Source organism: Agrococcus sp. AC640b (assembly GCF_979255995.1).
The window spans coordinates 15,292-72,687 of sequence record NZ_CEEDMM010000007.1; the positions used below are offsets into that span (position 1 = coordinate 15,292).

The 57,396-nt window shown below is 72.9% G+C and carries 49 protein-coding genes (1 of these 49 only partly in view); 30 read left to right on the plus strand and 19 right to left on the minus strand.

The features are described from left to right. Positions 1–108: 108 nt before the first annotated feature. Positions 109–519, minus strand: coding sequence for a GNAT family N-acetyltransferase (locus ACZ6H8_RS04330; RefSeq protein ID WP_464144723.1), 411 nt, complete (start codon positions 517–519; stop codon positions 109–111). 105 nt (positions 520–624) lie between these two features. Here ACZ6H8_RS04330 and ACZ6H8_RS04335 point away from each other — a divergent pair, with 105 nt between their 5' ends. Then, entirely contained in the window at positions 625–1,632 is a 1,008-nt protein-coding gene (locus ACZ6H8_RS04335; protein ID WP_464144727.1) for a bile acid:sodium symporter family protein, read from the plus strand. A gap of 133 nt (positions 1,633–1,765) precedes the next feature. Here ACZ6H8_RS04335 and ACZ6H8_RS04340 read toward each other — a convergent pair whose 3' ends face one another. After that, on the minus strand, positions 1,766–3,277 hold the full coding sequence (locus ACZ6H8_RS04340; RefSeq protein WP_464144730.1) for an SDR family NAD(P)-dependent oxidoreductase: 1,512 nt from the start codon (positions 3,275–3,277) through the stop codon (positions 1,766–1,768). 186 nt (positions 3,278–3,463) lie between these two features. Then, positions 3,464–4,423, minus strand: a complete 960-nt coding sequence (locus tag ACZ6H8_RS04345; RefSeq protein WP_464144733.1) for a Bax inhibitor-1/YccA family protein — start codon at positions 4,421–4,423, stop codon at positions 3,464–3,466. Positions 4,424–4,562: 139 nt separating this feature from the next. Between ACZ6H8_RS04345 and ACZ6H8_RS04350 the strand changes: the two genes are divergently transcribed. The 4 genes from ACZ6H8_RS04350 (at position 4,563) to ACZ6H8_RS04365 (ending at position 11,657) form a co-directional block, all read left to right on the plus strand. After that, complete coding sequence (locus tag ACZ6H8_RS04350) at positions 4,563–5,570, plus strand: glycerophosphodiester phosphodiesterase family protein (protein WP_464144736.1); 1,008 nt, start codon at positions 4,563–4,565, stop codon at positions 5,568–5,570. Between the two features lie 150 nt (positions 5,571–5,720). Continuing rightward, positions 5,721–8,117, plus strand: a complete 2,397-nt coding sequence (locus ACZ6H8_RS04355) for a lamin tail domain-containing protein (protein ID WP_464144739.1) — start codon at positions 5,721–5,723, stop codon at positions 8,115–8,117. 124 nt (positions 8,118–8,241) lie between these two features. After that, the gene (locus ACZ6H8_RS04360) at positions 8,242–10,653 is read left to right on the plus strand and encodes an ATP-dependent helicase (RefSeq protein ID WP_464144741.1); all 2,412 of its coding nucleotides are present in this window, start codon (positions 8,242–8,244) and stop codon (positions 10,651–10,653) included. Between the two features lie 488 nt (positions 10,654–11,141). Then, positions 11,142–11,657 carry an endonuclease domain-containing protein gene (locus ACZ6H8_RS04365; RefSeq protein WP_464144743.1) on the plus strand — a complete coding sequence of 172 codons (516 nt, stop codon included), beginning with the start codon at positions 11,142–11,144 and terminating at the stop codon, positions 11,655–11,657. A gap of 62 nt (positions 11,658–11,719) precedes the next feature. On the opposite strand, the gene ACZ6H8_RS04370 is transcribed toward ACZ6H8_RS04365, so the two are convergent. The 3 genes from ACZ6H8_RS04370 to ACZ6H8_RS04380 form a co-directional block, all read right to left on the minus strand. Further along, positions 11,720–13,402, minus strand: a complete 1,683-nt coding sequence (locus ACZ6H8_RS04370) for a tripartite tricarboxylate transporter permease (protein ID WP_464144745.1) — start codon at positions 13,400–13,402, stop codon at positions 11,720–11,722. Beyond that, entirely contained in the window at positions 13,395–13,868 is a 474-nt protein-coding gene (locus tag ACZ6H8_RS04375; protein ID WP_464144747.1) for a tripartite tricarboxylate transporter TctB family protein, read from the minus strand. Before ACZ6H8_RS04375 ends, ACZ6H8_RS04370 begins: the two co-directional genes overlap by 8 nt. A gap of 74 nt (positions 13,869–13,942) precedes the next feature. Continuing rightward, positions 13,943–14,983, minus strand: a complete 1,041-nt coding sequence (locus tag ACZ6H8_RS04380; RefSeq protein WP_464144750.1) for a Bug family tripartite tricarboxylate transporter substrate binding protein — start codon at positions 14,981–14,983, stop codon at positions 13,943–13,945. 169 nt (positions 14,984–15,152) lie between these two features. Here ACZ6H8_RS04380 and ACZ6H8_RS04385 point away from each other — a divergent pair, with 169 nt between their 5' ends. Continuing rightward, complete coding sequence (locus ACZ6H8_RS04385) at positions 15,153–16,784, plus strand: ATP-binding protein (RefSeq protein ID WP_464144752.1); 1,632 nt, start codon at positions 15,153–15,155, stop codon at positions 16,782–16,784. Beyond that, positions 16,781–17,461 carry a response regulator gene (locus ACZ6H8_RS04390; RefSeq protein WP_464144754.1) on the plus strand — a complete coding sequence of 227 codons (681 nt, stop codon included), beginning with the start codon at positions 16,781–16,783 and terminating at the stop codon, positions 17,459–17,461. Before ACZ6H8_RS04385 ends, ACZ6H8_RS04390 begins: the two co-directional genes overlap by 4 nt. Before the next feature lie 9 nt (positions 17,462–17,470). Here the strand turns inward: ACZ6H8_RS04390 and ACZ6H8_RS04395 are convergent, their stop codons facing one another. The 3 genes from ACZ6H8_RS04395 to ACZ6H8_RS04405 form a co-directional block, all read right to left on the minus strand. Continuing rightward, positions 17,471–18,559 carry a PQQ-dependent sugar dehydrogenase gene (locus ACZ6H8_RS04395; protein ID WP_464144756.1) on the minus strand — a complete coding sequence of 363 codons (1,089 nt, stop codon included), beginning with the start codon at positions 18,557–18,559 and terminating at the stop codon, positions 17,471–17,473. 85 nt (positions 18,560–18,644) lie between these two features. Beyond that, positions 18,645–18,824, minus strand: coding sequence for a hypothetical protein (locus ACZ6H8_RS04400; RefSeq protein WP_464144757.1), 180 nt, complete (start codon positions 18,822–18,824; stop codon positions 18,645–18,647). A 40-nt stretch (positions 18,825–18,864) separates the two neighbouring features. Continuing rightward, a complete protein-coding gene (locus tag ACZ6H8_RS04405) occupies positions 18,865–19,569 on the minus strand; it encodes an MBL fold metallo-hydrolase (protein ID WP_464144759.1) in 705 nt (234 codons plus the stop codon). Positions 19,570–19,643: 74 nt separating this feature from the next. Between ACZ6H8_RS04405 and ACZ6H8_RS04410 the strand changes: the two genes are divergently transcribed. Then, positions 19,644–20,201: a TetR/AcrR family transcriptional regulator gene (locus ACZ6H8_RS04410; RefSeq protein WP_464144762.1), complete on the plus strand. Its 558-nt coding sequence runs from the start codon at positions 19,644–19,646 to the stop codon at positions 20,199–20,201. 4 nt (positions 20,202–20,205) lie between these two features. On the opposite strand, the gene ACZ6H8_RS04415 is transcribed toward ACZ6H8_RS04410, so the two are convergent. Beyond that, complete coding sequence (locus ACZ6H8_RS04415; protein WP_464144765.1) at positions 20,206–20,364, minus strand: VOC family protein; 159 nt, start codon at positions 20,362–20,364, stop codon at positions 20,206–20,208. 76 nt (positions 20,365–20,440) lie between these two features. Further along, positions 20,441–21,166 carry a VIT1/CCC1 transporter family protein gene (locus tag ACZ6H8_RS04420; protein ID WP_464144768.1) on the minus strand — a complete coding sequence of 242 codons (726 nt, stop codon included), beginning with the start codon at positions 21,164–21,166 and terminating at the stop codon, positions 20,441–20,443. Between the two features lie 208 nt (positions 21,167–21,374). Between ACZ6H8_RS04420 and sucC the strand changes: the two genes are divergently transcribed. Next, positions 21,375–22,541 carry an ADP-forming succinate--CoA ligase subunit beta gene (gene sucC, locus ACZ6H8_RS04425; RefSeq protein WP_464144771.1) on the plus strand — a complete coding sequence of 389 codons (1,167 nt, stop codon included), beginning with the start codon at positions 21,375–21,377 and terminating at the stop codon, positions 22,539–22,541. Positions 22,542–22,552: 11 nt separating this feature from the next. Beyond that, entirely contained in the window at positions 22,553–23,452 is a 900-nt protein-coding gene (gene sucD, locus ACZ6H8_RS04430) for a succinate--CoA ligase subunit alpha (RefSeq protein WP_464144775.1), read from the plus strand. A gap of 119 nt (positions 23,453–23,571) precedes the next feature. Here sucD and ACZ6H8_RS04435 read toward each other — a convergent pair whose 3' ends face one another. Then, on the minus strand, positions 23,572–24,210 hold the full coding sequence (locus tag ACZ6H8_RS04435; protein ID WP_464144778.1) for a hypothetical protein: 639 nt from the start codon (positions 24,208–24,210) through the stop codon (positions 23,572–23,574). 209 nt (positions 24,211–24,419) lie between these two features. Beyond that, complete coding sequence (locus ACZ6H8_RS04440) at positions 24,420–26,639, minus strand: NADP-dependent isocitrate dehydrogenase (protein WP_464144781.1); 2,220 nt, start codon at positions 26,637–26,639, stop codon at positions 24,420–24,422. 151 nt (positions 26,640–26,790) lie between these two features. Here ACZ6H8_RS04440 and ACZ6H8_RS04445 point away from each other — a divergent pair, with 151 nt between their 5' ends. The 6 genes from ACZ6H8_RS04445 to ACZ6H8_RS04470 all read left to right on the plus strand — a co-directional run bounded on the left by ACZ6H8_RS04445 (position 26,791) and on the right by ACZ6H8_RS04470 (position 35,969). Next, positions 26,791–28,251 (plus strand): cell division protein PerM, encoded by a 1,461-nt coding sequence (locus ACZ6H8_RS04445; protein WP_464144784.1) that lies wholly within the window; start codon positions 26,791–26,793, stop codon positions 28,249–28,251. A gap of 10 nt (positions 28,252–28,261) precedes the next feature. Further along, positions 28,262–28,822 (plus strand): phosphoribosylglycinamide formyltransferase, encoded by a 561-nt coding sequence (gene purN / locus ACZ6H8_RS04450; RefSeq protein ID WP_464144788.1) that lies wholly within the window; start codon positions 28,262–28,264, stop codon positions 28,820–28,822. Continuing rightward, the gene (purH, locus tag ACZ6H8_RS04455) at positions 28,823–30,463 is read left to right on the plus strand and encodes a bifunctional phosphoribosylaminoimidazolecarboxamide formyltransferase/IMP cyclohydrolase (protein ID WP_464144791.1); all 1,641 of its coding nucleotides are present in this window, start codon (positions 28,823–28,825) and stop codon (positions 30,461–30,463) included. It begins immediately after the preceding gene. A gap of 280 nt (positions 30,464–30,743) precedes the next feature. Continuing rightward, a complete protein-coding gene (locus ACZ6H8_RS04460; RefSeq protein ID WP_464144795.1) occupies positions 30,744–32,009 on the plus strand; it encodes an LPXTG cell wall anchor domain-containing protein in 1,266 nt (421 codons plus the stop codon). A gap of 364 nt (positions 32,010–32,373) precedes the next feature. Continuing rightward, positions 32,374–34,164, plus strand: a complete 1,791-nt coding sequence (locus ACZ6H8_RS04465; protein WP_464144798.1) for an ABC transporter ATP-binding protein — start codon at positions 32,374–32,376, stop codon at positions 34,162–34,164. After that, positions 34,161–35,969, plus strand: coding sequence for an ABC transporter ATP-binding protein (locus tag ACZ6H8_RS04470; RefSeq protein ID WP_464144802.1), 1,809 nt, complete (start codon positions 34,161–34,163; stop codon positions 35,967–35,969). The genes ACZ6H8_RS04465 and ACZ6H8_RS04470 overlap by 4 nt, the downstream gene beginning before the upstream one ends. Before the next feature lie 18 nt (positions 35,970–35,987). Here ACZ6H8_RS04470 and ACZ6H8_RS04475 read toward each other — a convergent pair whose 3' ends face one another. Both ACZ6H8_RS04475 and ACZ6H8_RS04480 read right to left on the minus strand, forming a co-directional pair. Next, entirely contained in the window at positions 35,988–36,308 is a 321-nt protein-coding gene (locus ACZ6H8_RS04475) for an MGMT family protein (RefSeq protein WP_464144804.1), read from the minus strand. A 49-nt stretch (positions 36,309–36,357) separates the two neighbouring features. Further along, entirely contained in the window at positions 36,358–37,248 is an 891-nt protein-coding gene (locus ACZ6H8_RS04480) for a MurR/RpiR family transcriptional regulator (RefSeq protein ID WP_464144807.1), read from the minus strand. Positions 37,249–37,389: 141 nt separating this feature from the next. Between ACZ6H8_RS04480 and ACZ6H8_RS04485 the strand changes: the two genes are divergently transcribed. Next, a complete protein-coding gene (locus ACZ6H8_RS04485; RefSeq protein WP_464144810.1) occupies positions 37,390–39,357 on the plus strand; it encodes a glucose PTS transporter subunit IIA in 1,968 nt (655 codons plus the stop codon). A gap of 50 nt (positions 39,358–39,407) precedes the next feature. Then, a complete protein-coding gene (murQ, locus tag ACZ6H8_RS04490; RefSeq protein WP_464144813.1) occupies positions 39,408–40,319 on the plus strand; it encodes an N-acetylmuramic acid 6-phosphate etherase in 912 nt (303 codons plus the stop codon). On the opposite strand, the gene ACZ6H8_RS04495 is transcribed toward murQ, so the two are convergent. Next, positions 40,228–41,265: an EamA family transporter gene (locus ACZ6H8_RS04495; protein WP_464144815.1), complete on the minus strand. Its 1,038-nt coding sequence runs from the start codon at positions 41,263–41,265 to the stop codon at positions 40,228–40,230. The genes murQ and ACZ6H8_RS04495 overlap by 92 nt on opposite strands. Before the next feature lie 39 nt (positions 41,266–41,304). On the opposite strand from ACZ6H8_RS04495, the gene ACZ6H8_RS04500 reads away from it, so the two are divergent. Beyond that, positions 41,305–41,877: a MarR family winged helix-turn-helix transcriptional regulator gene (locus ACZ6H8_RS04500; protein WP_464144817.1), complete on the plus strand. Its 573-nt coding sequence runs from the start codon at positions 41,305–41,307 to the stop codon at positions 41,875–41,877. Here the strand turns inward: ACZ6H8_RS04500 and ACZ6H8_RS04505 are convergent. Then, positions 41,874–42,317: a GNAT family N-acetyltransferase gene (locus tag ACZ6H8_RS04505; RefSeq protein WP_464144819.1), complete on the minus strand. Its 444-nt coding sequence runs from the start codon at positions 42,315–42,317 to the stop codon at positions 41,874–41,876. The genes ACZ6H8_RS04500 and ACZ6H8_RS04505 overlap by 4 nt on opposite strands. 201 nt (positions 42,318–42,518) lie before the next feature. Between ACZ6H8_RS04505 and ACZ6H8_RS04510 the strand changes: the two genes are divergently transcribed. From ACZ6H8_RS04510 to nagB, 7 genes are all read left to right on the plus strand, one after another. Continuing rightward, positions 42,519–43,682: an ROK family protein gene (locus tag ACZ6H8_RS04510; RefSeq protein WP_464144821.1), complete on the plus strand. Its 1,164-nt coding sequence runs from the start codon at positions 42,519–42,521 to the stop codon at positions 43,680–43,682. A 55-nt stretch (positions 43,683–43,737) separates the two neighbouring features. Then, complete coding sequence (locus tag ACZ6H8_RS04515; protein WP_464144823.1) at positions 43,738–45,003, plus strand: extracellular solute-binding protein; 1,266 nt, start codon at positions 43,738–43,740, stop codon at positions 45,001–45,003. A 136-nt stretch (positions 45,004–45,139) separates the two neighbouring features. Further along, on the plus strand, positions 45,140–46,117 hold the full coding sequence (locus ACZ6H8_RS04520; RefSeq protein WP_464144826.1) for a carbohydrate ABC transporter permease: 978 nt from the start codon (positions 45,140–45,142) through the stop codon (positions 46,115–46,117). 23 nt (positions 46,118–46,140) lie between these two features. Next, positions 46,141–46,965 carry a carbohydrate ABC transporter permease gene (locus ACZ6H8_RS04525; protein WP_464144917.1) on the plus strand — a complete coding sequence of 275 codons (825 nt, stop codon included), beginning with the start codon at positions 46,141–46,143 and terminating at the stop codon, positions 46,963–46,965. Further along, the gene (locus ACZ6H8_RS04530) at positions 46,962–48,392 is read left to right on the plus strand and encodes a glycoside hydrolase family 3 protein (protein ID WP_464144828.1); all 1,431 of its coding nucleotides are present in this window, start codon (positions 46,962–46,964) and stop codon (positions 48,390–48,392) included. Before ACZ6H8_RS04525 ends, ACZ6H8_RS04530 begins: the two co-directional genes overlap by 4 nt. Next, entirely contained in the window at positions 48,389–49,297 is a 909-nt protein-coding gene (locus tag ACZ6H8_RS04535) for an ROK family protein (protein ID WP_464144830.1), read from the plus strand. Before ACZ6H8_RS04530 ends, ACZ6H8_RS04535 begins: the two co-directional genes overlap by 4 nt. After that, the gene (nagB, locus tag ACZ6H8_RS04540) at positions 49,285–50,067 is read left to right on the plus strand and encodes a glucosamine-6-phosphate deaminase (RefSeq protein WP_464144833.1); all 783 of its coding nucleotides are present in this window, start codon (positions 49,285–49,287) and stop codon (positions 50,065–50,067) included. The genes ACZ6H8_RS04535 and nagB overlap by 13 nt, the downstream gene beginning before the upstream one ends. A gap of 50 nt (positions 50,068–50,117) precedes the next feature. On the opposite strand, the gene nagA is transcribed toward nagB, so the two are convergent. Beyond that, a complete protein-coding gene (gene nagA / locus ACZ6H8_RS04545; protein WP_464144835.1) occupies positions 50,118–51,290 on the minus strand; it encodes an N-acetylglucosamine-6-phosphate deacetylase in 1,173 nt (390 codons plus the stop codon). A 59-nt stretch (positions 51,291–51,349) separates the two neighbouring features. Here nagA and argG point away from each other — a divergent pair, with 59 nt between their 5' ends. The 3 genes from argG to ACZ6H8_RS04560 all read left to right on the plus strand — a co-directional run bounded on the left by argG (position 51,350) and on the right by ACZ6H8_RS04560 (position 55,297). Then, positions 51,350–52,777, plus strand: a complete 1,428-nt coding sequence (gene argG, locus ACZ6H8_RS04550) for an argininosuccinate synthase (protein WP_464144838.1) — start codon at positions 51,350–51,352, stop codon at positions 52,775–52,777. A 213-nt stretch (positions 52,778–52,990) separates the two neighbouring features. Further along, the gene (locus tag ACZ6H8_RS04555) at positions 52,991–53,983 is read left to right on the plus strand and encodes a hypothetical protein (RefSeq protein ID WP_464144840.1); all 993 of its coding nucleotides are present in this window, start codon (positions 52,991–52,993) and stop codon (positions 53,981–53,983) included. A gap of 81 nt (positions 53,984–54,064) precedes the next feature. After that, on the plus strand, positions 54,065–55,297 hold the full coding sequence (locus ACZ6H8_RS04560; protein ID WP_464144842.1) for a hypothetical protein: 1,233 nt from the start codon (positions 54,065–54,067) through the stop codon (positions 55,295–55,297). A gap of 48 nt (positions 55,298–55,345) precedes the next feature. Here ACZ6H8_RS04560 and ACZ6H8_RS04565 read toward each other — a convergent pair whose 3' ends face one another. Beyond that, positions 55,346–56,569: a 4-alpha-glucanotransferase gene (locus ACZ6H8_RS04565; protein ID WP_464144846.1), complete on the minus strand. Its 1,224-nt coding sequence runs from the start codon at positions 56,567–56,569 to the stop codon at positions 55,346–55,348. Positions 56,570–56,923: 354 nt separating this feature from the next. Between ACZ6H8_RS04565 and ACZ6H8_RS04570 the strand changes: the two genes are divergently transcribed. Continuing rightward, positions 56,924–57,396, plus strand: the 5' portion of a protein-coding gene (locus tag ACZ6H8_RS04570) for a hypothetical protein (protein ID WP_464144849.1). 148 nt of this gene lie beyond the right edge of the window; the window shows 473 of its 621 coding nt (coding positions 1–473); the start codon lies at positions 56,924–56,926; its stop codon lies beyond the right edge, outside the window.

The window sequence follows — 57,396 nt, forward strand, 5'->3', positions numbered from 1 at the left end:
ACTCGACACCCCGCGACCCAGACGCCGCGCCCGATCAGCGCTCGCGTGCTGCTCGGCGGCTGGCGCACGCTTCGCGTGCGTCGGCCGCCGACCGGGCGCCGCGTCTCGTCAGCTCGCGTCGCGGTGCAGCGTGAGCAGGCCCGCGCGGGTCGGACGGAAGCCCGCCGCACGGTAGAACGACTCGTGGCGGGGCTCGAAGTCCACATGCAGATGATGGATGCCACGGTCGCGGCAGTCCTGCGCAAGGGCCGCCAGCAGCAGCGTGCCGATGCCCTGACCCTGCAACGGCGGCGCCACGATCGTGTCGAGCACGAACGCGTGGACGCCGCCATCCCACACCGCACGCACGAACCCCACCAGCTCGTCACCCGCATGCGCTGCCACCCACGACACGTCGTGCCGCTCGAGACGCGCCGACGTCGGAGCCCCGTCGCCAGGCTCGCCGTCGAAGGCCGCCGCGTGCAGCGCCGCGAGCGCGACGTCGTCGACCGGCTCCCGAACCGCCAGACGCATCCGCATGCCGGCAGCATCCCACGCCCCCGCCCGACGACGTCATCTGCCGCAGCCGCGATGCGCGCGCGAGTATCGTCATGGCGTCCCCCAGCACTCGACGAGGAGCCCCGCATGCCCGCGCACGATCCCGCACCAGCGCCCAACGCACGTGAGCACGTCGGCGCCCGCATCGGCAGGATCGCAGGCACCTGGTTCCCGCTCGTCGTGCTCGCCGCAGGCACCATCGCAGTGCTCGTGCCCGGCCCGTTCCTGCCGCTGGGTGCATGGGTGACCCCGCTGCTCATGGTCATCATGCTCGGCATGGGCATGACGCTGCGCGGCAGCGACTTCGCGATCGTCGCGAAGAAGCCGCTCGCGCTCATCATCGGCATCGTCGCCCAGTTCGTCATCATGCCCCTCACCGGCTTCCTGCTCGTGACGCTGCTCGACCTCGACCCCGCCATCGCCGTCGGCGTCATCCTCGTCGCCGCAGCCCCCGGCGGCACCGCATCCAACGTCATGGTGTTCCTCGCGAAGGGCGACACGGCGCTCTCGGTCGCGATGACCACGGTGTCGACGCTCGTCGCACCCCTCCTCACGCCGCTGCTCGTGCTGCTGCTCGCAGGCAGCTACCTGCCCGTCGACCCCGTGGGCCTGTTCCTGTCGATCGTGCAGATCGTCATCGTGCCCATCGCCATCGGCCTGCTGCTGCGACGCTTCCTGCCGCGCATCGTCGAGCGCGTCGTGGAGTGGATGCCGCTCGTCTCCGTCGTGGGCATCACGCTCGTCGTGCTCGCCGTCGTCGCAGGCAGCGCCGCCACGATCATCGCGTTCGGCCTCGCCATCCTCGGCATCGTCGTCGTGCTCAACGGCGTCGGCCTCGCCCTCGGCTACGTCGCCGCCCGCGCCGTCGGCCTCGACGAGCCCGCCAGGCGAGCAGTCTCCATCGAGGTCGGCATGCAGAACTCCGGCCTCGCCGCAGGCCTCGCAGGCACCCACTTCTCGCCGGAGGCGGCACTGCCCGCCGCGATCTTCTCCGTCTGGCACAACGTCTCGGGCTCGCTGCTCGCGTCGTTCTGGTCGCGCCGCCCGACGGCGACGACCCCGGCAGACGCCGACGCGGCGACGGCCGCGAGCTGACGCGCGGAGCATCCATCCAGCGTGAGCAGCGCCGAACCTGCACGTCAGCGGATGCTCGCGTGCACCGTGCGCACGAGGTGCTCGTGGCGTGCGGGTTCGGAGGACGAGGCGGCGCGAGCGGGTTGCGGCCTCGCTACCAGGGCGCCTTGACGTAGTCCTTGAGGAAGACGCCGTAGAGGTCCTCGCCCGCCTCGCCACGCACGACGGGGTCGTACACGCGCGCCGCGCCGTCGACGAGGTCGAGCGGCGCATGCCACCCCTCCGCCGCGATGCGCAGCTTCTCCTGATGCGGCCGCTCGTCGGTGATCCACCCCGTGTCGACGGCCGTCATGAGGATGCGGTCCGTCTCGAACATCTCCGGCCCGCTCGTGCGCGTGAGCATGTTGAGCGACGCCTTCGCCATGTTCGTGTGCGGATGCCCCGCGCCCTTGTAGCGGCGCCCGCCGAACTGGCCCTCCATCGCCGAGACGTTCACGACGTACGCGCGGCGCGCGCCGGCCTGCACCGCGGCGCGCATCGACGCCCGCAGGCGCGACACGAGCAGGAACGGCGCCGTCGCGTTGCACAGCTGCACCTCGAGCATCTCGAGCGCATCGACCTGCTCGACCGTCTGCGTCCACGAGTTCGTCGTCTGCAGGTCGGGCAGCAGACCGCCCGCATCGACGGCGGTGCCCGCGAGATGCGCGTCGAGGCTCGCGTGGCCTGCGCGCAACGCGAGCGCCGTCATCGACGCCGCCGTCTGCGCCGCCATCGCGTGCTCGAGCGACTCGCCCTCGTGGTGCGGAGTCGCGTGATGGTCGAGCGCGCCCGCGATCGATGCGGGATGCATCTGCGAGACGCCGTCGAACGTCGTCATCTCGGGCAGCGCGAGGTCGGTCGGCAGGGGAGCGTCCTCCTGCTCGACGAGCGCCGAGTACGAGCCCGGGGAGCGGCGCACCGTCTGGGCGGCGTTGTTGATGAGGATGTCGAGGGGGCCCGCGGCGGCGACGTCGTCGGCGAGCGCGATGACCTGCGTGGGGTCGCGCAGGTCGATGCCGACGACCTTCAGCCGGTGGATCCAGTCGCTCGCGTCGTCCATCTGCGCGAAGCGGCGCATCGCATCCTTCGGGAAGCGCGTCGTGATGGTGGTGTGGGCGCCGTCGCGCAGCAGCCGCAGCGCGATGTACATGCCGATCTTCGCGCGGCCGCCCGTGAGCAGCGCACGCTTGCCGGTGAGGTCGGTGCGCTGGTCGCGCTTCGCGTGGCTGCGGGCAGCGCACTCGGGGCAGAGGCCGTGGTAGAACGCATCGACGAGCGTGTACTCGCGCTTGCAGACGTAGCAGCCCCGCGCCTTCTGCAGCTCGCCCGCGAACGCGCCCCGCGCGCTCGACACGAGCGGGATGCCCTTCGTCTCGTCGTCGATGCGCATGGGGGAGCCCGTGGCGGTCGCCTCGATGACCGCACGGTCGGCCTTGCGCTCCGCCCACGTCTTCGCCTCGCGCCGCGTCTTCTTCAGCCGCTTCTGCAGCAGCCACGCCGCGCGCTTCAGCGCGACGAGGTCGGGGTCGTCCTCCGCGAGGCCCGCGCCCTGCTCGAGCACGCGCAGCGCCGTCGCGAGGTCGTCGGGATCGAGGCTCGCGGGCGGCTGGTCGGGGGAGTCGGGCACCTGTCGAGGGTACTCGCGTCGCAGCGCGCTCCCGGAACCAGACAGCGCCCCGAGCCGTGGGGCTCGGGGCGCTGTCTCGGTCACGGCCGGGTCCGAGGTGAGCGGAGCGAGCCGATGGTGCAGCCGCCCACGTCGGAGTGCGTGCCTCCGCCTTCTCCAGGACGCATCCCGGAGAAGGCGGCCGCACTAGTTGCTGCCGCGCACGATGGCGATGATGCGGAGGATCTCGACGTACAGCCAGATGATCGTGGCCGTGATGCCGAACGCCGCCTGCCAGCCGTACTTCGCAGGCACGCCGCGCTGCACGCCGATCTCGACGTTGTTGAAGTCGAGCATGAGCGAGTACGCGCCGAGCGCGACGGCGAGCAGGCCGATCGCGACGCCCCACGGGATGCCGATGACCGGGATGATCGCAGAGCGCATGCCGAACGGCTCCGGCGTGATGCCCGTCCACATGAGCACGAGGTTCACGACCGAGAAGAGCGCGTACGCGATCATGATGATGAAGAAGAAGCGCGTGAGCTTGGGCGTGACGCGCACGATGCGGAACGCGTAGAGCGCGAGCGTCGCCGCGAACACCGCGCCGGTGCCGAGCAGCGCCTGCAGGATGATGCCCGAGAGGTTGAACGGGCCCCATTCGAACAGCACGCTGATGCCACCGACCGCGAGACCCTGCGCAGCGCCGTAGGCGAGGATGAGCGCCGGGCTCGGCTCGCGCTTGAACGCGTTGACGAAGCCCAGCACGAGGCCGACGACGAGGCCGGCGATCATGAGGCCCTGCATGAGCATGCCGTTGCCCGTGAGGAACAGCGCCATCTGCAGCAGGAAGCCCGCAGCCACCGCGCCGAGCGTCACGACCGTCTTGCGGATCACGCCGTCGAACGTGAGGCGGCCCGTGTCGGACGACGTCGCCGACGGACGGTCGTACATCTGGCCGAGCTGCTCCGACGAGGGCGCTGCCGGCTGGCGGTAGCCCTGCTGCTGGCCGTACTGCTGGAATCCGGTCTGCTGCGAGCCCTGCTGACCCTGGCCCTGCGGCGGCGCGTACGTCTGGCCGGGCACGTAGTCGCGGTCCTGCTGCAGCTGCGCAGCCCGCTGCGGATCGCGCGAGAACGCGGGGGAGTTGGAGAAGCCGAAGCCTGCCACGGTGATGTGCTCCTGTTCGGGATGGGAAGTCCTCGCCCAGCGTAGCCAGGAACGCCATGGATTGGCTGTGGTCGCCTGCCCGTTCGCGCCAGGCGCACGCCGCCGTCTCCCCGCCATCCCCGACGACTACCCTGGTCGCGTGACCAGGCCGCTCGTCGTCGCCCATCGAGGAGCCTGCGGCTACCGACCCGAGCACTCCGAGGAGGCGTACCGGCTCGCAGCCCGCCTCGGCGCCGACATGGTCGAGCCCGACATCGTGGCCACGAAGGACGGCGTGCTCGTGCTGCGGCACGAGAACGAGATCTCCGGCACGACCGACGTCGCCACGCGCCCCGAGCTCGCCTCGCGTCGCACGACGAAGGAGATCGACGGGCAGCAGCTCACCGGCTGGTTCACCGAGGACCTCACGTGGGACGAGCTGTCGCGACTCACCGTGCGCGAGCGGCTGCCGCGCATCCGCCAGTCGTCGGCCACGTTCGACGGCCAGCTCGGCATCCTGCGACTCACCGACCTGCTCCGCATCCTCGACGAGACCGGGCTCGGGATGGTGGCCGAGATCAAGCACGCCACCTACTTCGCGTCCATCGGCCTCCCGCTCGACGAGCTCGTCGCCGACGCGCTGCGCGAGCACGGCTGGGCGTCGACGCCCGAGCGGCTCGTCGTGGAGGCCTTCGAGCAGGACGTGCTGCGACGGCTGCGCGCTCGCGACGTCGCGGGACGCTACGTGTACCTGCTCGAGCAGGCCGGGGCGCCCGCCGACGCCGTCGCGTCCCTCGGCTCCGCTGCCCCCTCGTACGAGTCGCAGCGCACGGATGCCGGGCTCGCCACGATCGCCGCCGACGGGTTCGACGGCATCAGCGTCGACAAGCGGGTGCTGCTGCACGAGGGACGCGACGGCGTGCGGGCGACCGACCTCGTCGAGCGTGCGCACGCGGCCGGCCTCGCGGTGTTCGCATGGACGCTGCGACCAGAGAACCGCTTCCTCGCGAAGGCGCACCGCCGCGGACCCCTCGGGGCGCAGTGGGGCGCCTGGATGCGGGAGTGGGAGCTGCTCCTGGGCGCGGGGCTCGACGGCGTGTTCGCCGACCATCCCGACCTCGCCGTCTTCGCCGTCGATCGCGCGGTCGGCGGCAGCCGCACCCGCTGACGCCGCACGCGTCGCGCGGCGTCCCCCTGCCGACGCGTCGCCGCGCGCGTGCGACGTCTGCGCGCACGCCTGCGGCCACCCGGCGTTCACCTGCCGTTCGTGCCGCGTCCGCAGGATGCAGAGGTCCCCCACAGCACAGGAGTCCCTGCAGTGCACAAGCGCGCCCTCTCCGTCGCAGCCCTCGCCGCCGTCGCCATCGGCGGCATCGCGGTCGCGACCCCCGCCTCCGCCGCCGACGCGGACGTCCGCATCAACGAGGTGCAGTCCAACAGCGCCGTCGGCGCCCCCGACTTCGTCGAGCTCGTCAACGCAGGCGCGGCCGACGTCGACGTGTCCGGCTGGATCCTGCGCGACGACCAGGACGCGAACGCCCACGTCATCCCCGAGGGCAGCACGATCGCGCCAGGCGCCTTCCTCGTGCTGCAGCCGAGCGAGTTCGGCCTCGGCGCCAACGACTCGGCGCGGCTCTTCGACGACGCGCTCGTCGCGATCGACGCGTACTCGTGGACGTCGCACGCGTTCACCGAGGGTCGCCTGCCGGACGGCACCGGCGCGTTCGTCGACACCGAGCCGACGCCCGGCGCCGCGAACGTCGCCCGCGTCGTCACCGTCGAGCCCGAGCCCGTCGACACCGGCATCCGCATCAACGAGGTGCTCTCCGACGACCCCGACGGCGGCGAGGACTGGGTCGAGCTCACGAACGTGAGCGCGTCGGCCGTCGACGTGTCGAGCTGGATCCTGCGGGACGACGATCCGCTGTCGACCCTCCGCATCGCAGCCGGCACGGTCGTCGAGCCCGGCGCGTTCGTCGTCATCGAGACGAACGTGACGCCAGACGGCTTCGGCCTCGGCTCGAACGACGAGATCAGCATCATCACCGAGGACGGCACCGGCCTCGCCGACACGGTCGCGTGGACCGACCACGCCGTCTCCGAGGGCCGCATCCCCGACGGCACCGGCGCGTTCGTCGACACCGAGATCACGCGCGGCCAGGCGAACGTCGAGCGGGCGATCGAGTCGCCCGTCGTCATCAACGAGGTCGAGTCGAACGGCGACCCCGTGAGCGACTGGGTCGAGCTCGCCAACACCGACACGGTCGACGCGGTCGACGTCTCGGGCTGGACCCTCATCGACGGCGACCCGACGCACGACCCGATCGTGCTGCCTGCCGGCACCGAGATCGAGTCGGGCGGGTACCTCGGCATCCGCACCGACGCCCCCGAGGACTTCTTCGGCCTCGGCGGCACCGACCGCGTCACCGTGCGCGACGAGACGGGCGCCGTCGTCGACTCGTTCGGCTGGGTCGACGGCCACGCGCCGACGACCTTCGGCCGCTGCCCCGACATGACGGGCGCCTTCGCGGTCACCGCGCGCAGCACCTTCGAGCTCGCCAACGACTGCACCACCGTCGAGGAGCCCGAGGCGCAGCCGTGGCCGTTCGGCCAGACGGTGCTCGACGCCATCGCGCCCGGCACCTTCGGCGACGACACGTCGGGCCTCGATCTCGCCGCCGACGGCACGCTCTACGCCGTGAACAACGGCCTCGGCGAGGTCTACGCCATGTCGGCGACCGACGGCGTCTACGCCGTCGACCGCACGTGGACCGCCACCTACCCGGACGGCTCCGGGCTGCCGGACACCGAGGGCGTCTCCGTCGTCGGCGACGGCTCGCTGCTGCTCGCGACCGAGCGGAACGACGACGCCAGCAGCGTCTCGCGTCCGTCGGTGCTGCGCCTCGAGCTCGGTGCCGACGGCAGCACCGCAGCCACCCACGAGTGGAACCTCGCCGACGTCACCGGCGCCATCGGCGCGAACGGCGGCCCCGAGGCGGTCGAGTGGATCTCCGACGCCGATGCCGTGGCGCTCGGCATCGTCGGCGTCGACGGCCAGCCGTACGACCCCGCCGCGTTCGGACCGCACCTCGGAGGCGTCGCGGCGGTCGCCGTCGAGTCGACCGGCCTCATCCACCTCCTCGTGCTCGAGGAGGACGGCACGCACACGCTGCTGCAGACCGCGCAGCCCGGCGCCGCCGTGCCGTTCGTGATGAGCCTCGACTGGCGCGACGGCGGCAACGAGCTCTGGGGGCTGTGCGACGAGGTCTGCGGCAACCGCAGCGCGCAGTACGCGTTCGTCGACGGCGTGCTCACCGTGCAGGGCGAGTTCGAGCCGCCGGCCGCCATGGACCCCGCCTTCACGAACGAGGGTCTCGCGATGCAGTGGTGCGCCGCCGATGCGGCTGCGACCCCGACGGTGCTGTGGGCGTCCGACTCGCCGCACCAGGGCGTCTCGCTGCGCATCGCGCCCGGCGCGGACTGCGTCGCGCCCGTGCCCTCCGACCCGGCGCCGTCCGACCCGGCGCCGTCGGATCCGGTGCCGAGCGACCCGGTGCCGAGCGCACCAGCGCAGTCCGAGACGCCGATCGCTGGCGGCCAGGGCGGCCAGGGATCGCTGCCGCAGACGGGCATCGAGCTGGGCGTCGGCCTGCTCGCGCTCGCGATGCTGCTCGTCGCGGCAGGCGTGGCGCTGGGCGTGCGTCGACGCGCCTGAGCCACGGCGCGCCGGGCCGCCTTCGTCCCGGTCCCTGAGGTGCGAGCGGAGCGAGCCTCGAAGGGTGCTGGATGCGCCGGCACGGCGAGCCGCGTCGGCCGTCGCCCGTAGGATCGTGAGCGTCATGACGGATCTCTGGGGGCTGGACGACGCGCCGCTCGTGCCGACGCCCATCGGGCGTGCCGGGGCAGGCGAGCCCGCCGTCGACGAGGCGCTGCTCGAGGGGCTCAACCCGCCGCAGCGCGAAGCCGTGCTGCACCGAGGCCCCGCGCTGCTCATCGTCGCGGGTGCGGGCTCCGGCAAGACGCGCGTGCTCACGCAGCGCATCGCAGGGCTGCTGTCGACGCGCGAGGCGTGGCCGAGCCAGATCCTCGCCATCACGTTCACGAACAAGGCGGCTGGCGAGATGCGCGAGCGCGTCTCGGCCATCGTGGGCGACGAGGCGCGCGGCATGTGGATCTCGACGTTCCACTCCGCATGCGTGCGCATCCTGCGTCGCGAGGCCGAGCAGTTCGGCTTCAAGCAGTCGTTCTCGATCTACGACTCCGGCGACACGCGCGCGCTCGTGAAGCGGCTCATCAAGGACTCCGGCGCCGACACCCTCGGACTCACGCCCGGCGGCACCGCGTCGAAGATCTCCAAGGCGAAGAACGACCTCCACGACGTCGACTCGTACCGCGAGACCGCCAACCTCTCCGACCCGCGCGAGCAGGCGTTCGTCGAGATCTGGCGCCGCTACGACCACGAGCTTCGTCGCGCCAACGCGTTCGACTTCGACGACCTCATCGGCCAGGTCGTCTACCTGTTCCGCGCGTTCCCCGTCGTCGCAGCCCTCTACCGCAAGCGGTTCCGGCACATCCTCGTCGACGAGTACCAGGACACCAACCGAGCCCAGTACGCCCTCATCCGCGAGCTCACGCAGGGCGTGCCCGCGAACACGCTGCCCGACCAGCGCGGCGAGATCCCCGGCGCCTCGCTCACGGTCGTCGGCGACTCCGACCAGTCGATCTACGCGTTCCGCGGCGCCGACATCCGCAACATCGTCGAGTTCGAGCGCGACTTCTCCGATGCGAAGGTCGTGCTGCTCGAGCAGAACTACCGGTCGACGCAGCACATCCTCTCGGCCGCGAACGCCGTCATCAAGCACAACTTCGACCGTCGCGACAAGAACCTCTTCACCACCGAGGGCGACGGCGACATGATCGTCGGCTACACCGGCTACTCGGGGCACGACGAGGCGCAGTTCGTCGCCGACGAGATCGTGTCGTTGCAGACCACGGGCATGCCCTGGTCGCAGATCGCGGTGTTCTACCGCACGAACGCGCAGACGCGAGCGCTCGAGGAGATCCTCATCCGCTCCGCCATCCCCTACAAGGTCATCGGCGGCACGAAGTTCTACGAGCGCGCCGAGATCAAGGACGCCATGGCGTACCTCGTGGCCGTCGCGAACCCCGACGACGCCATGAGCCTGCGCCGCATCCTCAACGTGCCCAAGCGCGGCATCGGCCCCGCCACCGAGGCGACGCTGCAGGCGTTCGCCGACGAGCACGACCTCACGCTGCGCGACGCGATGCGCCGCGTCGACGAGCTCGGCTTCGGCCCGAAGGTCACCGGCGCCATCCGCACGCTCGCCACCCTGCTCGACGCGCATTCGCAGGCCGAGAACCCCGACCCGGGCACGGTGCTCGCCGACCTCATGGGCCGCACCGGCTACCTCGAGCAGCTGCGTGCCTCCCCGGATGCGCAGGATGCCGCGCGTGCCGAGAACGTCGAGGAGCTCATCTCGGTCACGAAGGAGTTCCGCAAGGCGAACCCGAACGGCTCGCTCATCGACTTCCTCACCGAGGTCGCGCTGGTCGCCGCAGCAGACGAGCTCGACGACTCGGAGGGGCAGGTGTCGCTCATGACCCTGCACACCGCGAAGGGCCTCGAGTTCGACGCGGTGTTCATCACGGGCGTCGAGGAGGACCTGCTGCCGCACCGCATCTCCGCGAACGAGCCAGGTGGCCCGGCCGAGGAGCGCCGCCTCTTCTACGTGGGCGTCACGCGCGCACGCAAGCGCCTCTACCTGTCGCTCGCGATGACGCGCGCGCAGTTCGGCGAGGTCACCGTCGCCATGCCGAGCCGCTTCCTGCAGGAGATCCCCGCCGAGCTCATCGACTGGCGCCAGTCGCCCGGGTTCGTCAACGGCCGCGGCGGCTCGCAGTCGCGTGCGCTCAACGCTCGCCAGGGTGGTGCGAGGCAGGGTGCGCTGGGCACCGGTGGTGGCGGATTCGGCGGCTCGCGCTCGGGCGGCCGCTATCCCGACGCGCTGCCCGCTGGCGAGAAGAAGGCGTTCCCCAACACCATCGCCGAGGTGCGCAACAACTCCGGCCTCGAGCTCGTGCCCGGCGATCGCATCCGCCACAAGGACTTCGGCGAGGGGCGCGTCTCCGCCGTCACCGGCGCCGGGCCCAAGCGGGTCGCGGAGGTGCAGTTCGACGCGGTCGGCAAGAAGCGGCTGCTCATCAAGATCGCGCCCATCGAGAAGGTCTAGCGACAGCTCCGCAGGCCGCGGCGCAGCAGGTGCCCGGATGCGCGGCTGAGAGCCGGACCGCGCGCGGTGGGTCGCTCACGTCCCGCACAGGTGCGCGTCCGGGCGTGCGATCCGCAGGCCCGCGTCGGCCACAGGGGGCGTGGGCACCGCGCGGCGAGGATCGGCGCATGCTCGATCCTCTGCTCCAGCCCGGCGGCGTCGTCTCCACCATGCAGCTCGCTGCCTCCGGATGGACGGCGAGCGCGATCCGACGCGCGGTCGCCGAGGGGCGGCTGACGCGGCTCCGGTCCGGGTGGCACGCGCTACCCGGTGCGCACGACGCGACGGTTCGTGCGGTCCGGTCCGGCGGGTGCCTCTCGTGCGCCGATGCGTTGCGTCTCCACGGAGCCTGGGTGCCGGAGGGCCTCGGCCGTGGGCATGTGCGTCGCGGCAGGCATGCCGCGCGTCGCCGCGCCGTGGGGTGCAGGCCGTACGGCGCGAACCCGCGCGTGACGTCGGCTGTCGACGATGTCGAGACGGCGTTCCGCTGCGTGCTGCGCTGCGGCACGCATGAGGACATCATCGTGATCGCCGACTCGCTGCTGCACCGTCGCGACGCGACTCGCGATGCGCTCGAGCGGTGGATGCGTGACGCGCCAGCCCGAGTTCGTGCGCTCCTCGCGAGCGTCGACGTCGCCGAGTCGGGACTCGAGAGCATCGTCCGCGTCCGGCTGCGAGCATGCGGCATCCGCGTGAGGACGCAGGTCTGGATCGGCCGTCGTCGCGTCGATCTGCTCATCGGCGACCGGCTCGTGGTGGAGTGCGACGGCGCAGAGCATCACGCAGCCTGGGAGGCGCACGCCGCCGATCGGGCGCGTGATCGAGCACTGGTCGCGGCCGGCTACGTCGTCGTGCGTGTCACCTATCGGCAGGTGATCGACGACTGGGACGCCGTCCTCCAGGATCTGCTCGCCGTCGTGCGTCGGCGGGGGCACCTCGACCGGCGCACGAAGATGCGCGGCTGAGCGGGGCTTCGAGGACGCATCGCATCCCGTGGCTCGCTCAGCCGTGCATCTGCGCAGCCCGGTCAGTCGCCGGGTGGCTCCTCGTCCTTCCGGCGGCGCAGCGGGCGTCGCCGACTCGTCGGGATCGACGTCGTCGAGAGCGCTCCGCGGTCGACCTGCGGGTGCGGCTCGTGCGACTCGATCTCGACGTCGAGCGTCGCGATCGACTCGGTCGACGCTGCAGCGCTCTCCGCGGCCAGCTGCGCCTCGAAGCGGGCGCTGCGACGCCGCAGCCACAGCGACAGGCCGATGATGACGACCGCCAGCGCGTATGCGATGACCGCGAACGGCGACTGCACGAGGTAGGCGGGGTCGCCGACGCCGAGCTGCATCGCCTGCCGCAGCTCCTCCTCCGCCATCGGGCCGAGGATCGCGCCGACGACGAGCGGCGACACGGGGAATCCGTGGCGACGCATGAAGAAGCCCATGATGCCGAGCACCAGCAGGATGAAGATGTCGAACGTCGTGAAGTTCGCCGCGTACGCCCCGAGCCCCGCGAAGACGAGGATGCCGGCGTACAGGTAGGGCCGCGGGATCTGCAGCAGCTTCACCCACAGGCCCACGAGCGGCAGGTTCAGCACGAGCAGCATGATGTTGCCGATGTAGAGGCTCGCGATGAGCGCCCACACGAGCGGACCCTGCGACTCGAACAGGCGCGGCCCCGGCTGGATGCCGTACGTCTGGAACGCGGACAGGATGATCGCCGCCGTCGCCGTCGTCGGGATGCCGAGCGTCAGCAACGGCACGAGCACGCCCGCCGCGGCGGCGTTGTTCGCCGACTCGGGTCCTGCGACGCCCTCGATGGCGCCCTTGCCGAACTGCTGCTTGTACTCGCCCTTGGCCAGGCCACGCTCGGTCGCGTACGACAGGAACGTCGCGACGTCGGCACCGCCTGCGGGGATCGTGCCGATGGGGAAGCCGATCGCCGTGCCACGCAGCCACGGCTTCCACGAGCGTGCCCAGTCGGAGCGGCGCATCCACGTGCGCCATCCGCGGGTGATGGGGATGAGGGGGATCTGCCCGCTGCGCAGCCGGGAGCCGATGTACAGCGCCTCGCCGAGGGCGAAGAGCCCGACGGCGACGAGCACGACGTCGATGCCGTCGGTGAGCTGCGGGACGCCGAGCGTGAAGCGCGACTGTCCCGAGATGGAGTCGACGCCGACGAGGCCGATGAGCAGGCCGAGCGCGAGCGAGACGACGCCGCGCCACACGCTGGAGCCGAAGAGCGCTCCGATGGTGAGGAAGGCGACGATCATGAGCGCGAAGTAGTCGCGCGGGCCGAGGCCGACCGCCCAGCGGGCGATCGTGGGAGCGACGAGGGTGAGCAGCACCGTCGCGATCGTGCCGGCGATGAACGAGCCGATGGCGGCGGTGGCGAGCGCGGCGGCGCCGCGCCCGGCGCGGGCCATCTTGTTGCCCTCGAGCGCCGTGACGATCGACGCCGACTCGCCCGGCGTGTTCAGCAGGATCGACGTCGTCGACCCGCCGTACATGCCGCCGTAGTAGATGCCGGCGAACACGATGAGGGCCGCGGTCGGCTCGAGCGCATACGTGATGGGCAGCAGCAGCGCGACCGTCATGGCGGGGCCGATGCCCGGCAACACGCCCACGGCGGTGCCGACGAAGACGCCCAGCAGTGCGTACAGCAGGTAGATGGGCTGCGCTGCGGTCGCGAAGCCCTCGATGAGGAGGGTGATGCTATCCAAGGGGGATCCAGCCGGTGAGGGTGCCCGTGGCGGGCAGCGAGAGGCCGAGCAGGGTGCCGAAGAGCAGCTGGCTCACGATGCCGAGGCCGAACCCGACGAGCACGGCGACGTACCAGCGCTTCGCGCCGAGCGCGATGGCGGAGGCGGCGAACAGCACCGTGACGCCGAGCGGCCAGCCGAGGTGCGGGATCGTGACGACGAGCGACAGGAACGCGAGCGCGACGATGACGGTCGTGATCCACGACGTTCCGGCGTCGAGGTCGACGTCCTCGCCGTCCTCCGCCTCCCCGAATCGGCCGCGCAGCTGGCCGACGAGCACGCCGACGCCTGCGACGAGCAGCAGGGTCCCGACGGCGTAGGGGATGACGCGGGCGCCGAGCGTGGTGGCCGTGCCGGCCTCGCGGATCTGCGTCGTCAGCACGAGCGCGGCGATGGCGATGGCGATGACGACACCGACGACGACCATGGCCTCGATCCGGTGCGCCCGGGGGAGCACGCGGGTCGAGGCCGGCGCACCCTCGGGTGCGCCGGCCTCGAGGGTCACGAGGTGAGGCCGATCGTCTGCAGGGTCTCCTGCGTCAGCGTGATGTCCTCGTCGAGGAATGCCTGGAAGTCGTCGCCCGTGAGGAACGCGTCGGTCCAGCCGTTCGTCTCGACCGCGTCGGTCCATGCGCCGCCGTCGTGCATCTCGGTCACGAGATCGACGAGCGCCTGCTGCTCCTCGGCGGAGATGTCGCCGGGGGCGAGGAGGCCGCGCCAGTTCGTGAGCTCGATGTCGATGTCCTCGTCCTGCAGCGTGGGCACGTCGGGGAGCATGAGCGCGGGCTCGGCCGACGAGACCGCGAGGGCCCGGAGGTCGCCGGACTCGACGGACTCGGCGAACTCGCCGACGCCGGAGATGCCGACCATCGCCGTGCCGCCGAGGAGCATCGTCAGCGCCTCGCCGCCGCCGGAGTTCGCGATGTAGTTGAGCGTCGTGGGCACGTCGGCGGCGTCGACGCCGCCCTCGATGAGCAGCTGGCCGGCGAGGATGTGGTCGATCCCGCCTGCGGAGCCGCCCGTGACGGTCACCTGCGGGCCGTCCTCGACGATCGCGTCGACGAGATCCTCGACCGACTCGAAGTCGGAGTCGGCGGGCACGACGATCACGAGGGGCTCCTGCGTGAGGCGCGCGATGGGCGTCATGTCCTCGATGCGGTTCTCGGATGCGTTCGTCTCGACCGCACCGACCATGACCGATCCCGTGACCATGACGGTCTGGAAGTCGGACTCGGTCGCGAGGCTCGCGAGGCCGACGGTGCCGCCAGCGCCACCGATGTTCGTCACGGGGGCCGAGCCGACGAGCTCGTCGCCCGTGAGCGCCGCGGAGACGGCACGTGCCGTCTGGTCCCAGCCGCCACCCGGGTCGGCGGGAGCGATGACGTCGAGGGCGGTGATCTCGGCGGGTGCGCCGTCGGAGTCGCCGCCGTCGTCGCCGCCTGCGCCGCCGGAGGAGCACGCTGCGAGCGCGAAGGCCGACACGGCCACCGCGCCGATCGTGAGGGTGCGGCGGAGCCTCGTGGTCTGAACGTCGTCGGTCATGTCGATCGCCTCTCATCGTCGAGCGACCGGCGCCATGCCGGATCGCGATCTGCGCCGACGATAGGGATGCGGGCGCCTGCCGCACCCGTTGCGTGCGAAAGGCGTCGTTGTGGTCGTTTCGGTCCCGCTCGGATGCGCCGAACGCGGGCATCGGACGTACCATCGGCTCATGACCAGGGCGATGGCGCTCCGGAGCCGGCGCATGCCGGGCGCGATCCGGGCGATGCGACTGCGCACCCAGCTCGTGCTGCTGCAGTCCGTCATCATGCTCGTCGTCATCCTCGGTGCGGGCGTCGCCGCCGTCGTCATCCAGGAGCGGCAGATCCGCGACGCGTACGTCGATCGCATGGTCGGCGTCGCCTACTCGGTCGCGCAGCTGCCGACCGTGCTCGACGCGTTCGACGACCCCGAGCCGTCGATCACGATCCAGCCGATCGCCGAGCTCATCCGCACCTCCTCCGACGTGACGTACGTCGTCGTCACCGACGTCGACGGCATCCGCTTCTCGCACCCGAACCCCGAGCGCATCGGCGAGCCCGCCTCGACCGAGCCGACGGCGGCGTGGACGGGCGAGATGGTCATCACGACCGAGACGGGCACGCTGGGCGAGTCGTGGCGGGTGAAGGTGCCGGTGTTCGACGCGGACGGCGAGATCATCGGCCAGGTGTCGGTGGGCATCCTCGAGTCGGAGCTGCGCGCCGACCTGCTCGGCTCGATCTGGTCGCTGTCGGGATTCCTCGCCGTCGCCGCCATCGTGGGCGTGCTGCTGGCGACGTGGGCGGCGAGCGTCGTGCGCAAGCGCCTCCACGGCGTCGAGCCCGACGAGATCAAGGCGATGCTCGAGACGCGGGATGCGACGCTGCACGGCATCCGCGAGGGCATCGTCGTCGTCGGGGACGACGGTCGCATCGTGCTGTGCAACGACGCTGCCGCGCGCCTGCTCGACGTCGACGTCGAGCATGCCGTCGGCGAGGCGATCGACGGCGTGCTCGACGCCGACGTCGCAGACCTCCTCGCCGACGACGGGCAGCGGCTCGTGCTCGCAGGGGAGCGCGTGCTCGTCGCCCACGCCGACCCCGTCGTCGTGCACGACCGCACCGTCGGCACCGTCGTGATCCTCGTCGACCGCACCGAGACCGACGACGCGCTGCGTGCGCTCGCCGGCGCGCAGTCCGCCGCCGAGGGTCTGCGCGCGCAACGACACGAGTTCGCCAACACGCTGCACACGATCGGCGGCCTCATCGAGCTCGGCGAGTCGGAGGCGGCGCTCGCGATGGTGCGGCGGGAGGGCGACGGCGGCGCGATCAGCGGCGTCGAGGAGTCGGGCATCCACGACCTCGAGCTCGCAGCGCTCGTGCTCGCCAAGCGAGCCAGGGCACGGGAGCTCGGCGTGCTCCTCACGGTCGACGCGACGGCGCTCGCCGTGCCCTTCGCGGTCGAGGGCGCAGACCTCGTGACGGTCGTCGGCAACCTCGTCGACAACGCGCTCGAGGCGACGGGCGTGCAGGGCCGCGTGCGGGTGACGCTCGCGAGCGGCGACGGCGACGAGCGCGGCCCCGGCCGGATCGTCGTGGAGGATGACGGTCCGGGCGTGCCCGACGCGGTGCGCAGCGCCATCTTCGAGCTCGGGCACTCGTCGAAGGGCGAGGGGCGCGCTCGCGGCTACGGGCTCACGCTCGTGCGGCGCGTCGTGCGCCGCCTCGGCGGCGACGTGCGCGTCGACGACTCCGACCTCGGCGGTGCGCGCATGACCGTGACGCTGCCCGTGCAGGCGCGCGCGGGCGCGCAGGTGGGGGCATGAGCGTGCTGCGCGCCCTGGTCGTCGAGGACGAGCCGCAGGTCGCGCTCGTCACGCGCGGCTTCGTGGAGCGGCATGCCGGCTTCCAGGTCGTCGCCGTCGCCCCCACGGGGGAGCAGGCGTTGGACGCCGTCGAGACGCTCGCGCCCGACGTCGTGCTGCTCGACGTGCACCTGCCCGACATGTCGGGCCTCACGGTGCTGCGCAGGCTGCGCTCGCGCGGCAGCCGCGTCGAGGTGATCGCGGTGACCGCCGCCCGCGACCTCGAGACGGTGCGTCTGGCGCGCACGCAGGGCGTTCGCCACTACCTCGTGAAGCCCTTCGACATGCAGACGCTGCACCAGCGGCTCGACGACGTGCACCGGGCCGTGGCGCAGGAGCGCGCGCTCGCCGCATCCACGCTCGACCAGGCGGGCATCGACGCGGTGCTGGGCAGCCAGGCCGGGCCGCGGCTGGTGCGCAAGGGCGTCAACGATCGCACGCTGCAGGCCGTCGAGGCGGTCCTCGCCGAGTCGGGCGCCGATGCGTCGGCTGCGGAGGTCGCCGAGCGCATCGGCATGTCTCGCGTCAGCGCGCGGCGATACCTCGAGCGGCTCGTCGAGCTCGGCGTCGCCCGGGTCGAGCCGCGGTACGGGTCGGCTGGCAGGCCGGAGCACCGGTACACGGCCGCAGGCGGCTGAGCCGGAGCGCTACGAGACGACGACGCGCAGGATGCGGTCGTCGTCGGCGCCGGGGGTGCCGTTCGCGTCGCGATTGCTCGTCGTGACCCACAGCGACCCGTCAGGGGCGAGCGCGACGCAGCGCAGCCTGCCCAGCTCGCCGTCGAACGCCTTCTGCGGGGTGCCTGCGCCGTCGCCCGCGAGGGGGATGACCCACAGCCCCTGCCCGCGCAGCGCGCACAGGTAGGCGACGCCTCGGTCGATCTCGAGGGCCGACGGCGAGCACTCCGACGTCGGCCACGTCACCACGGGGTCCACGTACTGCGGCGCGCCCCCTGCGCCCTCCACCTCCGGCCAGCCGTAGTTGCCACCCGGTTCGATGCGGTTGAGCTCGTCGGCGGCGTTCTGGCCGAACTCCGCGGCCCACATGCGGTCGCCGTCCCATGCGAGCCCCTGCGGGTTGCGATGCCCGAGCGACCACACGCGCGTGCCGAACGGGTTGCCCTCCGCCGCCTGCCCGTCGAGGTCGAGGCGCAGGATCTTGCCGGCCAGCGAGTCCGGATCCTGGGCGAGGGCGCCGTCGGCGGCGTCGCCGACGGTCACGTAGAGCATGCCGTCCGGCCCGAACCGCAGGCGTCCGCCCTGGTGGTTCGACGCGAGATCGATGCCGTCGACGAGCACCTCCGGTGCGCCGATCCCGCCGTCGAACGGCATGCGCACGAGCCGGTTGTCGTCGTCGCTCGACAGGTACGCGTACAGCGCGGTCGCGTCGGGCGAGAGCGCGAGGCCGAGCAGCCCGCCCTCTCCCTGCGCGGCGACGCCGGGCACGACGCCCACCTCGTCGATGCCGCCCGTGCCGTCGACGCGGAGGATGCGGCCCGTCTCGCGCTCGGAGACGAGCGCGGCGCCGTCGGCGAGGAACGCGAGCGACCACGGCACTGCGAGCCCTGTCGCGATCGTGCGGTCGAGGGTGGGGAACGCGGGCGGCGTCCCGGGCGGCGTCGACGGGTCGTCCTCGTCGCCGCTCGCGTGCACGGTCGGGTCGGTGGCGGTGCACGCCGTGAGCCCGAGACCGCCGGCGAGCATCCCCGTGAGCATCGTCCTGCGCGTCAGGGTCATGCGGCGAGGCTAGGTGCGCCGGTCGTCGGCGGGGAGGGGGTTGGCGCGAGCGAGGCTGCTGTGCAGGTGGTGGTCGGTCGCGGGCTCAGAGCACGAAGACGAACGTCATCGCCACGAGCGCGGCGACGGCCGCGACCCAGATCACCGGGCGGAGCCGGTTGGCCATCGTGCGCGACGGGCGGTCGTCGTCGAAGGCCGAGTAGGCGGGGTCGAGCTCGGGCGGGATGCGGTCCTGCTCGTGCTCGTGCTCGCGCTCGTGCTGCATGCACCCAGCGTGCCAGGTGTCGCGCGCGATCGCGACGCCGTCAGGTCCGGATGGCGTCGACGAGGCTGCGCGGCGAGCCGCGCCAGACGGTGCCGTGGCCCGGCACGACGACGTCGGCGTCGAGCGTGGCGAGGCGAGAGAGCGACGTCGCAGCGACCTGCAGGTCGTCGGTGAACGGTGCGAGCTGGGGATGGGCGTCGCCGGTGAGCACATGCCGCGTCGTGAGCGCGTCGCCGACGGCGACGACGCGATGCCGGGGCAGGTGCACCGCGATGGACCCGGGGGAGTGGCCGGGCATCGCGACGACGACGGGAGCGCCAGGCAGCGGCAGCACGTCGCCGTCGCGCACGGCGTGCACCTCGCGCACGCGGCGGGTGCGGCCTCCCTTGGCGAGCATCGTCGCGACGAAGCCGAGCGCGGCGGGCAGGCGCCACGCGGGAGCCGGGGTCGGCGGGGCCGGGTCGTCGCCGCGCGTGCGCCGAGCGTCGGCCTCGTGCACGAAGACGGGCACGTCGTGGCGCACGCGCAGGGCCTCGGCGAACCCGATGTGGTCGGAGTCGCCGTGGGTCAGCACGATGCCGCGCACGTCGGCCTCGGTGCGGCCGAGCGCGCGGAGGGCGCGCCGCAGGTCGCGACGGTGGCCGGGCAGGCCGGCGTCGATGAGCGTCACGCCCTCGTCGTCGACGACGAGCAGGAAGGCGACGCGGTCGTCGCCGAGGCGGTGGACATCGGGTGCGAGGAGCATGATGGCTACGATACATAGCCTTCATGGCTATGGTCAATAGCCTATGATGGAGGCTGCATCCGAACGGAGGACCGATGCCCGCCCCCGAGCGCACGAGCACCGCCGCCATCGTCGACGCCGCACGAGCCGTCGTCGAGGCCGGCGGCGTCGACGCGCTCACGATGCAGGCGGTCGCCGAGCGCGTCGGCGTCCGCGCACCATCGCTCTACAAGCGCGTCGCGAGCCGCGACGCCCTGCTGGCCGCCGTCGTCGCCGCGACGCTCGACGACCTCGCCGCCACGATCGCCGCGGCGGAGGAGGGCGCAGGCGACCCGCGTGCGCGGCTCGTCGCCATCGCGATCGCCACGAGGCGCTTCGCCCATCGGGCGCCCATCGGGTACGGCCTCGTCTTCGCACCCGCCGCGCACTCGCGACCGGACGCGCGGGCGCTCGCCGACGCCGCCCAGCCGCTGCTCGCCGCAGCGCGCGACCTCGTGGGCGACGACCACGCCCTCGCCGCGGCGCGGCTGCTGACGGCGTGGCTCCACGGCTTCCTCGCGATGGATCTCGCTGGCGCGTTCCGGCTCGGCGGAGACGTCGACGACGCCTTCGACTACGGGCTCGAGCGCATCCTCGACGCCGTCGGCGCCTGAGGCCTCAGCGCGCAGGCAGCTGCTGCAGCGTCCACCGGTTGCCGTCGGGGTCCTCGAACGTCACGAGGCGACCCCACGCCTGCTCGTCGACGCCGTCGGCCGCGATGCCGCGCGCCTGCAGGTCGGCGAGCGCGGCGTCGGCGTCGGCGACGACCGCCTGCACGTTGCGCATCGTGCCGGGTGCATCGACCGTGATGCACGCTACGACCGACCGCCGACGTCGACCGCCGACGGCGCCGCTACGCGACGTGCGTGCCGAAGAGCGTGCCGACGAGGAACGTGACGCCGAGCGCACCCACGCCGCCCACGAGCACGCGCAGCATCGCGCGACGGGTGCTCGCCGACCCGATGCGCGCCGACGTGAAGCCCGTCGCGAGCAGCGCCACCACCACGGCGACCACGACCGACCACGGCGCCCACGACACGGGCATGGCGATGACGGCGAGCAGCGGCACGAGGGCGCCCGCCGAGAACGCGGCGGCCGAGGCTGCCGCAGCCGACCACGGGTCGTTCGGGCTCTCGTCCTCGTCGAGCCGGTACTCGATGTCGAGGTGCGCCCTGAGCGGATCCGCGGCGGTGAGCTCGGCGGCGACCGCGTGCGCCGTGCGCGGCGTCAGGCCGCGCAGCTCGTACATGTGCGCGAGCTGCGCCTCCTGGCCGACGGGGTTCGATGCGAGGAAGCGGCGCTCGCGACGGATCGCCGCCCGCTCGCTGTCGCGCTGCGACGACACCGACACGTACTCGCCGACGCCCATCGACAGGGCGCCGGCGACGAGCGCAGCCGTGCCCGCGGTGAGGATGGCGCCCGCCCCGGCGCCGGAGGCCGCGACGCCGACGATGAGCGCGGCCGTCGAGACGATGCCGTCGTTGGCGCCCAGCACCGCCGCACGCAGCCACGACAGGCGCGACGCCGTCGACCCGACCGGCTCGGGCAGGTCGGGGTAGCGGCGCAGTGCGGGATCCATCCCCTCCATCGTCCGCATCCGGCCGCTCCCGCGCGACGGGGGACGACCTGCCATCTCGCTGCGGACCGAGCCGAAGGCCATGGCTTCGGGCGCCCGAAGCCACAGGCATCCGCAGACGAGCGCAGCCACCCGCGACCGCGCGCACCTGCCCGCGCACGCGACCGGGCTAGGCTGGTCGGCGGCCCCCACTCCCAGCAGAAGGATTCCGGTGGATCTCTACGAGTACCAGGCCAGGGACATGTTCGAGTCCCATGGCGTTCCCGTCCTGCCAGGCATCGTCGCCGACACCCCCGAGGAGGCCGAGGCAGCAGCCAGGCAGCTCGGCACGCCGGTCGTCGTCGTCAAGGCGCAGGTCAAGACCGGCGGTCGCGGCAAGGCCGGCGGCGTCAAGGTCGCGAAGAGCCCCGAGGAGGCCCGCGCCGCAGCGGAGGCCATCCTCGGACTCGACATCAAGGGCCACACGGTCCACCGCGTCATGGTCGCAGCCGGGGCGCAGATCGAGGAGGAGTACTACTTCTCGGTGCTGCTCGACCGCGCGAACCGCTCCTACCTTGCCATGTGCTCCTACGAGGGCGGCATGGACATCGAGGAGCTCGCCGTGGAGCGCCCCGACGCGCTCGCGAAGGTCGCCGTCGACCCCGCCGTCGGCATCACGCTCGACGTCGCGCGGCACATCCTCGCCGAGGCATCGTTCCCCGCGGACGTCGCCGAGCGCGTCGCACCCGTGCTCGTGACGCTCTACGACGTCTTCGCAGGCGAGGACGCGACGCTCGTCGAGGTGAACCCGCTCGTGCAGACCGCAGACGGCGCGATCGTCGCGCTCGACGGCAAGGTCACGCTCGACGAGAACGCAGGCTTCCGCCACGAGGGCCACGCAGCCCTCGAGGACAAGGCAGCCGCCGACCCGCTCGAGGCGAAGGCCAAGGAGTCCGACCTCAACTACGTCAAGCTCGAGGGCCAGGTCGGCATCATCGGCAACGGCGCGGGCCTGGTCATGTCGACGCTCGACGTCGTCGCGTACGCGGGCGAGCAGTTCGGCGGCGTCAAGCCCGCGAACTTCCTCGACATCGGCGGCGGCGCCTCGGCAGAGGTCATGGCCGCAGGCCTCGACGTCATCCTCGGCGACGACGACGTGAAGAGCGTCTTCGTGAACGTCTTCGGCGGCATCACCGCATGCGACGCCGTCGCGAACGGCATCGTGCAGGCGCTCGCCATCCTCGGCGACACGGCCACGAAGCCGCTGGTCGTGCGTCTCGACGGCAACAACGTCGACGAGGGTCGACAGATCCTGGCCGAGGCGGCGCACCCGCTCGTGACGGTCGTGGACACCATGGACGAGGCTGCCGCGAAGGCCGCCGAGCTGGCATCGGCGTAGGGGGAAGCAGCATGTCGATCTACCTGAACAAGGATTCGAAGGTCATCGTCCAGGGCATCACGGGCGGCGAGGGCTCCAAGCACACCGCACGCATGCTCGCGGCCGGCACGCAGGTCGTCGGTGGCGTCAACGCCCGCAAGGCCGGCACGACCGTCGCGCACACCGACGCCGACGGCAACGCCGTCGAGCTGCCCGTGTTCGGCTCGGTGAAGGAGGCCATGGCGGCCACCGGCGCAGACGTCTCGATCGTGTTCGTGCCGCCGGCATTCGCGAAGGATGCCGTCATCGAGGGCATCGACGCGGGCATCGGCCTGCTCGTCGTCATCACCGAGGGCATCCCCGTGCAGGACTCCGCGGAGTTCTGGGCGCACGCGAAGGCCTCCGGCACGACGCGCATCATCGGCCCGAACTGCCCCGGCATCATCACGCCGGGCGAGTCGCTCGTGGGCATCACGCCCGCGAACATCACGGGCAAGGGCCCCATCGGCCTCGTGTCGAAGTCGGGCACCCTGACGTACCAGATGATGTTCGAGCTGCGCGACATCGGCTTCTCGACCGCCATCGGCATCGGCGGCGACCCCGTCATCGGCACGACGCACATCGACGCCCTCGAGGCGTTCGAGGCCGACCCCGAGACGAAGGCGATCGTCATGATCGGCGAGATCGGTGGCGACGCCGAGGAGCGCGCGGCCGACTTCATCAAGGCGAACGTCACGAAGCCCGTCGTCGGCTACGTGGCAGGCTTCACGGCTCCCGAGGGCAAGACGATGGGCCACGCAGGCGCCATCGTCTCGGGCTCGTCCGGCACGGCCGAGGCGAAGCAGGTCGCGCTCGAGGCCGCTGGCGTCAAGGTGGGCAAGACGCCCTCCGAGACGGCCCGCCTCATGCGCGAGGTCATCGCCGCGCTCTGACGCGTCGACTCGCACCACCACGCAGGGCCCCGGCATCGCGCCGGGGCCCTGCTGCATGCTGCGACGTGCGGGCTCGAGGCGTCTGCGACCGCAGCCGGCGAGCCGATCGCGTCGCGCCTTCAGGGGGCGGGGACCTCGACGGTGACCTCGTCGCCCGACTCGGTGGCGAGCTCGATCGTCACGGCGTCGTACGCGAAGCCCTCCGGCACGAGCAGCACGGGGCAGACGCGGTCGAGCACGTCGCCGGCCTCGCCGCTCGCCCCGTACATGTCGTGCTCGTTCTCGATGACCTCGTAGTCCCACGCGTCCTCGCCGCCAGGCACCCGGACGTCGCGCACGACGTCGACGAGCGTCGCGTACTGGTCGGCCGCCTCGACGAGGGTCATGCGGAAGCACGCCCAGCCCACCTCGTAGCCGGAGGGCGGCGCCGGCGCGGGTGCGCCCTCCTCGGCGTTGTACTCCGTGAGCTCGTCGAGGGGCGCAGGACCCATCTCGAGCAGCTCGAGCCGCCAGGTGACGCCGTCGGCGGAGAGCGTCGCGGTGCTCCCGTCGACCGTCGCCGACTCGCCGCCGCCGGGAGCCGGCTGGCTCGGCTGCGCGCTCGGGGGCTGCGACGGCGAGGTGGGCTCCGGTGCAGGGGTGCCGGGAGCGGTCGTGCCCGGATCGGTCGGCGGGGCTGCCGGTGGCGTGAGGACGCAGCCGGCGAGGGTGACGGTGGCGACGGCTGCGACGACGAGGGCCGTGCGGATGCGATGCATGGGGGAGCCTTCCGGGGATCGAGCAGCCTCCACGGTCCCACGCCCGCCTGGGCGGGAGCATCGGACGCCGTGCGCGAGAGCTCGGGCACGAGATGACGCTCAGCGGCGCATCGAGGGAGGATGTCCCTCGGATGCCCGCCCAGCGTCACGCCGTGCCCGACGACGACGGGGCCCCGGCATCAGCCGGGGCCCCGTCGTCATGGAGCGGGTCAGCGCAGCGCGTCGACGATCGCGTTCAGCGACGGCGAGGGGCGCATCGCCGCCTCGGCCTTCGCGGCGTCGGGGCGGAAGTAGCCGCCGAGGTCGACGGGCGAGCCCTGCGCCGCGAGCAGCTCGGACTCGATGGCGTCGGTCTGCTCGGCGAGCTGCGCCGCGACGGGACCGAAGCGCTCGGCGAGCGCGGCGTCCTCCGTCTGCGCTGCGAGCTCGTCGGCCCAGTAGCGCGCGAGCCAGAAGTGGCTGCCTCGGTTGTCGATCTCGCCGGTGCGGCGCGAGGGCGAGCGGTTCTCGTCGAGGAACGTCGCCGTGGCGCGGTCGAGCGTCTCGCCGAGCACGCCTGCGCGCGCGTTGCCGGCGACGAGCGCGAGGTGGCGGAACGACTCGGCGAGCGCCATGAACTCGCCCAGCGAGTCCCACCGCAGGTGGTTCTCCTGCTCGACCTGCTGCACGTGCTTCGGGGCGGAGCCTCCCGCGCCCGTCTCGAACAGGCCGCCGCCTGCGAGCAGCGGCACGACCGACAGCATCTTCGCGCTCGTGCCGAGCTCGAGGATGGGGAACAGGTCGGTGTTGTAGTCGCGCAGCACGTTGCCCGTCACCGAGATGGTGTCGAGGCCCTGGCGGATGCGGCCGATCGCGTGGGTCGTCGCCTCGGCGGGCGCCATGATCTGGATGTCGAGCCCAGCGGTGTCGTGCTTGGGCAGCTCGTCCTGCACGACGGCGATGACGTTCGCGTCGTGCGCACGGGTCTCGTCGAGCCAGAACACCGCGGGCGTGTCGGACAGCCGGGCGCGCTGCACGGCCAGGCGCACCCAGTCGCGGATCGGGATGTCCTTCGTCTGGCATGCGCGCCAGATGTCGCCTGCGGACACCTCGTGCGACAGCAGCACCGTGCCCGAGCCGTCGACGACCTCGACGCGGCCGTCGGCCTGCATCGTGAACGTCTTGTCGTGGCTGCCGTACTCCTCGGCCTTCTGCGCCATGAGGCCGACGTTCGGCACCGAGCCCATCGTGGTCGGGTCGTAGGCGCCGTTCGCCTTGCAGTCGTCGATGACGGCCTGGTAGATGCCCGCGTACGACGAGTCGGGGATGACGGCGAGCGTGTCCGCCTCCTCGCCGTCGGGACCCCACATGTGGCCGGCGGTGCGGATCATGGCGGGCATGGATGCGTCGACGATGACGTCGGAGGGCACGTGGAGGTTCGTGATGCCCTTGTCGGAGTTGACCATCGCAAGGCGCGGTCCCTGCTGGAGGCCCTCCTCGATCGCCGCGCGCACGCCGTCGGCCACGGAGGGCTCGAGGGTGCCGAGGCCTGCGACGATGGCGCCGAGGCCGTCGTCGGGGGTGAGGCCCGCCGCCTCGAGCTGGGCGCCGTAGCGCTGGAAGAGCGTGGGGAAGAACGCGCGCACGACGCGGCCGAAGATGATGGGGTCGGAGACCTTCATCATCGTGGCCTTGAGGTGCACGGAGAACAGCACGCCCTCGTCCTTGGCGGCCTTGACCTGCTCGGCGAGGAAGCGGTCGAGCGCGGCGACGCGCAGCACGGTGGCGTCGACGATCTCGCCGGCGAGCACGGGGATGCGCTCCTTGAGCACCGTGACGGTGCCGTCGGCGGCGATGTGGCGGACCTGCAGGTCGTCGTCGTGCTCGAGGATGACCGACCGCTCGTTGGAGCGGAAGTCGTCGACGCCCATCGTCGCGACGCGGGTGCGCGAGTCGGAGGACCAACGACCCATGGAGTGGGGGTGCTTGCGCGCGTACTGCTTCACCGACTGGGGTGCGCGGCGGTCGGAGTTGCCTTCGCGCAGCACCGGGTTCACGGCCGAGCCCTTGATGGCGTCGTAGCGGGTGCGCGTCTCGCGCTCCTCGTCGGTCGACGGCTCGTCGGGGTACTCGGGCAGGTCGACGCCCTGCGCGCGCAGCTCGGCGATGGCGGCCTTGAGTTGCGGCACGGATGCCGAGATGTTCGGCAGCTTGATGATGTTGGCCTCCGGCGTCTTCGCGAGCTCGCCGAGCTCCGCGAGCGCATCCGCCTGGCGCTGGTCGGCGGGCAGGCGGTCGGAGAATGCCGCGACGATGCGGCCGGAGAGCGAGATGTCGCGCGTCTCGACCTCGATGTCGGCTGCCTTCGCGAAGCCCTGCACGATGGGCAGCAGCGAGTGCGTCGCCAGCATCGGCGCCTCGTCGGTGTGGGTGTAGATGATCGTCGCCATGGATGCGTCGTCCCTCGTCGTCGTTCGGTGGGGGCGCGCCGGATGGCGGCGCAGGCCCGCCTCCCAACCTATCGCGGGCCGTGCGCGACGTCCTGAGCCATCACCCGCGAGGCGATGGGTGGCGGGCGGCATGCGCGACTATGCTCGCCGGGTGCGTCGCCTCTCGTCCGTCCTCCTGCAGGCCGTCGAGTCGGCGAGCATCGCGATCGCGACGCTGCTCGTGACGCTCGTGCCCGCGTTCGCGGCGTTCGCGGTCGGCGGGCTCGCGGGCGACGCGGCGGTGCCGTGGCGCGTGGCGGTGGATGCGTGGCTGCTGGGTCACGGCGTCGACGTGGGCGTGACGCTCGGCGACGCGGCGGTCGTCGCCGTGGGCACGGATGCGGCTGCGGCACCGTTCGTCGTGGGCATCGGCGCCTGGGGGATCGGTCTGCTCACGATCCTGCTGGCTGCGCGCAGCGGCATGCGGCTCGCGCGCACCCCCGAGCCGGCGTGGGGCCTCGTGGGCGGCGTGCTGGCCACGGTCGTCGTCGGCGTGGCGCTCGCCCTGTCGGCGCAGCACGCCACTGCGGCGCCGAACGTCGTGCACGCCGCGATCGGACCTGCCGCGTGCATGCTCGTCGGTCTCGCGATCGGCGCACTGTGGCACGCGGACGACGTCGTGGGTGCCGCCGCGGGCTGGCTGGCGATCGACGGCGCGGTCGTGCCGTTCGTGCGCGCATCGCTGCGCGCCGGCCTCGCGGTGGCCACGGCGTTCGTGGGGCTCGGGGCGGTGCTGCTCGCGGTGGTGCTCATCGTGCGCCAGGCCGACGTCATCCTGCTGTTCGAGGCGCTGCAGCCCGATCACCTCGGCGTGGTGGTGCTGTGGCTCGTGCAGCTCGCGCTGCTGCCGACCGCCGTGGTGTGGGCGACGTCGTGGATGCTCGGCCCGGGCTTCGCGCTCGGGATCGGCTCGAGCGTGTCGCCGCTGGGCACCGACGTGGGTCCGGTGCCGACGGTGCCGCTGCTGGGTGCCATCGTGCCCGGCGTGGAGCCGTGGTCGCTCGCGATCGCGGTCGTGCCGCTCGCCGCTGCGATGCTCGTGGGCGCGATCGTGCGGCAGCGGGCGTCGTTCGCGCGCTGGTGGGAGGCGGCGATCGTCGCCGTCGGCGGTGGCGTCGTGACGGGTCTCGTGCTCGCCGGGCTCGCGGCGGCGACGTCTGGCGGCGTGGGCCCCGGTCGGCTCGACGTCGCGGGTCCGACGTGGTGGCTCGTGGGAGCGGTCGCGGCGGGGCTCGCAGCGTGCGGGCTCGCGGTGGGGCTGCTCGCAGGGCGTGCACCGGTGGCCGACGAGGTCGACGACGAGGGCGACGCCGACACCGCCTCCCTCGACGTCGCCGTGCTCGCGGCCGCCGCGCGGGCGCGCGACGAGCAGTCGACGGGAGCCGTCGCGCCCGTCGCTGCCGACGCGCAGGAGACCGCACCTGTCGTGCCCGCGCCGGCCGTCGAGCGGGAGGCCGCGCCCGTGGTGCCAGCAGCCGACGCGCAGGAGACCGCGCCCGTCGAGACGGTCGCGCCCGTCGACGACGCCGATCCGAGCGACGACGCGGGCGATGCGTCGTCCGAGCGCCGGTAGGCTGACACCCGTGCTGCGTCTGGTCGTCCTCGTGTCCGGCGGCGGCAGCAACCTCGCCGATCTGCTCGAGCGCACGCGCGACGGTCGCGTGCCCGCGACGATCGTCGCCGTCGGCGCCGACCAGGAGTGCGGCGGCATCGAGCTGGCGAAGGCGGCGGGCATCGCGACGTTCGTCGAGCCGTTCGCGAGTCCCCGCGGTGCCTGGAGCGACCGCGTCGTCGATCGCGTCCTCGAGCACGCGCCCGACCTGACGGTGCTGTCGGGCTTCATGCGGCTGCTGGCCGGTGCGGCCGTCGAGCGGCTCAGCCCGAACCTCGTGAACACGCATCCCGCATACCTGCCCGAGTTCCCAGGTGCCCACGCGGTGCGCGACGCGCTCGCCGCGGGCGCGACGCAGACCGGCGCCTCCGTCATCGTGGTCGACGCCGGCGTCGACACCGGCCCCGTCCTCGCGCAGGTGCGCGTGCCCATCCACCCCCACGACGACGAGGCGAGCCTCCACGACCGCATCAAGCCGGTCGAGCGCGACCTGCTCGCCGACGTCGTCACGCACTGGAACCAGGAGTCCTAGGTGAGCGGTCCGACCCACGACGAGAGCATGTACCGCGAGCGGGACGTGGTGCCCATCCGCCGAGCGCTGCTGTCGGTGAGCGACAAGACGGGCATCCTCGAGCTCGCGGCCTCGCTGCACGCTGCAGGGGTGGAGATCGTGTCGACGGGCTCGACGGCGAAGGGCATCGCGGAGTCGGGCGTGCCCGTCACCGAGGTCGCCGCCGTCACCGGCTTCCAGGAGGCCCTCGACGGCCGGGTGAAGACGCTGCACCCCGGCATCCACGCCGGCCTGCTCGCCGACCTGCGGCTGCAGCATCACGAGCAGCAGCTCGCGGACCTCGGCATCGCGCCGTTCGAGCTCGTCGTGGTCAACCTGTACCCGTTCGTCGACACCGTGCGCTCGGGTGCGGAGGCGAACGCCGTCGTCGAGCAGATCGACATCGGTGGTCCCGCGATGGTGCGCGCAGCCGCGAAGAACTTCGCGAACGTCGCGATCGTCACCGACCCGCGCGCGTACGACCTCGTGACGCGCGCGCTGCCCGCGGGGCTGGGCCTCGCGCAGCGGCGCGCGCTCGCGAGCGACGCGTTCGCCCACACGGCCGCGTACGACACGGCGGTCGCCGCGTGGTTCGCGACCGGCTCCGTCGAGCCGTCGGCGCCCGCGCCCGCCGCTGCCGCCGCGCCGGCACGCACCGACGGTGCGAGCGGCCTGCTCGCTGCCATCGGGGGTGCGACGCTCGCGAGCCCCCTGCGCTACGGCGAGAACAGCCACCAGCAGGCCGGCCTGTTCACGCTGCCGGCCGGCCGCGGCATCGCGCAGGCGACGCTGCTGCACGGCAAGGAGATGTCGTTCAACAACTACGTCGACGCCGATGCGGCGCTGCGAGCGGCCTACGACCATGATGGCCCGGCCGTCGCGGTCGTGAAGCACGCGCAGCCGTGCGGCATCGCGCTCGCAGCAGCGGGCGCCGCCGACCCCATCGCGTCGGCGCACGAGCGTGCGCACGCATGCGACCCGGTCTCGGCGTTCGGCGGGGTCATCGCCGCGAACCGCACCGTCACGGCCGCGATGGCATCGACGGTCGCCGGCATCTTCACCGAGGTCGTCGTCGCGCCGGACTTCGAGCCCGAGGCGATCGAGATCCTCTCGCGCAAGCCCTCCATCCGTCTGCTGCGACTGCCCGAGGGCTTCGCACGCGAGGGCAGCGAGCTGCGGCAGGTCTCGGGTGGGCTGCTCGTGCAGCAGCCTGACACCTTCGACGGCTTCTCGAGCCACACGTGGCGCCGCGTGACGGGCTCCCACGTCGACGACGCGACGCTCGCCGACCTGGAGTTCGCGTGGCGTGCCGTGCGTGCCGTGAAGTCGAACGCCATCCTGCTCGCGGCCGACGGCGCGTCGGTCGGCGTCGGCATGGGCCAGGTCAACCGCGTCGACTCCTGCGTGCTCGCCGTGTCGAGGGCCGGGGAGCGCGCGCGAGGCTCGGTGGCTGCGTCGGACGCCTTCTTCCCGTTCGCGGACGGCCCGCAGATCCTCATCGACGCCGGCGTGCGCGCCATCGTGCAGCCGGGCGGCTCGAAGCGCGACGACGAGGTCGTCGCGGCGGCCGAGGCCGCGGGCGTCACGATGTACCTGACCGGGGAGCGTCACTTCTTCCACTGACGTGCGCGGCATGACGCCCCGCCTCCGCGATCGTCGCGGAGGCGGGGCGTCGCGTTCAGCAGGCACATCATCCGACGATCGGAGCATCGCCTCGCGTCGTGGGGTACGGCGTCGCTGCTGATTCCGCAGGAATGGGCCGACGATAGGGGCCATCTCAGCCGTACGGTCCCCCATGCCGTCGCGGGGCGTGGCGGCGCAGAGGCGCGCTCCTAGCGTCATCCACGGCCCTCGCACCGCCATCCGATGCCGCGGGGGTCTCCCACGTCCGATGAAGAATGCGGTGCCCCCTGTGCTGAATCCCACGCTCGCCCGAAGGCCGAGGGCGCTCGCCCTCGCCGCGACGCTCCTGCTGACCGCGCTGCTGAGCGCGCTGCTGGTCGCCCTGACCTCCGCGCCCGCCGCGAACGCCCACACTCCGGTGGCCAGCGCCACCTGCACCTCGCTCGAGGTGTCCGCGACGAGCTACGGCGCGAATGCGCGGAATCAGGTCACCGTCGTGATCGACGGCGAGACGATCGCCGACGAGGGCTTCGGCGTGAACTACGTCGAGTCCTTCGCGTGGGACCCGACGGTCGACCACGAGTGGTCTGTCACGGTCGACCAGGGTGACGGCGACCGGTACGACTACTTCGTCGACGGCACGCAGCTCGCCTGCGAGGAGCCCCCGACGACGGTCTCCGTCCCGGCGCAGCCGCAGCTGCAGGACGTCTGCGGCCCGGAGTACACCGTGCCGGCCCTCCCCGAGGACGCGGCGTACGAGTGGACCGTCGATGCGAGCGACGCCCCCGGCGGCGTCGGCACCGTCGTCATCACCGCGACCCTGCACGACGGATTCGTCTGGGACGACGACACGACCGAGCCGCAGTCGTGGAGCTACCCGGTCACCGACGAGCCGTGCGTCACCGGCGCCATCCCCGCACCGACGTTCCAGGAGATCTGCGGACCCGACGGTGCGACGCCGTACACGCTGCCCGAGGCGGTCGAGCACGTCCGCTACGTCGTGACCGACCCCGGCACGTACGTCGACGGTGCACGCGTCGTCGAGATCGTCGCCACGTTCGACGAGGGCTACGCAGCCCCCGAGGGCGCCGAGACGAGCTGGTCGTACACGTTCCGCGAGGAGCCGTGCGACGTGCCCGTCGCAGGCGTCGCGACCGCCGACGTCGTCGTGACGCCCGCGACGTGCGACGCGCCCGGCACCGCCACCACCGGCGAGACCGAGCGTGCCTCGTGGACCGTGACCGACGTGCCCGCAGCAGGCGGCCAGGCGACGTTCGTCGCCGTCGCCGAGGAGGGGGCCGCCTTCACCGCTGGCCTGCCCGGCGTCTCCGACGACCTGACGACGCGGACCTTCACGGTCGACGTCCCGGCCGCCGGTGGCGAGTCGTGCACGACCGCCCAGCCGCCCGTGGCGCCGCCGGCCCAGGCAGGCCCGCCGACGCTGCCGCGCACGGGCTTCGACGTCTCGCCGATCCTCGCGCTCGGCGCGCTGCTCGCCGCTGCCGGTGCGGCGCTCGTCGTCCGCCGCGTGCGCGCGCAGCGCTGACGCCCGACCTGAGCCCCCGCTCGCGCGGAGCGCTCGCACAGGAGGCCCCGCATCCGTCTCGGATGCGGGGCCTCCTCGCGTCTCCGGCAGCGTCCGCAGGCGGACGCCACGCCTCTCGCTTGCGCGTCGGCTGGGAGGATGCATAGGCTGGAGGGCTGCCCGCTGCCGTCGAAGGAGGATGCCATGAATCCCATGTCAGGGAGCACCACCACCCTCGTCGGCGCCGCCCGCTAGGGCAGCACCACCGCACCACCGCGCCCGCACCCCATCGGGGTCGCAGACGCACGGGGCACCACCGCAGCCTCGACCCTCGCAGCACCACCCCGTTCGACGCGCGCCACGAGCGCGCCACCGAGGAACCCCCATGTCCCAGCCCCCCGCGCCCGCCAGGCCGCGCATCATCCCGTCGCTCGCTCGACTCATGCCGTACGTGCGTCCCTACCTCCCTCGCCTGCTGGCGGGCGTCGGTGCCGCGCTCGTCGGCTCGCTGCTCGCGCTCGCGATCCCGCTCGTGCTGCGCGCGCTCGTCGACGGACCGCTCACGAGCGGTGACCGCGACGCCGTCTGGCCTGCTGCGATCGCCGTGCTCGCGCTCGGCGTCGCCGAGGCGCTGTGCATCTTCCTGCGCCGCTTCTTCGTGCTGCAGCCGTCGACGTTCGTCGAGGCGTCGATGCGCCGCGACCTGTACGCGCGCCTCCAGCAGCTGCCCGTCGCGTTCCACGACCGCTGGCAGTCGGGCCAGCTGCTCTCGCGCGCCGTGCAGGACCTCGGCCAGCTGCGCCGCTTCCTCGCGTTCGGCTCGGTGCTGTTCGTCGTGAACCTCATGACCCTCGTCGTCGGCGTGGGCGTGCTGCTGTGGTGGAGCCCGCTGCTGGGCGGGCTGTTCGTCGTGCTGTCGCTGCCGATCATGGTCGTCGCGTTCCGCTTCGAGCAGACGTACCACCAGGTCTCGCGCCGGGCGCAGGACCAGGCGGGCGACCTCGCGACGACCGTCGAGCAGTCGGTGCACGGCATCCGCGTGCTGAAGGCCTTCGGTCGCGGCCCGCACGCGCTCGAGGGCTTCACGTCGCAGGCGAGCGAGCTGCGCACGACCGAGATCGCCAAGGCCAAGCAGGACGCGTCGCTGTGGATGTGGCTGACGATCATCCCGTTCGTCTCCTACGCCGTGTGCCTGTTCGTCGGCGTGTGGCTCGTGTCGATCGGCCAGCTCACCGTCGGGCAGCTGCTCGCGTTCTTCGCGACGGCGATCGTGCTGAACTGGCCCATCGAGTCGATGGGCTTCCTCTACGCGTTCGCGATCGACGCCGCCAACGCGTCGGTGCGCTTCCACGAGGTCGTCGACACCGAGAACACGATCGACGACCCCGAGCGGCCGGCGACGATCGACGAGCCGCGGGGCCGCCTGACGTTCGAGGGCGTGCGCTTCCGCTATCAGGATGCGCCCGCAGGCGAGCGCGACCTCGTCGACGGCGCCGACCTCGTGCTCGAGCCCGGCGAGACCATGGCGCTCGTCGGCTCGACCGGCAGCGGCAAGACCACCCTCACGGCCCTGCCCGCGCGCCTGTACGACGTCACGGGCGGCCGGGTGCTGCTCGACGGCGTCGACGTGCGCGACCTGACGCGCGAGGAGCTGCGCACCCACGTCGCGATGGCGTTCGAGGATGCGACGCTGTTCTCGCGCTCGGTGCGCGACAACGTGCTGCTCGGCGTGCCGAGCGCTGACGACGAGGTGCTCGACGAGGCGCTGCGCATCGCGCAGGCTTCGTTCGTGCACGACCTGCCCGATGGACTCGACACCGTGATCGGCGAGGAGGGCATGTCGCTCTCGGGCGGCCAGCGCCAGCGCCTCGCGCTCGCGCGCGCCGTCGCGGCGAAGCCCGCCGTGCTCGTGCTCGACGACCCGCTGTCGGCGCTCGACGTCGACACGGAGGCGCAGGTCGAGGCTGCCCTGCGGCACGTGCTCGCCGAGACGACGGCGCTCATCGTCGCGCACCGTCCGTCGACGGTGCAGCTCGCCGATCGCGTCGCGCTCATGCGCGAGGGCCGCATCGACGACGTCGGCACCCATTCCGAGCTGCTCGCCCGCAACGAGCACTACCGCTTCGTGCTCTCGAGCCTGGAAGAGGCCGAGCGCAACCGGGAGGTGAACCTGTGAGCGTCCACGGCGTCTCCGGCGAGGATCGCGACGACTACACGAAGGCCGAGTCGCGAGAGATCCGCCTCCGCTCGCGCAGGCTGCTGCTGCAGCTCGTGCGGCCCCACGGCGGGCGCATCGCCTGGACGATGCTGCTCGTCGTCATCGCGGCCGCAGCAGGCGTCGTCGGGCCCGCGATCATCGCGTACGGCGTCGACACCGCGCTGCCCGCGATCCTCGACGGCCAGGACTGGCTGCCGCTGTGGGGTGCGACGATCCTCTACGTCGTCTCGGCGATCGCCGCAGGCGTGCTCATGTACGCGTACACGGTGTCGTCGGCCCGCATCAGCCAGGCGGTGCTCTTCTCGCTGCGCCGCAGGCTGTTCGACCACACGCAGCGTCTGAGCCTCGAGTTCCACGAGCAGTACACGTCCGGCCGCATCATCGCGCGCCAGACGAGCGACCTCGAGTCCATTCGCGACCTGCTCGACCAGGGGCTCAACGAGCTCGTGCGCGGCATCCTGTTCATGGCGTTCACCGGCGTCGCGATGGTGCTGCTCGACCCGCTCTCCGGCCTCGTGCTCGGCATCGCGCTCGTGCCTGCCATCCTGCTGACGCGCTGGTTCCAGCTGCGTTCGACCGTGCTCTTCCGCGAGACGCGCACGACGAGCGCGCGCATGATCGTGTACTTCGTCGAGACGATGACGGGCATCCGCGCCGTGAAGGCGTTCCGCACGGAGTCGCGCAACGACGCCGAGTTCGGCGACCGCGTCGAGGACTACCGGGTCGCGAACCACAAGGTCATCTCGATCTTCGGCGTCTACGAGCCCGGCATCATCGCCATCGGCGCGGTGAGCATCGCGACGATCGTGCTGCTCGGCGGCCTTCGCGTCATCGACGGCTCGCTCGAGGTGGGCGTGCTGCTGGCGACGGCGCTCTACGCGCGGCAGTTCTTCCAGCCCATCCAGGGCGTCGCGATGTTCTTCAACGGCTACCAGTCGGCCTCGGCGGCGCTCGAGAAGATCTCGGGCGTGCTCGAGGAGGAGCCGACGGTGCCCGAGCCTGCGCAGCCTGCGACGCTCACCGACGCGAAGGGCCGCGTCGACTTCGACCGGGTGCGCTTCGCGTACGCGACGGGCGGCGACGTGCTGCCCGCGCTCGACCTGCACCTGCCCGGCGGGCAGACGGTCGCGCTCGTCGGCACGACCGGTGCGGGCAAGACGACCCTCGCGAAGCTGCTCGCGCGGTTCTACGACCCGACCGAGGGTGCCGTGCGGCTCGACGGCGTCGACCTGCGAGACCTGTCGAACGACGACCTGCGCAGGGCGGTCGTGATGGTGACGCAGGAGGCGTATCTGTTCTCGGGCACCGTCGCCGAGAACATCGCGCTGGGCAAGCCGGAGGCGTCGCGGGAGGAGATCGAGGCAGCCGCACGCGCCGTGGGCGCGCACGACTTCGTCACGGCGCTGCCCGACGGGTACGACACCGACGTCAACAAGCGCGGCGGCCGCGTCTCGTCCGGCCAGCGGCAGCTGCTGTCGTTCGCGCGCGCGTTCCTCGCCGATCCGGCGGTGCTCATCCTCGACGAGGCGACGGCGAGCCTCGACATCCCGAGCGAGCGGCTCGTGCAGGAGGCGCTGCAGACGCTGCTCGCCGACCGCACCGCCATCATCATCGCGCACCGCCTCTCGACCGTCGCGATCGCCGATCGCGTGCTCGTCATGGAGCACGGCCGCGTCATCGAGGACGGCTCGCCGGCCGAGCTCGTCGCAGCTGGCGGCAAGTTCGCGAGCCTGCACCGCTCGTGGCGGGAGTCGCTCGTCTGAGCGGCCCCGCCGCGGGCGTCACTCGGGCATCCAGCGTGCGCGTCGCTCGATGCGGAACGGGGCGTCGGCGCCCGGCGCGGTCTGCGCCAGCGGCGTGCCCTCGCGCTCGTAGTGGGGGAGCGCCCGGTCGTGGAGGCCTGCGGGCGGCAGCCCGCTCGAGCGGATGACGCGCCACCAGGGCAGGCCATCGGAGTCCGTCGCCATGATGCGGCCCACGCGACGTGCCGCGCGAGAGCCGAGGCACGCGGCGACCTCGCCGTACGCCATGACGCGACCGGGCGGGATGGAGGCGACGAGCTCGTGCACGGCCTCGGCGAAGGCGTCGTGGTCGTCGGGCACGGTCGCCACGATACGGCGCGCGCCCTCGACCATCCGGAACGCGGGGGCGTCAGGCGTTCGGCAGCGTGCGGCCGACGGCTGCGTACGTGCGACGCAGCGCATCCATCGACCCGTCCGCGTCGAGCTGCGCGACGCCGAGGTAGAGGCAGTCGCCGATCATGAGCTGCGCGGTGCGGCTGCCGAGCGCGCCGGATCGCAGCGGAGCCGACTCGCGGGCAGCGGTGCGCAGCACGACGTCGGCGCGATGCGCCAGCGGCGAGTCGTCGTGGTTCGTGATCGCGATCGTCGTCGCACCCGACTCGTGGGCCAAGGTCAGGAACCGCACGGTCTCGTCGGTCGCGCCGGAGTGCGACACGGCGATCGCGACCGACGAGGCGTCGAGCACGGCCGCGGCGGTCCACGCCGCATGCGGCTCCGGCCACTCGATGGCGACGCGGCCGATGCGCGAGAGCTTGCGCTGCAGGTCGACGGCGACGATCGCGCTCGCGCCCACGCCGAAGAGGTCGACGCGGCGGGCGCTCCCGATGGCGGCGACGGCGGCCGTGAGGGCTGCGACGTCGATCGTCGCGGCCGTGTCGGCGATCGAGAGCGACTCGTTGGCTGCGACGCGTGCCACGACGCCCTCCATGCCGTCGCCCGCGGCGACGTCGGGGCTCGTGACGTCGACGGCCTCGATCGCGAGGCGCCCGCGGAGGTTCTGCTCGGCGAGGTCGCGCCGCAGGTCGCGGACGCGGTCGTAGCCGACGGTGCGTGCGAAGCGCACGACCGTGGTCGTCGACGTGCTCGCGCGCGCGGCGATCTCGCCGATCGAGCGCTCGGCGAAGCCCTCGGGGTCGGCGAGCAGCGCGTCGGCGATGCGGCGCTCCGAGGGGCGCAGGTCGTCGTAGCGGGCGCGCGTCTCGGTGAGCACGGCTCGCGTGCTGCGCTGCTCGGCAGCCATGCGGCTCCTCTCGACCGTCGTCACGGTATCGCCGTCGGCACGGGCGGCGCTCGCAGCCATGGCCGTGTATGCAATGTACCTGAAACACGCAGAGTGTGTACTCTCTGTACCTGACGCTCCCATCGACGCGAGGATCCCCCCATGGCCGCACCCGACCAGATCGCCGCCCAGCTGCTGCAGCACCTCGGCGGCGCCGACAACGTCGCAGGCGTCGAGCAGTGCATGACCCGCATGCGCGTCGCGCCGCGCGACCGAGGCCGCATCGACGAGGCGGCCATCAAGGCCACCGACGGCGTGCTCGGCGTCGTCGACGACGACACGTTCCAGATCGTGCTCGGCCCCGGTGCCGTCACCCGCATCACGACCGCCTTCCGCGCTCGCCTCGCCGAGGCCGGCGGCGCGGTCGGCGCCGACGCCGAGGCGCTCGCAGCCCGCGGCGCCGACATCAAGGCATCGCAGAAGCGCCGCAACGACACCCCGTTCAAGAACCTCATCCGCGCGATCGCCAACATCTTCGTGCCGCTCATCCCGGCGCTCATCGGTGCCGGCATCGTCGCGGCCGTGCGCGGCCTCATCGTGAACTGGGATGCCGTCGGCGCCGCACCCGAGTGGGTCGCGGGCCTCATCCCCGCGCTCACCGCCATCGGCTCCGCGTTCTTCGCGTACCTCGCGATCTTCGCGGGCATCAACGCTGCGAAGGAGTTCGGCGGCACGCCGGCGATCGGCGGCGCCGTCGCGGCGATCATCGTCTTCCCCGGCATCGCCGACGTCACCTACACGCTGCCGGTCGTCGGCGAGATCACGCTCGCGCCCGGCCAGGGCGGCGTGATCGGCGCGATCTTCGCCGCGGTGCTCGCATCGTGGATCGAGCGCGGGCTGCGCGGCCGCATCCCCGACGCCATCGACATCCTCGTGACGCCGACGCTCGCGCTGCTGGGCTCGGGCCTCGCGACGATCTTCGCGTTCATGCCGCTCGCCGGCGCCATCGCGACGGGCATCGGCGACGGTGCGGTGTGGCTGCTGCAGGTCTCGGGCGTGCTCGCGGGCTTCGTGCTCGGCGGACTGTTCCTGCCGCTCGTCATGCTCGGCCTGCACCAGGCGCTCATCCCGATCCACGCGACCCTCATCGAGCAGCTCGGCTTCACGCCGCTGCTCACGATCCTCGCGATGGCAGGCGCGGGCCAGGTCGGTGCCGCGATCGCGATCTGGATCCGCCTGCGCCGCAACGCGTCGCTGCGCCGCGCGATCAAGGGCGCGCTGCCCGTCGGCGTGCTCGGGGTCGGCGAGCCGCTCATCTACGCCGTGACGCTGCCGCTCGGCCGCCCCTTCCTCACCGCGTGCCTCGGTGGCGCCGTCGGCGGCGCGGTCGCGGGCGCGTTCAACCAGTTCGTCGCACCCTGGGGCGCGACGGCCATCGGCCCGTCCGGCCTCGCGCTGCTGCCGCTGCTGCAGAGCGACGAGGGGCAGGGGTACGCGATCCTCGCGTACGTCGTCGGCCTCGTCGTCGGCTACGTCGCGGGCTTCGCCATCACGCTGGCGTTCGGGTTCCCGAAGGCGCTGCTCGCCGAGCACGGCGGGCTGGATGCCGAGGTCGACGACGTCGACGACGTCGCGACGACCGTGGCGACGCCCGGCACGCGCATCGCGGTGCTCGCACCCGTCGAGGGACGCGTCGTGTCGCTCGACGACGTGCCCGACGCCGCCTTCTCGCAGCGCACCCTCGGCGACGGCTTCGCGGTCGATCCGACGAGCGGGCGGTTCGTGAGCCCCGTCGCGGGCACGCTGACGGCGATCTTCCCCACGGGCCACGCGTTCGGCGTCACGACGCCGGACGGGCTCGAGCTGCTCGTGCACATCGGCCTCGGCACCGTGGCGCTCGATGGCGAGGGGTTCACGGTGCTGCACGCGGAGGGCGACGCCGTCGAGGCGGGGGAGGCGATCGTCGACGTCGACCTCGACGCCATCCGCGGCCGCGTGCCCTCGCTCGTGTCGCCCGTCGTCGTGCTGAACGGCGACGCGTGGCCCATCGCCGAGCGTGGCGCCGACGCTCCCATCACGGTCGTCGCGGCGTCGACGGCGCCCTCGTCGACTGCGACGAGCGGCGCATGAGCGGCCGCGCCGTGGCCGCCCCGCATCCCGACGACCGCCGAGGAGGCGCCGTGACCGACGACATCCAGACCATCGCCGCGCTCGGCACCGAGGGTCGCAATCCGCGCACGACCGACCTCGACACGCTCGACACCGCGAGCCTGCTCGCGCGCATGAACGACGAGGACGCGACGGTGGCGGGCGCGGTGCGCGCCGTGCTGCCGCAGGTCGAGGCTGCGGTCGAGCGCATCGCGGCGGCCCGCCGCCGCGGCGGTCGCCTCGTGTACCTCGGTGCGGGCACGAGCGGCAGGCTCGGCCTGCTCGACGCCGTCGAGTGCCCGCCGACGTTCGGCACCGATCCGTCGGAGGTGGTCGGCCTCATGGCGGGCGGCCGTGACGCGTTCGTCGTCGCCGTCGAGGGTGCGGAGGACGATGCGTCGCTCGGCGCCGCCGACGTCGCAGGCCTCGACGTGGGCCCCGACGACGTGGTCGTGGGGCTGGCAGCGAGCGGACGCACGCCGTACGTGCTCGGTGGGCTCGCCGAGGCACGCGCCCGCGGCGCTGCCACGGTCGCCGTCGCGTGCAACCCGGGGTCGCGCATCGGCGCGGCCGCCGACGTCGCGATCGAGGTCGACACGGGTCCCGAGGTGCTCACGGGCTCGACGCGGCTCAAGGCGGGCACGGCGCAGAAGCTCGTGTGCAACATGCTCTCGACGGCGAGCATGGTGCGCACCGGCAAGGTGTTCGGCAACCTCATGGTCGACGTGCGGCCGACGAACGCGAAGCTCGTCGACCGTGCCGAGCGCATCGTGGCGGAGGCGACGGGTGCGGATCAGGCGGTCGCGGCGGAGGCGCTCGCGGCTGCTGGCACGCACGCGAAGATCGCGGTCGTCATGCTCCTGGCCGACTGCGACGCGGCGCGCGCCGGCGACCTGCTGGGTGCGCACGGCGGCGACGTGCGCGCGGCGCTCGCCGCGTCCTGACCCCCCCTCCTGGGTGCGTTTCGCAGGCGATCAGGGGTTCGAGGGAAGATACCCCTCGAGCACCCCTGATCGCCTGCGAAACGCAGAGGGGGAGGGGGCGGCGGGAGCGTGACGCGCCGATCGCGACCGCGGCGACCACCATCGCGATGCCGAGCCACTGCAGCGGCGAGAGGTGCTCGCCCCCGATCGCGACGCCCAGCAGGACGCCCGTCGCGGGGTTGAGCAGCGCGAGGATGCCGACGGTGCCGGCAGGCAGCCGCTGCATGCCCGTGAACCAGCAGACGAACGCGACGGCGGTCGCGACGATCGCGACGTACGCGTACGCCGCGAGGCCGAGCGCGTCGACCTGCGGCGGCGCGCCCTCGACGAGCACGGCGAGCGGTGCGAGCACGAGCGCACCGGCCGCGAGCTGCCATGCCGTCAGGTGCAGCGCGGGCGTGCCGTCGTGCCAGCGCTTGGCGAGCACCGAGCCCACCGACCACATCGCGAGCGCTGCGACGCTCGCGAGCACGCCCCGCCCGTCGATCGTGCCCGCCGCCGTCGTCACGATCAGCAGCACGCCGACGACGCCGACGGCGGCACCGACGAGCAGGCGCGGCGTCGGCCGCTCGCGGGCGATCGGCCATGCGAGCGCCATGAGCGCGATGGGGCTCGCGGCCATGACGGATGCCGCGACGCTCGACGGCAGCAGCGTCGCGGCGACGTAGACGAGCAGGAAGAACGCGCCGACGTTCAGCACGCCCAGCACTGCCGACCGCCACCACCACGCGCCCGTCGGCAGCCTGCGCACCACGAGCAGCAGCACGATCGCCGCGGGGAGCGCGCGCAGCGCAGCACCCCAGGACGGGGCGTCGGCGGGGAGCGCCTGGTGCGTGACGACGTACATCGACCCCCATGCGACGGGCGCGATGGCGGTCACGAGCACCCACCGCCAAGTTGCTTCCATGGAAGCGAAAGTACCTGACGCGGAAGGTACCCTGCAAGGGTGAGCGAGCATGCGCATCCACCGATCCGCCCAGACGTCGCCGACCCTGACCGCGAGGACGCCGTCGACGGCATCGTCGCGCAGTGGCGCCGGGAGCGACCGGACCTCGACCCGAGCCCCATCGGGGTCGTCGGGCGCATGCATCGCCTCGGCGACCGGCTGCGCACGCGGCTCGTCGCGCGCTACCGCGACTTCGGGCTCGGCGAGGGCGAGTTCGACGTGCTCGCGACCCTGCGCAGGCACGGCGAGTCGCACGCGCTGCAGCCGAAGGCGCTCGCTGCGCAGACGATGGTCACGACCGGTGGCATGACGAAGCGCATCGACCGCCTCGTCGCCGCGGGGCTCGTGCGACGCGAGGCGGGCACGGCGGATGCGCGCACGCGCACCGTCGCGCTCACCCCGCAGGGGAGGGCGCTCATCGACGAGGCGTTCGCCGCGCACCTCGAGCACGAGCGCACCCTGCTCGCGCCGCTGAGCGACGCCGACCGCGTCGCGCTCGCCGGGATCCTGCGCCGCTGGAGCGTCGCGCTCGACGCCGACCTCGCGCCGGGCGAGGGCGGCGACGAGGGCTAGAGGATGCGGCGGCCGATCTGGTCGCCGAACTCCGTCTCGCCGACGACGTCGAACCCGATGGCGGTGAAGAAGGGGGCGGGGCCGAGCTCGCCGGGCTCCCACACGGCGTAGAGGCTGTCGAAGCCGCGGCGCTTGCCCTCGTCGGCGACCTGCTGCACGGCGAACGTGCCGACGCCCTGGCCCTGCGCGGTGCCGGCGACGTGCATGCGCAGCACGCTGCAGCGGTACTCGTCCTTCGAGGCCTCGGCGTCGAAGTTGGCCATGATGTACGCCACGAGCTCGTCGCCCGAGTACACCACGCGCGTCCACGTCGACGACTGATCGACGTACGCCTCGTTCGAGGCGGGCACGAGGAAGGCGTCCTGGCCGCGCTTGAGCGTGAGGCTGTTCGCGGCCACGGCGTTCTTCGCGTTGAGCTCCTCGAGGCGCAGGTCGTCCATGGCTCTCACGGTAGCCGATGCCTGCATGGGCTGCATCCGACCGTGGGATGACGCGCTGCAGGTCCGGTGCGTGGCAGGGGGGCAGGGGCGATCGGCGGCGGGTCGGGGAGCGCGTCCCGCCCGCTGGACGGATCGCGTCGTGACCGGATCGTGACCGTCGGGCTCTTGCGTCACGTTTGTATGGAAGGTGTACTAACAAACATGGCACCCACGCAGGTCCGCTCCGACGCCGCCGTCGCACTGCCGCGCGACGCGTTCGCGAGCGCCGCACCGAGACGCCACAAGGTGCTGCCGGAGCACGCACGAGCGCACAACCGCACCCTGCTGCTGCAGACCCTGCTCGACGAGGGACCGTCGTCGCGCGCCGACCTCGCCCGCGCCACCGCCCTCACGCGCGTCACCGTCTCCGACCTCGTCGCGGCGCTCGTCGCCGAGGGCCTGCTCGTCGAGCTCGGCACGCGCGAGGGAGTGCGGCCAGGCAAGCCCGCGACGCTCGTCGACCTCGCCCGCGACGCGTTCCAGATCGTCGGGCTCGACCTCTCCGACGCCGTCGCCTTCCGAGGCGCGCTGCTCGCGATCGACGGCACGGTGCTCGACCGCGCCGAGCTGCCCACCGACGGCCGCACCGGCGAGCAGGCGCTCGAACGGGTGCTGGAGCTCGCCCGCATCCTGCGCGAGCGCGCACGCCGCCCCATCCTCGGCGTCGGCGTGGGCACCCCCGGCGTCGTCGACGTCGACGGCGTCGTGCGGCAGGCCCCGAACCTCGGCTGGCACGGGCTCGCGCTGCGCGAGCGACTCGTGGCCGAGCTCGGCGTGCCCGTGCACGTCGCGAACGACGCCAACGCCGCGCTGCTCGCCGAGCGCGGTCGCTCCGACGCCGACGTGCTCGTCGTGCGCATCGGCCTCGGCGTCGGCGCAGGCCTCGCCGTCGGCGGCGTGCCCGTGCGCGGCACCCGCTCCGCAGCCGGCGAGATCGGCCACGTCACGATCGGCACCGACGGCGGTCCCCGCTGCGCGTGCGGCCGCGACGGCTGCCTCGAGGCCTGGCTCGCCGAGCCGCGCCTGCGCCACGCGCTCGCCGTCGCCGATCCCGCCGACCACGACCGCATCCTCGAGGAGGCGGGGCACCGCCTCGGCATCGCGCTCGCGCCCATCGTCGGCGTGCTCGACCTGCCTCGCGTGATCGTCTCCGGCCCCGCCGACCTGCTCGAGGGGACCCTCGCCCGCGCCGCCGAGCGAACCCTGCGCGAGCGCACGCTCGACGACGGCCAGGAGGTCGTCGTCGCCATGACCGTCCACGGCGACGACGTCGTCGTGCGAGGAGCCGCGATGCTCGTGCGCTCCGGAGAGCTCGGGGTCGCGTGATCCCCGTCAGAGCCGGCGGGCCCCACCCGCCGGCCGCCCTAGGAAAGGAACACGCATGAGGAAGATCGCACTCGCGAGCGTCGCCGTCGTCGGCGTGCTCGCCGCGGCAGGCTGCAGCGCAGGAGGCGACGACGGCGGAGGCGACGACGCAGCCGAGCTTCGCGTCTGGCTCGTCGGCACCGACACCCCCGACGAGGCGCGCGAGCTCCTCGTCTCCCAGTTCGAGGAGGACCACCCGGGCTCCACGATCGTCATCGAGGAGCAGTCGTGGGACGGGCTCGTCGACCGCCTCACCACGGCGCTCTCCGGATCCGACAGCCCCGACATCGTCGAGATCGGCAACACCCAGACGCCTGCGTTCACGAGCGCAGGCGCCTTCCTCGACCTCACCGAGCACTACGAGGACCTCGGCGGCGACGACCTGCTGCCGGGCTTCGTCGAGATCGGCTCCTACGACGACGCGTTCTACGCCGCACCGCTCTACTCGGGTGCGCGCGTCGTCTACTACGACACCGCCGCCTACGAGGCCGCCGGCCTCGCCGTGCCCACGACGCTCGACGAGTACGCGTCGAACGCCGCAGCGCTCGCAGCCGCCAACCCCGGCGACTCCGGTCTGTGGTGGCCGGGGCAGGACTGGTACAACGGCCTGCCGTTCGTGTGGGAGCACGGTGGCGAGATCGCCGTGCCCGACGGCGACGAGTGGGATGCGCAGCTGTCGAGCCCCGAGTCGGTCGCAGGGCTCGAGCAGGTGCAGCAGGTGATGTCGGAGGCGTCGCTCGCCCCCGTCGACGCCAACGAGACGAACCCGCAGGTGGGCTTCTGCGACGGCACGAGCCTGCAGATCTCCGCACCCAACTGGGTGCGCGGCTCGATCCTCGCGCCCGCCGACGCCGAGACGCCCGGCTGCCCCGAGGTCGAGGCCACGCTCGGCGTGTACGCGATGCCCGGCATGGACGGCGGCGCAGCCTCCGTCTTCGCAGGCGGATCGAACATCGCCATCTCCGCGCAGACGCAGCACCCCGAGCTCGCGCTCGACGCGCTGGAGATCATCCTCGGCGACGAGTTCCAGACCGTCTACGGCGAGGCCGGTCTCGTGCCGGCGCGCGTCTCGCTCGCCGACACCCTCGGCACCGACGAGGCGGCGCAGGCCTCGACCGAGGCCGCTGCGAACGCACGCCTCACCCCGGCGTCGCCGAGGTGGGCGGACGTGGAGGCCGCGGGCATCCTGCAGGACCTCTTCGTGACGATCGCGCAGGGCGGCGACGTGCAGACGCTCGCCGAGCAGGCCGACGGGGACATCGAGGCCATCCTCAACGGCTGACCCATCCCGAGGTCGTCGACGCCGTCGACGGCCTCGCGGGATGCGTCCCGCACACGATGCGGTCGGCGTGGCATCGCACGCCGCGCCGACCGCATCCGGCCCTAGGAAGGCCGACACGATCCTAGGAGGACGTCCCATGGTGCAGACCCAGGTGCCGACCGCCGCGAGCCCGCCCGGCACGGCCGTCGCCGGGCCGCCGCCCAGGCGCACGCCCAGCCGCGACCGACGACGTGCGGGGGCGCTGCCGTACGTGCTGCTCGCGCCCGCGAGCATCATGGTGCTCGCGATCATCGGCTGGCCGCTGCTGCAGCTCGTCATCCTGTCGTTCCAGGAGTTCGGCAGGGCGCAGGCCTTCGGCCGACCCGCCGAGTGGGTCGGGCTCGACAACTACGTGCGCGTGCTCACCGACCCCGTGTTCTGGGAGGTGCTGGGCCGCACCCTCGGCTTCGCCGCCGTCTGCGTCGCCGTCACCATGGTGCTCGGCACGCTCGTCGCCCTGCTCATGCAGCGGCTGCCGACGCCGTTCCGCGTGCTGCTGAGCGTCGGGCTGCTGCTGGCGTGGGCGATGCCGGCGCTCACGACGACCATCGTGTGGGGGTGGATGTTCGACACCGAGTACGGCGTCGTCAACCAGCTGCTGCGCGACGCGCTCGGCCTCGCGCAGTTCGACAGGCACTCGTGGCTCATCGACCCCATGTCGTTCCTCGGCGTCGCCGTCGTCATCATCGTGTGGGGCGCCATCCCGTTCGTGGCGTTCACGGTCTTCGCGGGCCTCACGCAGGTGCCTGGCGAGCAGCTCGAGGCTGCAGCGCTCGACGGCGCAGGCCCCGTGCAGCGGTTCACGCGCATCGTGCTGCCGCAGGTCGCGCCCATCCTCGTCATCGCGACGATCCTGCAGATCATCTGGGACCTTCGGGTGTTCACGCAGATCTTCGCCCTGCAGGACATCGGCGGCATCCGCGGCGAGACCTCGACGCTCGGCGTGTACATCTACCAGACGGCCATCGCGGGCGGCGACTACGGGCAGGGAGGCGCGCTCGCGATCATCACGATGCTCGTCATCTCCATCGCGTCGATCGTGCTCGTGCGCCGCATGCTGCGGAGCGAGTCGTGAAGGGCTCGCCCGCGTACCGCCGCATGACGGTGCTGTGGTGCGCCGTCGCCGTCGTGATCTTCGTCTGCGCCGTCTTCCCCGTGTACTGGATGGTGAAGACGTCGTTCCAGCCCAACAGCGACGTGCGCACGCCCGAGCTGCAGCTGTGGCCGGAGACGTTCACGCTGCGCAACTACGAGTCGGTGCTGCTCGACCCGGGCCGCACGCCGTTCCTGCCGGCGCTCGGCACGTCGCTCATCGTGACGCTGTCGACCGTGCTCATCGCGGCCGTGCTCGCGTTCCTCGCAGCCGTCGCGATCTCGCGCTTCCGCTTCCGCAGCCGCAAGGGCTTCATCGTCGCGATCCTCGTCATCCAGATGCTGCCGCTCGAGGCGATGATGGTGTCGCTGTACCGCGTGCTCGACGGCTGGCAGCTGCTCAACACGATCCTCGCGCTCGTGCTCGTCTACACCGCGACGGTGCTGCCGTTCACGATCTGGACGCTGCGCGGCTTCGTCGACGGCGTGCCGATCGAGCTCGAGGAGGCGGCGATGATCGACGGATGCTCGCGCATCGGCGCCTTCATGCGCGTCACGTTCCCGCTGCTGGCGCCCGGGCTCGTCGCGACGGGCGTGTTCGCGTTCATCCAGGCGTGGAACGAGTTCCTCATCGCCCTCATCGTGAACACCGACCCGCAGCTCATGACGCTGCCGGTGTGGCTGCGCACGTTCCTCGCGCTCAACGGCACGACGAACTGGGCGGCGATCATGGCGGGCTCGACGCTCATGGCGCTGCCCGTGGTCATCTTCTTCCTCATCGTGCAGGGCCGCATGGCCAGCGGCCTCGTGAGCGGGGCGGTGAAGGGATGACGGCGCTCCTGCACGACGTGCGGGCCACCCTCATGCCCGGGTTCGCGGGCATCACGGTGCCGGGATGGGTGGCCGAGCGCCTCGCGGACGGCCTCGCCTCGGTGTGCCTCTACGGCGAGAACGCGCCCGACGCCGCGACGGTGCGGCACCTCGCCGACGCGGTGCGCGCTGCGGCGCCCCACGCGATCGTCGCGATCGACGAGGAGGGCGGCGACGTCACCCGCATCCACTACGCCACGGGTGCGCCGTACCCGGGCGGCGCCGTGCTGGGCCGCGCCGACGACGTGGCGTGGACGCGTGCCGTGGGGGAGCGGGTGGGTCGCGACGTGCGCGCGGCCGGCTGCACCCTGACCTTCGGGCCCGTCGCCGACGTCAACGTCGACCCGCGCAATCCCGTGATCGGGGTGCGCTCGTTCGGCGCCGACGCCGCGCTCGCGGCTCGGCACGTCGCGGCGTGGATCGAGGGCGTGCAGTCGACGGGGGTCGCGACGAGCGCGAAGCACTTCCCCGGCCACGGCGACACCGCCGTCGACTCGCACCTGGGCCTGCCGGTGGTGCACGCCGACCTCGCGACGCTGCGCGCGCGAGAGCTCGCGCCGTTCCGCGCCGCGATCGCAGCGGGAGCGCAGACGATCATGACGTCGCACATCGTGCTGCCCCCGCTCGACGACGTGCCTGCGACGCTGTCGCATCGCATCCTGCAGGGGCTGCTGCGCGATGAGCTGGGCTTCGAGGGCGTCATCGTCTCCGACGCGCTCGACATGGCGGGCGCATCGGGCGAGACCGGCATCCCCGAGGCTGCCGTGCGCGCACTGGGAGCGGGCTGCGACCTGCTGTGCCTCGGCACCGCCACCGGGCCGGACGGCATGGAGGCGATCGAGCGCGCCGTGCTCGCCGCCGTCGCCGACGGTCGACTGCCCGAGGCTCGCGTGCGCGACGCCGCACGTCGTGTGCGCGTCCTCGCCGCCACGGCACCCGCTCCGCTGCCGCTCGACGGGCTCGTCGGCTCCGCCGCCGGACGGGTCGACGACGACGAGCTCGACCGCATCGCCTCGACGTTCGCCGTCTCCGACGCCGGGCACGCGTGGCTCGGCCGCTTCCACGCCGACGACCGCACCGGCAGCGTCGTGCGCATCGAGCGCGCCGCGAACATCGCAGCGGGCGCGGTGCCGTGGGATCCGTTCCCGGACTCCGTCGTCGTCGAGCCGGGCGGCGTGCCCGCGCTCGAGCCCGGACCCGTGCTCGTCGTGGGCAAGGACCTCGAGCGCGGCGACGCGTCGCGCGCGACGATCGCCGCGCTGCGCGCGCGCCACGACGTGCTCGCCGTCGACCTCGGATGGTCGACGGGCGACGTCGCAGACGTCGCGACGTTCGGTGCGAGCCGCGCCGTCGGTGCGGCGCTGCGCCGCTGGATCGAGCGCGCATGATGCGCCTCGGCATCGACGTCGGCGGCACGAAGACCGCGGCGGTGCTGCTCGACGCCGACGGCGTCGTCGTCGCGCAGCATCAGGTGCCCACGCGGCTCGGCGAGGGCGTCGTCGACTCCGTGCTCGCCGCCGCGCAGGTCGTGCTGCACGACGTGGGCGTCGACGTCGACGGGCTGGAGGGCGTCGGCGTCGGCATCCCCGGCCAGGTCGCAGCCGACCGCTCGAGCCTGCGCAACGCCGTGCATCTCGGGCTCGGATCGTTCGACGTCGGCGCTGCGATCGGCGCGCGGCTCGGCACGCACGTGCTCGTCGAGAACGACGTGAAGGCGGCCGTGCTCGGTGCCCGTCACCTGCTGCGCGCCGACGCCTCCACGGCGTTCGCCTACGTGGGCCTCGGCACGGGCATCGCTGCAGGCGTCGCCCTCGACGGCGCCGTCTGGCGAGGTGCGAGCGGCGTCGCGGGCGAGATCGGCCACGTGCCCGTGCCCGGTGCGACCGGCACGTGCCGATGCGGCCAGACCGGATGCCTCGAGACCGTCGCCGCGGGCTGGGCGCTCGCCGAGCGGTGGGGCGAGCCGTGGCCGGCCGCCCGCATGCTCGAGGCGGCGGACGCAGGGGATGCCGCCGCGGCGGCGGAGTGGGACGTCGTCGTCGAGGCGCTCGCCCACGGCATCCGCATGCTCGTGCTCACCCTCGACGTCGAGCGCGTCGCGATCGGCGGCGGCATGCGCGCCCTCGGCGCCCCGCTCCTCGACGGCATCCGCTCGCGACTGGCAGCGTGGTCTGCCGCGTCGCCGTTCCTCGACGCATTGGCGATACCGTCGAGGGTGCACTTGGTCCCGGCAGGCAGCCAGCCTGCAGCAGTCGGGGCCGCGATCCTGGGGAGCAGCGCGTGGAAGTCGTGATCGTGGCAGGGCCCGTCGAGGTCGGAGCATTCGCAGCAGGGCGGATCGCGGAGGTGGTGTCGGCGAAGCCGGAGGCCGTGCTCGGCGTCGCGACGGGATCGAGCCCGCTCGAGACGTACCGTGCGCTGGCCGCCAGGCGCGATGCGGGGCTCGACCTCACGCGCGTGTCGGCGTTCGCGCTCGACGAGTACGTCGGCATCGCCCACGACCATCCGGAGTCGTATCACGCGGTCGTGCACCGCGAGGTCGTGGAGCCGCTGGGGCTCGACGCCTCCCGCGTGCGGGTGCCCGACGGGCTCGCCACCGACCTCGACGCTGCAGCGGTCGACTACGAGGCGCAGATCGCGGCGGCTGGCGGCGTCGACCTGCAGCTGCTCGGCATCGGTGCGAACGGCCACATCGGCTTCAACGAGCCCACGTCGTCGCTGTCGTCGCGCACCCGGGTCAAGACGCTCGCTCCGAAGACGCGACAGGACAACGCGCGGTTCTTCGACTCGCTCGACGACGTGCCCATGCACTGCCTCACGCAGGGGCTCGGCACGATCCTCGACGCGAAGCGGGCGCTGCTCGTCGCGCAGGGCTCGTCGAAGGCGCGCGCGATCGCCGAGATCGTCGAGGGCCCCGTGTCGTCGATGTGGCCGGGCTCGGTGCTGCAGCTGCACCGCCACGCGACCCTCGTGATCGACGAGGCCGCGGCATCCGAGCTGCGCTTGGCCGACTACTACCGCCACACCGTCGAGCACCGCGGCGTCGTGCAGCCGGGCGCGTAGCGCGCGGGGCGCGGTGGGGGAGGTCGAGCGGACGGCCGAGATCGCCCCCGTCAGGCGAACGGCGGCACGCGCTCGCCGCGCGACAGCACCGCCGACACCTCGAGGTGCTCGTCGAGCACCACGAGGTCGGCCACCCGACCCGACGCGATCGAGCCGAACGCGTCGTCGACGCCCAGTGCGCGCGCCGGCACGCGCGTCGCGGCGTCGATCGCGACCGGCAGCGGCACGCCGGCCGCCACGGCCGTGCGCACCGCGCGGTCGAGCGTGAGCGTCGAGCCCGCGATCGCGCCGCCCACCTGCAGCCTGGGCACGCCATCGGTCACCGTCACGGCGAGCGAGCCGAGCATCCAGTCGCCGTCCGGCTGCCCCGCAGCCGCCATCGCATCGGTGACGAGCGCGACGCGGCCCGGCGCCGCCTCGAACAGCAGACGCACCATGCGCGGATGCACGTGCACGCCATCGGCGATGACCTCGATCGTCACGCGTTCGTCGTCGAACGCCGCAGGCAGCACGCCGGGCTCGCGGTGGTCGAGGCCTCGCATGCCGTTGAACGCGTGCGTCACGATCGTCGCACCCGCATCGAACGCCGCCGCTCCCTGCGCGACGACCGCATCCGTGTGACCGACGGCGACGCGCCAGCCGCGCGCCGACAGCGTCGCGACGGCTGCCACGCCGCCCTCGAGCTCCGGTGCGAGGGTGATCATCGCCAGCATGCCGGTGCTCGCCGCGACGAGCGCGTCGACGGATGCGGCGTCGGGGGAGCGCAGCAGGGTCGCGTCGTGCGCGCCCTTGCGCGACTCGGCGATGCACGGTCCCTCGAAGTGCACGCCCAGCACCCGGTCGTCGCGCGCTGCGACCGCTGCGACGGCGGCCGCTCGCCGCGTCATGTCGTCGAGCGAGCTCGTGACGAGCGACGCGAGCTGCCGCGTCGTGCCGTGCGCGCGGTGGAAGGCGAGACCCCGCTCGAGCGCAGCCTCGCCGTCGTCGAACGCGGCCCCAGCGCCACCGTGGCAGTGCAGGTCGACGAAGCCGGGAGCGATGACCGCGCCGTCGATCACGCGATCCGCGGCGGGTGCGGTGCCGGTGCCCACGTCGGCGATGCGGTCGCCGTCGACGAGCACCCAGCCGGCGTCCGCCGCCAGGCCGTCCGACACGACGCGGCCACGCAGCAGCGTCGTGCCCTCCACGGTCGTGCCTGCGGGGTCCTCGGCGCGCGCATCCACGCCATCGACCCTAGCCCGCGCGTCATCCGACGCATCGCTGCGGGAATAGGCTGGAGGGCATGTCGAAGGTCCTCTCATCCCTGCCCGTCGGCGAGCGCGTCGGCATCGCCTTCTCGGGAGGGCTCGACACCTCCGTGGCGGTCGCCTGGATGCGGCACAACGGCGCGGTGCCGTTCACGTACACCGCGAACATCGGCCAGTACGACGAGCCCGACATCGACGCGGTGCCCGCGCGCGCCCTCGAGTACGGCGCGGAGCTCGCGCGCCTCGTCGACGCTCGCGAGATGCTCGTCGAGGAGGGCTTCGTCGCCCTGCAGTGCGGCGCCTTCCACATCCGCTCCGGCGGCAGGACCTACTTCAACACGACGCCGCTCGGCCGCGCCGTCACGGGCACGATGCTCGTGCGCGCGATGAAGGAGGATGGCGTCGACATCTGGGGCGACGGCTCCACCTACAAGGGCAACGACATCGAGCGGTTCTACCGCTACGGCCTCCTCGCCCACCCGGCGCTGCGCATCTACAAGCCGTGGCTCGACGCGAAGTTCGTCGAGGAGCTCGGCGGCCGCTCCGAGATGTCGGCGTGGCTCGTCGAGCACGGGTTCGGCTACCGCGACTCCGCCGAGAAGGCGTACTCGACCGACGCGAACATCTGGGGTGCGACGCACGAGGCGAAGGACCTCGAGCAGCTCGACGCCTCCGTGCTCATCGTCGAGCCGATCATGGGCGTCGCCTCGTGGCGCGACGACGTCGTCATCGCCACCGAGGACGTCACGATCGGCTTCGAGGCGGGCAGGCCCGTGACGGTGAACGGCGTCGAGCTGGGCCCCGTCGCGCTCGTCGACGAGGTGAACGCCATCGGCGGCCGCCACGGCATCGGCGTCTCCGACCAGATCGAGAACCGCATCATCGAGGCGAAGTCGCGCGGCATCTACGAGGCACCCGGCATGGCGCTGCTGCACATCGCCTACGAGCGCCTCCTCAACGCCATCCACAACGAGGACACCGTCGCGACCTACCACGCAGAGGGTCGCCGCCTGGGCCGCTACATGTACGAGGGTCGCTGGCTCGACCCGCAGTCGCTCATGCTGCGCGAGTCGATCGTGCGGTGGGTCGCGTCGTCGATCACCGGCACCGTCACGCTGCGTCTGCGCCGCGGCGAGGACTACACGATCCTCGACACCACGGGCCCGTCGCTGTCGTACCACCCGGAGAAGCTGTCGATGGAGCGCGTCGGCGACGCCGCGTTCGGCCCGACGGAGCGCATCGGCCAGCTCACGATGCGCAACCTCGACATCGCCGACTCCCGCCAGCGCCTCGAGCAGTACGCGGCCGCAGGCCTCGTGACGGGCGAGACCGCTGCGCTCATCGGCGACCTCGAGCCCGGCGGTGCCGCGCAGATCGCCAGCGGCGGCTCCGCGACGGACGCCGACCTCGACTCGTTCGACGAGGCGGGCGAGCGCGCGGCGTTCGACTCCGGCACCGACTGACCCGGCGGGTCGCCGCGGGCAGGCGACCATCGCACCCGAGCGCGCCTTCGGCCGTCAGGCCGCGACGCCATGCGCCCATGGCGGCGCGGGGCAATCCGATCCGGGCTCGACTCCGAACGTGCGCGCGTGTACTCCTCCCGTCCGCGCCGCGCAACGGCATGGACGCCTCGTCACCTGAGGTGTGCACTGCTCGGAAGCCACTGGGGGTGCGCGATGGACGCGAAGGGATCGGTCGTCGACCGCTCACGCGTGCTGCGCCTCGCCCTCCTCAGCCTCGCCGCAGGCGGTGCAGCCGTCGTCGCAGGCATGCTGCTCGGTGGCTCCCAGGCCTCCGCGTCCGACGGGTCCGGCCTGCTCGACGACGTGCTCGGCGGCACGACGCAGTCGCTCGTCGACACGACGGATGCGCTGGGCGACGCCGTGACGCAGACCGTCGCGACGGTCGTGCCGGTCGCGGCGCCCGTCGTCGCGGCCGCGGCTCCCATCGTCGAGCCGGTCGTCGCTCCCGTGACGCCGGTCGTGCACCAGGTCGCCGCCCCGGTCGTGCAGGTCGTGGATGCGGTGCCGACGCTCTCGAGCGTCGTGACGCCCGTCGCCGCGCAGCTCGACGACGTCGTGGCGGCCGTGCCCGTCGTGCGCGATCTCGTCACCCAGCCCGTCGGCACCGTCGTCGTGCCGGTCGTCGGCATCGTCGACGACGCGCTCACGGGTGCGACCGACGCCGTCGGCGAGGCGCCCGGCGTCGGCGCGAGCCCGAGCGAGCCGCCCGCGGACGTCGCGCCGATCCCGGGGCCCGACGACGCATCCGAAGGCGCCGAGCTCGCTGTCGCCGCCGTCTCCGATGCGTCCGCCATGGCGGCGGACCTCGCTGCATCGTCGCTCTCGGAGCGCGCAGGCGTCTCGACCGCAGCCGGTGCTGCGGTCGCTGCCCCCAGTGCCGTCGCGCCCCCTTCGGTCGCGGGTGCCGTGACCATGGCGGGCCAGCTGTCCGGCGGCGCCGCCGGGGGCGCTCCCGCGCCCGCGCCCGCGCCCGTCGACGAGCGCGGCACCGTCGCACCCACCGCGACGACGGCCGCGCCTGGCGCGCCCGTCGCCGACGCGACCCACGACTCCCACCGCTCCGCCGCCGCCCTCCGCGGCGCGCTCGCCGGTGACGACCTGCTGCCCGCCTCCGTGGTGGGCGACCACGACTCGAGCCCTGACTGACGGATGCTGCGCCGCCACCGTGCGGCCACGCGCCCAGCTCCATCCGGAGCGGGCGAAGCACATCCTTCAGAAGGGTTCATCATGAACAAGCATGTGATGCGAGGGCTGCTCTGCACAGCCGTCGCGGGCGGCCTCTGGGCCGCAGGCACGGCAGTCGCCAGTGCCGCAGACGTCGACGAGGGGTCGGGTCTGCTCGACGCCGGCTCGTCGGCGGTCGACCTCCTCCTGCCCGTGACGGTCACGGGCAACGCGGTGGGTGGCGACGACGCCACCACCACCGGCGCCGAGTCGTCGGTCGCGGCACCCGCCGCCGCCGTCCCGGCAGCCACCGAGGGGTCGTCCGACTCCGGTGGCCTCCTCGGCGGTCTCTCCTCGGCCGTGGTCGTGTCGGTGCCCGTCACGGTCACGGGCAACGCGGTCAGCGTCCTCGGCGACGCGACGAGCGAGGATGCGGCCGCCACGGTCGCAGCACCCGCCGTGGCGACCTCGGAGGGTTCGGGAGGCTCGAGCGAGTCGACCGCATCCGACGGGGCGTCGGCCGTGGCCGTCTCGGCGCCGGTCACCGTGACGGGCAACGCCGTCTCGGTGCTCGGCGACGCGCACTCCGATGGCGCGACCTCGACGGTCGCGGCGCCCGCCGCCGCGACCTCGGCGGCAGGCTCGGACTCCTCGGGGTCGGAGTCGTCCGGCTGGGGCGACGATGAGGGTCTGCTCTCGGGTGGCTCCTCGGCGATCGGCGTCTCGGCGCCGGTGACGCTGACGGGCAACGCGGTGTCGGTGCTGGGTGACGCGCACTCGGAGGGTGCGGTCTCGACGGTCGACGCTCCTGCGTCGGCCACCTCGAACGGCTCGACGGGTCTCGACGGACTGCTCTCGGGCGGCACGTCGATCCTCGAGATCGAAGCCCCGGTCACCCTGACCGGCAACGCGGTGTCGGTGCTGGGCGACGCGGTCTCGACGGGTGCGACGAGCACCGTCATCACCGACCCACCCACCACGCCGACGGTGCCCACCACGCCGACGGTGCCCACCACGCCGACGGTGCCGACGACTCCGGGCACGCCCGGGGTCGACGCCCCCTCGCCCGGCGGCCCGGGGACGAGCGTCCCGACGACGGGTGGCTCGACGCCTGCAGCCACCGCGCCGAACCCCGCCAAGGCTGACGCTCCTGCGTCGGCCGGGGCCCCGACGTCGGCATCGCTGCCGGTGACGGGTGCCGAGGCGGCCGGTCTCGGCCTCGCGCTCGTCGCGATGCTGCTCGGCCTGCTGCTCATGCTGGGTGCGCGCATGCGCACGCGGCTGCTGCGCAGCTGATCCCATCGATGGTCGGTGGTGCGGGCGAGGGGCCCGCACCACCGTCCGTCACGCTCGGCCGGCTGCCGTCGTGATGGCGCGCAGCCGGCTCGCGTGCGCGCTCGTGAGGGCGCCCGCATCCATGCGCCAGCCCCATGTCGACGCCGTGCCCGGCGTGTTCATGCGCGCCTCGGAGCCGAGGCCGAGCACATCCTGCGCCTGCGCCATCGCGAGCCTGCTCGGCCCGTGCTGCGCGATCTCGATGAGTCCCCACGAGGGTTCGCGACGTCGCGTCGACCAGCGTGCGCCGGCATCCCGCATCGCTCGCCGCGCGGCACGACGACGCGACCGAGGCAGCGTCTCCCACCAGCCTGCGACCGTGTCGTTGTCGTGGGTGCCGGTGTAGACGACCTGCTCCCTGGTGAGGTTGGCGGGCTCGTGCGGGCTCGTCGCGTCGCCTTCGAACGCGAACTGCAGCACCGCCATGCCTGGGAACCCGAGGGCGTCGCGCAGCTCGAGCACGGGTGCGTCGATGTCGCCGAGGTCCTCCGCGAGCACGGGCAGCGGGCCGAGCGCCGCGGCCGCGGCGTCGAACATCGCGCGGCCAGGGCCCGGCTCCCACGCGCCGCGCTCGGCGGTCGTGTCGCCAGCCGGCACCGCCCAGTAGTCGCTGAAGGCGCGGAAGTGATCGATGCGCACGAGGTCGTACAGGTCGAACGTGCGACGCAGCCGCTCGATCCACCACCGGTGGCCGTCGGCGGCGAGCGCGTCCCAGTCGTACAGGGGGTTGCCCCACAGCTGGCCCGTCGCGGCGTACGCGTCCGGGGGCACGCCGGCGAGCGCGTCGTCGCGGAAGTACTCGGGCCACGCTGCGACGTCGGCGCCGCCCTGCGCGACGTAGATCGGCACGTCGCCGAGGATCTGCACGCCGCGCTCCCTCGCGTACGCGCGCAGCGCGCCCCACTCTCGGTCGAAGCGCACCTGGTCGGCGAGGTCGCCACCGTGGGCGACCCACGACGGTGCCCAGTAGGCGTGCTCCTCGGCGAACGCCCGCACCTCGTCCTGATCGACGGGTGCATCGGGGTGCTCGAGCAGGGCCGGGCTCGCCGCGAACGCCGACGGCGACGCGTACGGCGAGCCGAACGCGTCGGGCACCGTGAGGGGCAGCACCTGCCACACGGTCTGGCCGGCCTCGGCGAGCCAGTCGACGAAGTCACGGGCGGACGCGCCGAGGCGTCCCTCGGGCAGGGAGGTCAGGTGCAGCTGGATGCCGCTCGCACGATCGGGGAGCACGCTGAAGAGCCTGGCAGACCTGCCGCGTCGCCGTGCGGGGTTGCGGTCGGTGGCGCATGGCATCGACGGAGGGGCTCTGCATCGATCGTCATCGGTCACCGCTGACGTCTGCGTGGTCAGGAGATGCAGCCGAAGGGGCTCCGAGGCTGCACCTGCTGACCACTGTTCGCGGGGTGTCGGCGGCGGGGTGGATGCTTGCTCGAGACGCCCACCGGCGTGCGATGCCGTGCGCATCCGGGGCCGAGAGCCGGTGCTGGAGTCGAGCGGGATCGCAGCGGAACCGCAGCAGATCCGTCGCGGGAGACACGCCGCGTCGGCTTGACCGTATTCGAACATACGTTCGATCATGGATGCGTGACGATCCCAGACCTCGACCGCGGCAAGGCCGCGACGATCGAGGCGCTGCGCTCGCGCATGCGCGGCATGGAGTCGACCGCCGTCGAGGTCGTCGGCCTCCCGACGCCCGCTGCGCTGCACCGTGTGCTGCCCGCATTGCGGGTCGGCGGCGTGCACGCCGTCGACTCCCGGTCGCTCGCGCTGCAGATGCTCGCGGCGGCGATGCCGGCGGGCGGATGGGGCGCGATCGTCGGCCTCGCCGACGTCGGCGTGGAGGCGGCTGCCGATGCAGGCGTGCCTGTCGACCGCGTCGTGCTCGTGCCGCAGCCGGGGGAGGCGTGGGCGAGCGCCGTCGCCGGGTTCGCCGAGGTGCTGCCCGTCGTGCTCGCCGCACGTCCTGCCAGGCTCGCCCCGGCCGAGGCGGCGCGCCTCGCGGCACGCGTGCGCGGTGCAGACGGCTGCCTGCTCGTGCTGGGCGACTGGCCGCAGCC

Coding starts and splice junctions, on each gene's coding strand:
- ACZ6H8_RS04330 (WP_464144723.1), bottom strand. CDS start 519: ATGCGGATGCGTCTGGCGGTTCGGGAGCCGGTCGACGACGTCGCGCTC.
- ACZ6H8_RS04335 (WP_464144727.1), top strand. CDS start 625: ATGCCCGCGCACGATCCCGCACCAGCGCCCAACGCACGTGAGCACGTC.
- ACZ6H8_RS04360 (WP_464144741.1), top strand. CDS start 8,242: ATGACGGATCTCTGGGGGCTGGACGACGCGCCGCTCGTGCCGACGCCC.
- ACZ6H8_RS04375 (WP_464144747.1), bottom strand. CDS start 13,868: ATGGTCGTCGTCGGTGTCGTCATCGCCATCGCCATCGCCGCGCTCGTG.
- ACZ6H8_RS04380 (WP_464144750.1), bottom strand. CDS start 14,983: ATGACCGACGACGTTCAGACCACGAGGCTCCGCCGCACCCTCACGATC.
- ACZ6H8_RS04385 (WP_464144752.1), top strand. CDS start 15,153: ATGACCAGGGCGATGGCGCTCCGGAGCCGGCGCATGCCGGGCGCGATC.
- ACZ6H8_RS04390 (WP_464144754.1), top strand. CDS start 16,781: ATGAGCGTGCTGCGCGCCCTGGTCGTCGAGGACGAGCCGCAGGTCGCG.
- ACZ6H8_RS04395 (WP_464144756.1), bottom strand. CDS start 18,559: ATGACCCTGACGCGCAGGACGATGCTCACGGGGATGCTCGCCGGCGGT.
- ACZ6H8_RS04400 (WP_464144757.1), bottom strand. CDS start 18,824: ATGCAGCACGAGCGCGAGCACGAGCACGAGCAGGACCGCATCCCGCCC.
- ACZ6H8_RS04405 (WP_464144759.1), bottom strand. CDS start 19,569: ATGCTCCTCGCACCCGATGTCCACCGCCTCGGCGACGACCGCGTCGCC.
- ACZ6H8_RS04410 (WP_464144762.1), top strand. CDS start 19,644: ATGCCCGCCCCCGAGCGCACGAGCACCGCCGCCATCGTCGACGCCGCA.
- ACZ6H8_RS04420 (WP_464144768.1), bottom strand. CDS start 21,166: ATGGATCCCGCACTGCGCCGCTACCCCGACCTGCCCGAGCCGGTCGGG.
- sucD (WP_464144775.1), top strand. CDS start 22,553: ATGTCGATCTACCTGAACAAGGATTCGAAGGTCATCGTCCAGGGCATC.
- ACZ6H8_RS04435 (WP_464144778.1), bottom strand. CDS start 24,210: ATGCATCGCATCCGCACGGCCCTCGTCGTCGCAGCCGTCGCCACCGTC.
- ACZ6H8_RS04440 (WP_464144781.1), bottom strand. CDS start 26,639: ATGGCGACGATCATCTACACCCACACCGACGAGGCGCCGATGCTGGCG.
- ACZ6H8_RS04465 (WP_464144798.1), top strand. CDS start 32,374: ATGTCCCAGCCCCCCGCGCCCGCCAGGCCGCGCATCATCCCGTCGCTC.
- ACZ6H8_RS04480 (WP_464144807.1), bottom strand. CDS start 37,248: ATGGCTGCCGAGCAGCGCAGCACGCGAGCCGTGCTCACCGAGACGCGC.
- ACZ6H8_RS04485 (WP_464144810.1), top strand. CDS start 37,390: ATGGCCGCACCCGACCAGATCGCCGCCCAGCTGCTGCAGCACCTCGGC.
- ACZ6H8_RS04495 (WP_464144815.1), bottom strand. CDS start 41,265: ATGGAAGCAACTTGGCGGTGGGTGCTCGTGACCGCCATCGCGCCCGTC.
- ACZ6H8_RS04505 (WP_464144819.1), bottom strand. CDS start 42,317: ATGGACGACCTGCGCCTCGAGGAGCTCAACGCGAAGAACGCCGTGGCC.
- ACZ6H8_RS04510 (WP_464144821.1), top strand. CDS start 42,519: ATGGCACCCACGCAGGTCCGCTCCGACGCCGCCGTCGCACTGCCGCGC.
- ACZ6H8_RS04515 (WP_464144823.1), top strand. CDS start 43,738: ATGAGGAAGATCGCACTCGCGAGCGTCGCCGTCGTCGGCGTGCTCGCC.
- ACZ6H8_RS04520 (WP_464144826.1), top strand. CDS start 45,140: ATGGTGCAGACCCAGGTGCCGACCGCCGCGAGCCCGCCCGGCACGGCC.
- ACZ6H8_RS04525 (WP_464144917.1), top strand. CDS start 46,141: ATGACGGTGCTGTGGTGCGCCGTCGCCGTCGTGATCTTCGTCTGCGCC.
- ACZ6H8_RS04530 (WP_464144828.1), top strand. CDS start 46,962: ATGACGGCGCTCCTGCACGACGTGCGGGCCACCCTCATGCCCGGGTTC.
- ACZ6H8_RS04535 (WP_464144830.1), top strand. CDS start 48,389: ATGATGCGCCTCGGCATCGACGTCGGCGGCACGAAGACCGCGGCGGTG.
- argG (WP_464144838.1), top strand. CDS start 51,350: ATGTCGAAGGTCCTCTCATCCCTGCCCGTCGGCGAGCGCGTCGGCATC.
- ACZ6H8_RS04555 (WP_464144840.1), top strand. CDS start 52,991: ATGGACGCGAAGGGATCGGTCGTCGACCGCTCACGCGTGCTGCGCCTC.
- ACZ6H8_RS04560 (WP_464144842.1), top strand. CDS start 54,065: ATGAACAAGCATGTGATGCGAGGGCTGCTCTGCACAGCCGTCGCGGGC.